The 54199-nt window shown below is 71.7% G+C and carries 55 protein-coding genes (2 of these 55 running past the window's edge); 23 read left to right on the forward strand and 32 right to left on the reverse strand.

The features are described from left to right. Positions 1-291: the 3' portion of a PucR family transcriptional regulator gene (locus ABWI07_RS10995; RefSeq protein ID WP_353818454.1), read on the forward strand. It extends 579 nt beyond the left edge of the window; only the last 291 of its 870 coding nucleotides appear in the window; its start codon lies off the left edge, out of view; the stop codon is at positions 289-291. Positions 292-298: 7 nt separating this feature from the next. Beyond that, complete coding sequence (locus tag ABWI07_RS11000; RefSeq protein ID WP_353818455.1) at positions 299-925, forward strand: DUF4232 domain-containing protein; 627 nt, start codon at positions 299-301, stop codon at positions 923-925. A 1-nt stretch (position 926) separates the two neighbouring features. On the opposite strand, the gene ABWI07_RS11005 is transcribed toward ABWI07_RS11000, so the two are convergent. Then, complete coding sequence (locus ABWI07_RS11005; RefSeq protein ID WP_353818456.1) at positions 927-1817, reverse strand: SCO6745 family protein; 891 nt, start codon at positions 1815-1817, stop codon at positions 927-929. Between the two features lie 25 nt (positions 1818-1842). Continuing rightward, the gene (locus ABWI07_RS11010; protein WP_353818457.1) at positions 1843-3348 is read right to left on the reverse strand and encodes a hypothetical protein; all 1506 of its coding nucleotides are present in this window, start codon (positions 3346-3348) and stop codon (positions 1843-1845) included. 288 nt (positions 3349-3636) lie between these two features. Here ABWI07_RS11010 and ABWI07_RS11015 point away from each other — a divergent pair, with 288 nt between their 5' ends. Beyond that, the gene (locus tag ABWI07_RS11015) at positions 3637-4044 is read left to right on the forward strand and encodes an ATP-binding protein (RefSeq protein ID WP_235036915.1); all 408 of its coding nucleotides are present in this window, start codon (positions 3637-3639) and stop codon (positions 4042-4044) included. Between the two features lie 422 nt (positions 4045-4466). Here the strand turns inward: ABWI07_RS11015 and ABWI07_RS11020 are convergent, their stop codons facing one another. Continuing rightward, on the reverse strand, positions 4467-6161 hold the full coding sequence (locus tag ABWI07_RS11020) for an AMP-binding protein (protein WP_353818458.1): 1695 nt from the start codon (positions 6159-6161) through the stop codon (positions 4467-4469). Positions 6162-6258: 97 nt separating this feature from the next. Further along, positions 6259-7827 carry an MDR family MFS transporter gene (locus ABWI07_RS11025; RefSeq protein WP_149260334.1) on the reverse strand — a complete coding sequence of 523 codons (1569 nt, stop codon included), beginning with the start codon at positions 7825-7827 and terminating at the stop codon, positions 6259-6261. A 148-nt stretch (positions 7828-7975) separates the two neighbouring features. On the opposite strand from ABWI07_RS11025, the gene ABWI07_RS11030 reads away from it, so the two are divergent. Continuing rightward, complete coding sequence (locus tag ABWI07_RS11030) at positions 7976-8560, forward strand: TetR/AcrR family transcriptional regulator (protein ID WP_149260335.1); 585 nt, start codon at positions 7976-7978, stop codon at positions 8558-8560. Between the two features lie 10 nt (positions 8561-8570). Here the strand turns inward: ABWI07_RS11030 and ABWI07_RS11035 are convergent, their stop codons facing one another. Then, complete coding sequence (locus tag ABWI07_RS11035) at positions 8571-10304, reverse strand: pyruvate dehydrogenase (RefSeq protein WP_149260336.1); 1734 nt, start codon at positions 10302-10304, stop codon at positions 8571-8573. A 179-nt stretch (positions 10305-10483) separates the two neighbouring features. Here ABWI07_RS11035 and ABWI07_RS11040 point away from each other — a divergent pair, with 179 nt between their 5' ends. From ABWI07_RS11040 to ABWI07_RS11060, 5 genes are all read left to right on the forward strand, one after another. Then, complete coding sequence (locus tag ABWI07_RS11040; protein ID WP_149260337.1) at positions 10484-11017, forward strand: MarR family winged helix-turn-helix transcriptional regulator; 534 nt, start codon at positions 10484-10486, stop codon at positions 11015-11017. 82 nt (positions 11018-11099) lie between these two features. Continuing rightward, positions 11100-12305 carry a homogentisate 1,2-dioxygenase gene (locus ABWI07_RS11045; protein ID WP_353818459.1) on the forward strand — a complete coding sequence of 402 codons (1206 nt, stop codon included), beginning with the start codon at positions 11100-11102 and terminating at the stop codon, positions 12303-12305. Then, complete coding sequence (locus ABWI07_RS11050; protein WP_149260339.1) at positions 12302-13153, forward strand: hypothetical protein; 852 nt, start codon at positions 12302-12304, stop codon at positions 13151-13153. Before ABWI07_RS11045 ends, ABWI07_RS11050 begins: the two co-directional genes overlap by 4 nt. Then, on the forward strand, positions 13150-14316 hold the full coding sequence (gene fahA, locus ABWI07_RS11055) for a fumarylacetoacetase (protein WP_353818460.1): 1167 nt from the start codon (positions 13150-13152) through the stop codon (positions 14314-14316). Before ABWI07_RS11050 ends, fahA begins: the two co-directional genes overlap by 4 nt. A gap of 107 nt (positions 14317-14423) precedes the next feature. Then, positions 14424-14954: a DUF6199 family natural product biosynthesis protein gene (locus tag ABWI07_RS11060; protein ID WP_149260341.1), complete on the forward strand. Its 531-nt coding sequence runs from the start codon at positions 14424-14426 to the stop codon at positions 14952-14954. Between the two features lie 225 nt (positions 14955-15179). Here the strand turns inward: ABWI07_RS11060 and ABWI07_RS11065 are convergent, their stop codons facing one another. Then, positions 15180-15464 carry a hypothetical protein gene (locus tag ABWI07_RS11065; RefSeq protein ID WP_149260342.1) on the reverse strand — a complete coding sequence of 95 codons (285 nt, stop codon included), beginning with the start codon at positions 15462-15464 and terminating at the stop codon, positions 15180-15182. 100 nt (positions 15465-15564) lie between these two features. Further along, positions 15565-16557, reverse strand: a complete 993-nt coding sequence (locus tag ABWI07_RS11070; RefSeq protein WP_200841971.1) for an alpha/beta fold hydrolase — start codon at positions 16555-16557, stop codon at positions 15565-15567. A gap of 122 nt (positions 16558-16679) precedes the next feature. Here ABWI07_RS11070 and ABWI07_RS11075 point away from each other — a divergent pair, with 122 nt between their 5' ends. Next, positions 16680-17174, forward strand: a complete 495-nt coding sequence (locus ABWI07_RS11075; protein WP_353818461.1) for a nuclear transport factor 2 family protein — start codon at positions 16680-16682, stop codon at positions 17172-17174. 27 nt (positions 17175-17201) lie between these two features. Here ABWI07_RS11075 and ABWI07_RS11080 read toward each other — a convergent pair whose 3' ends face one another. The 3 genes from ABWI07_RS11080 to ABWI07_RS11090 are packed head-to-tail and all read right to left on the reverse strand — an operon-like array spanning position 17202 to position 19615. Further along, positions 17202-18374: an oxygenase MpaB family protein gene (locus tag ABWI07_RS11080; RefSeq protein WP_149260344.1), complete on the reverse strand. Its 1173-nt coding sequence runs from the start codon at positions 18372-18374 to the stop codon at positions 17202-17204. Then, positions 18367-19356, reverse strand: coding sequence for a polyprenyl synthetase family protein (locus ABWI07_RS11085; protein WP_353818462.1), 990 nt, complete (start codon positions 19354-19356; stop codon positions 18367-18369). The genes ABWI07_RS11080 and ABWI07_RS11085 overlap by 8 nt, the downstream gene beginning before the upstream one ends. Beyond that, positions 19349-19615 carry a polyprenyl synthetase gene (locus ABWI07_RS11090; RefSeq protein ID WP_149260346.1) on the reverse strand — a complete coding sequence of 89 codons (267 nt, stop codon included), beginning with the start codon at positions 19613-19615 and terminating at the stop codon, positions 19349-19351. Before ABWI07_RS11090 ends, ABWI07_RS11085 begins: the two co-directional genes overlap by 8 nt. 328 nt (positions 19616-19943) lie before the next feature. Between ABWI07_RS11090 and ABWI07_RS11095 the strand changes: the two genes are divergently transcribed. Then, positions 19944-20495 carry a GNAT family N-acetyltransferase gene (locus tag ABWI07_RS11095; RefSeq protein ID WP_200841972.1) on the forward strand — a complete coding sequence of 184 codons (552 nt, stop codon included), beginning with the start codon at positions 19944-19946 and terminating at the stop codon, positions 20493-20495. A 278-nt stretch (positions 20496-20773) separates the two neighbouring features. Continuing rightward, the gene (locus ABWI07_RS11100) at positions 20774-20968 is read left to right on the forward strand and encodes a hypothetical protein (RefSeq protein ID WP_149260347.1); all 195 of its coding nucleotides are present in this window, start codon (positions 20774-20776) and stop codon (positions 20966-20968) included. A 121-nt stretch (positions 20969-21089) separates the two neighbouring features. Here ABWI07_RS11100 and ABWI07_RS11105 read toward each other — a convergent pair whose 3' ends face one another. Further along, entirely contained in the window at positions 21090-21671 is a 582-nt protein-coding gene (locus tag ABWI07_RS11105; protein ID WP_149260348.1) for a hypothetical protein, read from the reverse strand. Between the two features lie 328 nt (positions 21672-21999). Between ABWI07_RS11105 and ABWI07_RS11110 the strand changes: the two genes are divergently transcribed. Further along, complete coding sequence (locus tag ABWI07_RS11110) at positions 22000-23088, forward strand: helix-turn-helix domain-containing protein (RefSeq protein WP_353818463.1); 1089 nt, start codon at positions 22000-22002, stop codon at positions 23086-23088. Positions 23089-23121: 33 nt separating this feature from the next. On the opposite strand, the gene ABWI07_RS11115 is transcribed toward ABWI07_RS11110, so the two are convergent. The 7 genes from ABWI07_RS11115 to ABWI07_RS11145 form a co-directional block, all read right to left on the reverse strand. Then, on the reverse strand, positions 23122-23808 hold the full coding sequence (locus ABWI07_RS11115) for a class I SAM-dependent methyltransferase (protein WP_149260350.1): 687 nt from the start codon (positions 23806-23808) through the stop codon (positions 23122-23124). A 22-nt stretch (positions 23809-23830) separates the two neighbouring features. Beyond that, complete coding sequence (locus ABWI07_RS11120) at positions 23831-25063, reverse strand: DUF4032 domain-containing protein (RefSeq protein WP_149260351.1); 1233 nt, start codon at positions 25061-25063, stop codon at positions 23831-23833. A 4-nt stretch (positions 25064-25067) separates the two neighbouring features. Next, the gene (locus ABWI07_RS11125; RefSeq protein WP_149260352.1) at positions 25068-26357 is read right to left on the reverse strand and encodes an ABC transporter ATP-binding protein; all 1290 of its coding nucleotides are present in this window, start codon (positions 26355-26357) and stop codon (positions 25068-25070) included. A gap of 9 nt (positions 26358-26366) precedes the next feature. Further along, positions 26367-27197, reverse strand: a complete 831-nt coding sequence (locus tag ABWI07_RS11130; RefSeq protein ID WP_149260353.1) for a carbohydrate ABC transporter permease — start codon at positions 27195-27197, stop codon at positions 26367-26369. Beyond that, the gene (locus ABWI07_RS11135; RefSeq protein WP_149260354.1) at positions 27197-28147 is read right to left on the reverse strand and encodes a carbohydrate ABC transporter permease; all 951 of its coding nucleotides are present in this window, start codon (positions 28145-28147) and stop codon (positions 27197-27199) included. The genes ABWI07_RS11130 and ABWI07_RS11135 overlap by 1 nt, the downstream gene beginning before the upstream one ends. Positions 28148-28175: 28 nt before the next feature. Continuing rightward, the gene (locus ABWI07_RS11140; RefSeq protein ID WP_353818464.1) at positions 28176-29435 is read right to left on the reverse strand and encodes an extracellular solute-binding protein; all 1260 of its coding nucleotides are present in this window, start codon (positions 29433-29435) and stop codon (positions 28176-28178) included. A 580-nt stretch (positions 29436-30015) separates the two neighbouring features. Further along, positions 30016-31002: a hypothetical protein gene (locus ABWI07_RS11145; protein WP_353818465.1), complete on the reverse strand. Its 987-nt coding sequence runs from the start codon at positions 31000-31002 to the stop codon at positions 30016-30018. 201 nt (positions 31003-31203) lie between these two features. Here ABWI07_RS11145 and ABWI07_RS11150 point away from each other — a divergent pair, with 201 nt between their 5' ends. Next, on the forward strand, positions 31204-32376 hold the full coding sequence (locus tag ABWI07_RS11150; RefSeq protein WP_353818466.1) for a hypothetical protein: 1173 nt from the start codon (positions 31204-31206) through the stop codon (positions 32374-32376). 52 nt (positions 32377-32428) lie between these two features. Here ABWI07_RS11150 and ABWI07_RS11155 read toward each other — a convergent pair whose 3' ends face one another. Beyond that, positions 32429-32620 (reverse strand): DUF6243 family protein, encoded by a 192-nt coding sequence (locus tag ABWI07_RS11155; RefSeq protein ID WP_149260358.1) that lies wholly within the window; start codon positions 32618-32620, stop codon positions 32429-32431. Between the two features lie 245 nt (positions 32621-32865). On the opposite strand from ABWI07_RS11155, the gene ABWI07_RS11160 reads away from it, so the two are divergent. Continuing rightward, entirely contained in the window at positions 32866-33936 is a 1071-nt protein-coding gene (locus tag ABWI07_RS11160; protein ID WP_149260359.1) for a quinone-dependent dihydroorotate dehydrogenase, read from the forward strand. A 54-nt stretch (positions 33937-33990) separates the two neighbouring features. Here ABWI07_RS11160 and ABWI07_RS11165 read toward each other — a convergent pair whose 3' ends face one another. The 4 genes from ABWI07_RS11165 to ABWI07_RS11180 all read right to left on the reverse strand — a co-directional run bounded on the left by ABWI07_RS11165 (position 33991) and on the right by ABWI07_RS11180 (position 38723). Then, a complete protein-coding gene (locus ABWI07_RS11165; RefSeq protein WP_353818467.1) occupies positions 33991-35430 on the reverse strand; it encodes a DUF7059 domain-containing protein in 1440 nt (479 codons plus the stop codon). 343 nt (positions 35431-35773) lie between these two features. Further along, the gene (locus ABWI07_RS11170) at positions 35774-36616 is read right to left on the reverse strand and encodes an N-acetylmuramoyl-L-alanine amidase (RefSeq protein WP_235036916.1); all 843 of its coding nucleotides are present in this window, start codon (positions 36614-36616) and stop codon (positions 35774-35776) included. Positions 36617-36709: 93 nt separating this feature from the next. Beyond that, entirely contained in the window at positions 36710-36955 is a 246-nt protein-coding gene (locus tag ABWI07_RS11175; RefSeq protein WP_235036917.1) for a hypothetical protein, read from the reverse strand. A 694-nt stretch (positions 36956-37649) separates the two neighbouring features. Beyond that, positions 37650-38723, reverse strand: coding sequence for a LacI family DNA-binding transcriptional regulator (locus ABWI07_RS11180; protein WP_502912816.1), 1074 nt, complete (start codon positions 38721-38723; stop codon positions 37650-37652). 335 nt (positions 38724-39058) lie between these two features. Here ABWI07_RS11180 and ABWI07_RS11185 point away from each other — a divergent pair, with 335 nt between their 5' ends. Beyond that, complete coding sequence (locus ABWI07_RS11185) at positions 39059-39748, forward strand: TetR/AcrR family transcriptional regulator (RefSeq protein ID WP_149260361.1); 690 nt, start codon at positions 39059-39061, stop codon at positions 39746-39748. Between the two features lie 395 nt (positions 39749-40143). Here the strand turns inward: ABWI07_RS11185 and bldC are convergent, their stop codons facing one another. Then, positions 40144-40347, reverse strand: a complete 204-nt coding sequence (gene bldC / locus ABWI07_RS11190) for a developmental transcriptional regulator BldC (protein ID WP_012850682.1) — start codon at positions 40345-40347, stop codon at positions 40144-40146. A gap of 272 nt (positions 40348-40619) precedes the next feature. After that, positions 40620-41594 (reverse strand): DUF8083 family protein, encoded by a 975-nt coding sequence (locus ABWI07_RS11195; RefSeq protein ID WP_502912814.1) that lies wholly within the window; start codon positions 41592-41594, stop codon positions 40620-40622. Between the two features lie 45 nt (positions 41595-41639). Here ABWI07_RS11195 and ABWI07_RS11200 point away from each other — a divergent pair, with 45 nt between their 5' ends. Both ABWI07_RS11200 and ABWI07_RS11205 read left to right on the forward strand, forming a co-directional pair. Further along, complete coding sequence (locus ABWI07_RS11200) at positions 41640-42722, forward strand: Leu/Phe/Val dehydrogenase (protein WP_149260362.1); 1083 nt, start codon at positions 41640-41642, stop codon at positions 42720-42722. A 333-nt stretch (positions 42723-43055) separates the two neighbouring features. After that, positions 43056-43262, forward strand: a complete 207-nt coding sequence (locus tag ABWI07_RS11205; RefSeq protein WP_149260363.1) for a DUF3073 domain-containing protein — start codon at positions 43056-43058, stop codon at positions 43260-43262. A gap of 261 nt (positions 43263-43523) precedes the next feature. Here ABWI07_RS11205 and purM read toward each other — a convergent pair whose 3' ends face one another. Both purM and purF read right to left on the reverse strand, forming a co-directional pair. Beyond that, positions 43524-44564, reverse strand: coding sequence for a phosphoribosylformylglycinamidine cyclo-ligase (gene purM / locus ABWI07_RS11210; protein ID WP_149260364.1), 1041 nt, complete (start codon positions 44562-44564; stop codon positions 43524-43526). Then, a complete protein-coding gene (purF, locus tag ABWI07_RS11215; protein ID WP_353818468.1) occupies positions 44561-46177 on the reverse strand; it encodes an amidophosphoribosyltransferase in 1617 nt (538 codons plus the stop codon). The genes purM and purF overlap by 4 nt, the downstream gene beginning before the upstream one ends. Positions 46178-46304: 127 nt before the next feature. On the opposite strand from purF, the gene ABWI07_RS11220 reads away from it, so the two are divergent. Continuing rightward, positions 46305-46670, forward strand: a complete 366-nt coding sequence (locus ABWI07_RS11220) for a hypothetical protein (RefSeq protein ID WP_149260366.1) — start codon at positions 46305-46307, stop codon at positions 46668-46670. Here the strand turns inward: ABWI07_RS11220 and ABWI07_RS11225 are convergent. Together ABWI07_RS11225 and ABWI07_RS11230 are read right to left on the reverse strand one after the other, a co-directional pair. Continuing rightward, complete coding sequence (locus ABWI07_RS11225) at positions 46667-47305, reverse strand: LamG domain-containing protein (protein ID WP_160160958.1); 639 nt, start codon at positions 47303-47305, stop codon at positions 46667-46669. The two genes, ABWI07_RS11220 and ABWI07_RS11225, sit on opposite strands and share 4 nt — an antisense overlap. Before the next feature lie 110 nt (positions 47306-47415). Next, positions 47416-47859 carry a sterol carrier family protein gene (locus ABWI07_RS11230; RefSeq protein ID WP_149260368.1) on the reverse strand — a complete coding sequence of 148 codons (444 nt, stop codon included), beginning with the start codon at positions 47857-47859 and terminating at the stop codon, positions 47416-47418. Positions 47860-47987: 128 nt separating this feature from the next. Between ABWI07_RS11230 and ABWI07_RS11235 the strand changes: the two genes are divergently transcribed. From ABWI07_RS11235 to ABWI07_RS11250, 4 genes are all read left to right on the forward strand, one after another. Beyond that, positions 47988-49934 (forward strand): serine/threonine protein kinase, encoded by a 1947-nt coding sequence (locus ABWI07_RS11235; RefSeq protein WP_353818469.1) that lies wholly within the window; start codon positions 47988-47990, stop codon positions 49932-49934. Positions 49935-50069: 135 nt separating this feature from the next. Further along, positions 50070-51230 (forward strand): S8 family peptidase, encoded by a 1161-nt coding sequence (locus ABWI07_RS11240; RefSeq protein ID WP_149260370.1) that lies wholly within the window; start codon positions 50070-50072, stop codon positions 51228-51230. Between the two features lie 151 nt (positions 51231-51381). Beyond that, a complete protein-coding gene (locus ABWI07_RS11245) occupies positions 51382-52353 on the forward strand; it encodes a coiled-coil domain-containing protein (RefSeq protein WP_149260371.1) in 972 nt (323 codons plus the stop codon). 37 nt (positions 52354-52390) lie between these two features. Further along, positions 52391-52735, forward strand: coding sequence for a hypothetical protein (locus tag ABWI07_RS11250; protein WP_353818470.1), 345 nt, complete (start codon positions 52391-52393; stop codon positions 52733-52735). Positions 52736-52970: 235 nt separating this feature from the next. Here the strand turns inward: ABWI07_RS11250 and ABWI07_RS11255 are convergent, their stop codons facing one another. The 3 genes from ABWI07_RS11255 to ABWI07_RS11265 all read right to left on the reverse strand — a co-directional run. Beyond that, positions 52971-53456, reverse strand: a complete 486-nt coding sequence (locus ABWI07_RS11255) for a hypothetical protein (protein ID WP_353818471.1) — start codon at positions 53454-53456, stop codon at positions 52971-52973. Between the two features lie 81 nt (positions 53457-53537). After that, the gene (locus ABWI07_RS11260; protein WP_353818472.1) at positions 53538-53948 is read right to left on the reverse strand and encodes an Imm10 family immunity protein; all 411 of its coding nucleotides are present in this window, start codon (positions 53946-53948) and stop codon (positions 53538-53540) included. Between the two features lie 9 nt (positions 53949-53957). Continuing rightward, positions 53958-54199, reverse strand: partial view of a hypothetical protein gene (locus tag ABWI07_RS11265; RefSeq protein WP_149260377.1) — the 3' portion only. 61 nt of this gene lie beyond the right edge of the window; only the last 242 of its 303 coding nucleotides appear in the window; its start codon lies beyond the right edge, outside the window; its stop codon occupies positions 53958-53960.

The raw sequence follows: 54199 nt of genomic DNA on the forward strand, positions 1-54199 counted from the left end.
GGCCGGCGGAACCGCCTGACCGAGACGCTGCGGACGTGGCTCGTCACCCGCGGCACCGCGGCCGAGATCGCCGAGCAGTTGGACATCCACCCCCAGACCGTCCGGTACCGGATGCGCAGGATCGAGCAGACCCTCGGGGACGCGCTGGCCGATCCGGAGGCCCGGTTCGGCATCGAGATCGCGCTCCGCGCCGCCCACCTCGAGTCGCGCCGTCCCGCCCCGGCCGCGTTCCGTCCCGCGGCGGGGCATCGCGCGCATCCCGACCCGCGCGGCCTGCGACCTTTGAAATGATCTGTGGGTGACCGTCACGAAGCGGACCCCCGTCCGCCTGCTCGGCGCCGCGGGCGCCGCCCTCGGGTCGCTCGCCCTCGGCGCGTGCGGCTCCGCCGCCGTCCCCGGCGCGAGGTCCGCCGGAGCGCCCGCCACGGAACCCGCCGCCGCGACGACGGCGCCTCCCGGCATGCCCTCGGCGCTGCCGCCGCGCCCGTCGCCGCCCCCGCCGGTCTGCACGGCCGAGGGGATCGCCGTCTCGATGAACGAGCCGGACGCCGCGATGGGCCTGCGCGCGGCGCGGATCGAGCTGCGCAACTGCGGCAGCCGCCCGTACCGGCTGAACGGCTACCCGTCCCTGCGCGTCCTCGACGAGCACCGGCAGCCGTTCGACGTGGCCGTCGTGCGCGGCACGCGGCAGGTCAAGGACGCCGGACCGAAGCCGCTGACGATCCGTCCGGGCCGCAAGGCCGCGTTCGTGGTCGTCTGGCGCAACACGGTCACCGAGACGACCACGGTGGCGGTGGCCGGGAAGTACCTCGAAGTCCGACCGGCGCCGGGGCGGCCCGTCGTGATCGTCCCGGCCTACGGGCCGATCGACCTCGGCAACACGGGACGCCTGGAGGAGACCGCCTGGCGCCTCTCGACCGCCTGACTCAGCGGGGCGGCGCCCCGACCTTGCCGATGCCGAGCGTGTTCTGCGCGGGCATCAGCCCGGTCTCCAGCACCTTCACCAGGATCGGCATCGTGAGCTGCCCCAGCCGGTCGGCCTTGGCCGCGCCGAGCGTCCGCCACGGCTCGTAGGCGAGGTCGTCGGTCGTCCGCTCGACGTCGTCGCGCAGCTCGCGTCCCCGGGCGGTCGCGGCGCCGTCCGCGTCGACGAGGCCGCGGGACGCGAGGCGGTCGCGGGCGGCGGCCCACTCATCGCCGGTCCAGCCGCGGCTCGCGAACGTCTCCACGGACGCGGCCCCGACGGCGGCGAAGGACACCAGCGCCTCGACCGGATCGAGCCCGTGGGCGAGCAGCGCGGCCACGTGCCCGTCCCCACGCTGCTCGCGCAGGACGCCGATGGCGTGCCACAGCACGAGATGCGGCTCGTCCGGCCAGGGCAGGTCGGCGTTGGCGGCGGCGATCGGGCGTCCGGCGGTGCTCGCGGCCTCGGCGGCGGCGCGGGCCAGCTCGGCGGCCTCGGCGAGGTCCGCGCCGCCGATGCCGTCGATGCCGTCGCCGAGCAGCGCCCGGTACATGCGGTCGACGGCGCGCATGCGGGCCTCCAGAACGCGGCCGGGCGGGGCGACCGCCCAGGCGGCGGGGACGTGCTCGGCCACCATGCGCGGGCTGAAGCTGTAGAAGGCGGCCGACACCGCGTGCGCACCCGCGGCACCGAGCGGTGCGGCGCGCCATGCGAAGTAGCTCGGCCAGCGGGTCCGCACGTCGTAGCCGAGCGCCTCCGCCTCGGTGAAGACCTCCGGCGAGTACCAGAACAGGGCGTGCAGGGGTTCGAGCTGGTGCCACATCCGCCGTGCGAGGCCGGGGTCGTCCGCCATCACGCGGTCCTCTCTCTCGGAGTCGTCACCCCCACTGTATCTTGACATTGACTAGATTGACATTGCCCGGCTCGGCATCGCCCCCATGGACGCCGGTCGGACGGACACCGCTCGCGTAGGCACCGCTTGGACAGGCGCCGCCCGGATTGGTACTGGTACTGGTCGGATTGGCGCTGTCCTGCTCGGTGCCGCCTGGATCGACATCGCTCGGTCGGGCGCCGCCCGGCTCGCTCTCCCGGTTCCGCGCGGGGTCCGGTGTGACCGGCCATCCCCTGGGCGGCGCGCTGAGCCGGGACGGGGGCGTCCCGCCCGGCCGGGACCCGGGTACCGGCGACACGGGAAGCGACGGGGGGTGTGACCTGGTCGGCAGGACCGGCGGCACTTCGCGCGGCTCGCCGGAATCGCGGGAGGCCCACCCCCAGGACGTCCGGTCCCGAGACGCCTGGTCGCGGGAGTCCCGGGCCCGGAACGACCGGTCGCGGGGCGTCTGGTCCCGGGACGTCTGAGCGCGGGACGCCTGGCCGCGGGACGCCTGAGCGCTGGAGGCCCACTCCCGGGACGTTTGGCCGCGGGGCGTCCGGTCGCGGGGCGTCCGGTCGCCGGCCGTCTCGTGGTGGGAGGTCTGGTCCGGGGAGGTGGACGCGGTCCGGCGCTCGTGGCGGGGGAACGCCAGCAGCGCCAGCACGGCCAGCCCGACGCCCGCGGCCCGGAGCCAGAACGGTCCGGACTCGCGCGGCCACGGCTCCGCGTACAGCAGCGTGGCCGACAGCAGCAGGTGCGTCTTCGCGGTGACCGTGACGACGGTGACGATGACGGTGAGGCGGCAGCGCTGAAGGCCGATCGACAGCAGTCCGACGCCGAGCACGCCCGCGAGCAGGAACAGGTAGGGGTGCGGTGAGAGCGGCACGTCCGCCCCCCGGCCCGCGGCGAGCATCATCGCCATGCCCTCGCCGAAGACCTCCGTGGCGCCGAGCAGGACGCCCGCGCCGAGCCCGTAGGCGATGCCCGTCAGCGGCCGCGCGTGCCGGCCGCCGACCGGGCGGTCGCGGACGCTGAACATCCACAGCGGGACGGCCAGCGACGGCACGAACACCAGCGCGGCCTTCCAGAGCGGCAGCGCGGCGGCGGCCTCGCCGGCGCGGTCCGGCGCCTCCCCGCCGTGGCCCGGCAGCACCGACAGCGCCGCGGTGACCATCGCGGCGACGGTGATGAGGACGGCGAGCCACTCGCGCGTGGTGGGCCGCTCGCCGAACCCGCTCATCCCGACGGCCAGCAGCAGGACGAGCCCGAGCCCGTAGGCGGGCAGCGTCGCCGCGACGGGCAGGCTGACCAGCGCGGTGGCCGAGAGCCCGAAGCCCGCCATGAGCACCAGGAGCCCGGCGAGCCAGCGCGGGCTGCGCGCCAACCGTCCGGCGGTGTGCAGGGGGTGCCGGCCCGAGACCGGGCTCACCCGCCCCATGGCCGTCTTGAAAAGGACGTACGCGACGATGTAGACGGCCTGCGCTGCGCAGGCGAGGAAGACCGCGTGCATGGCGCACCTCCCAGGGGTGGAGCCCCAGGGTGACATGGGGAAGGTCTGCGGTGATCCTCCCTGGACGACGGAGAAGTAGCGGGTTTTGTACGCCCGGGTGAGTAGTGCCCAACGCGATGGAGATGTTTTTCATGATGTGGGGCTGGAGCGGCGACTCCTGCCGTAGGCTCCGCCACCTAAGGTCGCCCTGTCCCGGAAAGGCCAAGATCAATGCGTCCATTGCGTTGCCCGGTCACTAAGCGCAGGTGAATGATTGCTGTGCGCTTCCTAAACCGAGTTGGTGATGCAGTGACCGAGGGGATGGAACGGCTCGGTGAACCGATCGGCTTCACCGGGGAGGGCGACGGCGGCCGGCGGGCCCGCTGCGCCGTCCGCGAGCGCGCCGCGAAGGTCCTCGCGGACGAGGCGCTCCTCGACGACGTCGAGCTGATGACCGCCGAGGGCGTGGCCAACGCCATCCTGCACGGATCCGGGCTCATCAGCGTGACGATCGCGACCGACGGCAGGCGGCTCCGCGTCGAGGTGTCCGACGACGGCCCCGCCGCGGCCGACCCGAGCGAGCCGCCCCGCCTCGACCACGGCCGCGGCCTCACCGTCATCGACGCGCTCGCCGACGAGTGGGCCCTGGAGCAGTCCCCCCGCCGCACCCGCCTCTGGTTCGTAGTCGACACCCACCGCCCCGCCGCCGACATATGACCCGCCCCCGCACCTGACACCCGCCCCGCCCGCTGACGTGCCCCCCCGCCCACCGGCGTGTGACTCCGCCACCGGCGTGCGATCACCCGCTGATGTGCGGCCCCGCACAACAGCGCATCGCCCGCCGCTGACGTGTGGCCCACCCACCGGCGGTTGACCCCGCCTGACGTGCGACCGCGCCTGACGTGCGACCGCGCCCGTCGGCGTGTGCCCCCGCACTGACGTGTGCCCCGCCCCCGGGCTGGCGCCGCTGCCCTTCGGCGTGTGGCCCGCCACCGACGTGCGGACTTGCCAGTCGGCATGCGACTCCGCCCGCTGGCGTGCGACCCCGCCACTGACGTGCGTCCCCGCGCGAGACGCCGCCACTGACGTGTGAACCTGCCCGTCGGCGGGTGACTGCGACCGCCGCGGGTTGTGGCCTGTTAGGTGGGGAGGGCGCGGCGTAGGACCTTGCCGGTGGGGTTGCGGGGTAGGGCTTCCAGGAAGTGGACGTCGCGTGGGACCGCGAAGCGGGCCAGGTGGTCGCGGACGTGGGTGCGGACGGTGTCGGCGTCCAGGGTCTCGCCCTCGCGCAGGACGACGAAGGCGGCGGCGCGCTGGCCGAACTCCTCGTCCGGGACGCCGACCACCGCGACCTCCCGCACCTGCGGCAGCTTCTCCAGCACCTCCTCGATCGCGCCGGGGAAGACGTTCTCGCCGCCCGAGACGATCATGTCGTCGTCGCGGCCGTGCACGAACAGCCGGCCGCGGTCGTCGAGGTGGCCGACGTCGCCGAGGCTCATGAGGCCGTCCCGCATCTCCTTGGCGTCGCCGCTGGTGTAGCCGGCGAACAGCAGCTCGTTCGCGGCGAAGATCCGGCCCGTGGTGCCGGGCGGGACGGGGTCGCCCGCCTCGTCCAGGACCGCGACCCGCGTCCCCGGCGGCGGCGTGCCCGCAGTGTCGGGGCAGGCGCGCAGGTCGGCGGGCGTGGCGATGGTCACCCAGGACGCCTCCGTCGACCCGTACAGGTTGTAGAGGACGTCGCCGAACTCGTCCATGAAGGCCGTGGCGAGCGTCGCGGGCAGCGCGGAGCCGCTGACGGCCGCGATCCGCATCGAGGACGTGTCGTACTTGCGGCGGACGGCCTCCGGCACGTCCAGGACGCGCTGAAGCATGACCGGGACGGCGACCAGGGCGCTCGTGCGGGTGAGGTCGATCGTGCGGAGCGTCTGCTCCGGGTCGAACCGGGTCCGCAGGATGATCGTGGCGCGGAGCGAGATGGCGACCTGGAGCATCGCGTAGCCCCAGGTGTGGAACAGCGGTGCCTCGATGAACATCCGCTCGTGCACCCGGTAGGGGATGCGGGACAGGATCGACGTCAGCGGCGACAGGCCGGGACGCGAGTGCCGGTCGGCGCCCTTGGGGCGGCCGGTCGTGCCGGAGCTGAGCACGATCGTCCGGCCCGCCCTGGCCGGGGGCTCGATCGGCGCGGCGGGCGAGGTGACGATGAGGTTCTCCAGCTCCGAGGCCGTCCCGCCCGCGGTGATGACGCGCACGGTCTTCGGCACCGCCGCGATGAAGCCGGTGAACTCCGCGTCGGCGATCACGACTTCGACCTCCTGCTGCCGCAGCACGGTCACGAGCTGCTCGGTGCTCATGCCCGTGTTGAGCAGGACGAGGTCGGAGCCGCGCTTGCTGCACGCGACCAGCGCCTCCACCATGCCGCGGTGGTTGCGGCACAGGACGGCGACGCGGGGTGCGGCCGCGGCGCCGGAGTCCCCGAGGGCGGCGGCGAGCCGGTCGGTGCGGGCGTCGACCTCGCCGTAGGTCAGCTCCCCGGCGTCGTCGACGATCGCGACGGCGCCGGGGTCGCGGGCGGCGGCGGAGGCGAGCGTCCCGCCGAGCAGGGTGCCCCAGCGGTGCAGGGCGCCGAGCTGGCGGGCGACCTTCAGCGGCGGGCCGGGGCGCCACAGCCCGCTGCGGGCGAACATGCCGCCCGCCCGCGCGACCGACACCACCCGCCCGACCGGCGTCACCCGCGAGACCGGATCCTTCCGGTCGGCCGGCTCATTCTGGTCGGCCGGCTCATTCTGGTCGGCCGGCGCCGTGCGGCGTCCGGACTCCGATCGTCCGCTCATCTGCCGCCTCCGGGGTACGGGGTTCGGTTACACCGACCGTACGGATGGCGGCTTTCGTCCTCTGCTGACTTGACCCAGCTCTTCGGCCGGGCTTTTGTCAGGAACCTGACAAGGCGCGGCCCTCGGCGGCGACCACGGGGACGTCCTGCTCAGCGGGTTCGGCAGGGGCCGAGAGGTCGAGGCTGTCGCGCAGGGTCACCGGCTTGAGGAACGCCGCCGCGACGATGCCGACGACCGCGATGGCCGCCGAGATCAGGAAGATGTGGCCGGTCGCGTCGCCGTAGGCGGCCCGGACGACCTCCTGGACGGGCGCGGGCAGCGCACGGACGTCGAGAGTGCCCGCGTCGCCGCCGCCCGAGCCCGGGTTCACCCCGAGCCTGCGCAGCCCGTCGGCGATCCGGTCCGCGACCTGGTTGGCGAGGACCGCGCCGAGCACCGAGACGCCGACCGTCCCGCCGAGGGAGCGGAAGAACGTGACCGTCCCGCTCGCGGCGCCGATCTCGTGCAGGTGCACCGAGTTCTGCACGACGAGGACGAGGTTCTGCATCGTCATGCCGACCCCGGCGCCGACCAGGAACATCGCGGCGCCGATGAAGACGAGCGAGGTCTGGTGGTCGATTGTGGCCAGCAGGCCGAACCCGGCGGTCAGCACGAGCGTCCCGACGAGGATGTAGGGCTTGACCTTGCCGGTCCTGCTGGCGAGGCGCCCGGCCACGGTGGACGCGCCGAACACGCCGAGCATCATCGGGAACGTCAGCAGGCCCGCCTTGGTCGGGCTGTAGCCGCGCCCGATCTGGAAGTACTGGCCGAGGAAGACGGCGCCGCCGAACATCGCCATGCCGACGGCGAGGCTGGCGGTGATCGCGAGCGCGGTGTTGCGGCGCGCCACGATGTCCAGCGGGACGATCGGCTCCGCCGCGCGGGACTCGACCCGCATCGCGACCGCGAGCAGCACGACGCCGGAGCCCGCCATCGCGCCCGTCTGCCACGACAGCCAGGCGAAGTTCTCGCCGACGAAGGTGACCCAGATCAGCAGCACGCTGACCCCGGCGGCGACGAGCGTCGCGCCCAGGTAGTCGATCTTCACGTCCGGGCGCCGGACGACCGGGAGCCGCAGGGTCTTCTGCAGCAGCCCGAACGCCACGACCGCGAACGGCACGCCGATGAAGAAGCACCAGCGCCAGCCGAGCGCGGAGTCGACGATGAGCCCGCCGAGCAGCGGCCCGCCGACCGTGGCGACGGCCATCACGCCGCCGAGGTAGCCGTAGTAGCGGCCGCGGTCCCGGGGGCTGATCATCGCCGCCATGATGATCTGGACGAGGATCTGCAGCGCGCCGACGCCGAGGCCCTGCACCGCGCGGAACGCGATGAGCTGCCCGGTGCTCTGCGCGAACCCGGAGGCGACCGACGCGAGGATGAAGATGGTGACGCCCGCCTGGAGCAGCACCTTCTTGTCGTAGAGGTCGGCCAGCTTGCCCCAGATCGGGGTGCTGGCGGTCGAGACCAGCAGCGTCGCGGTGACGACCCAGGTGTACTGCGACTGGCTGCCCTTGAGCGCGCCGATGATCTGCGGCAGCGCGGTGGACACGACGGTGCTGCTCAGCATCGCCACGAACAGCACCAGCAGCAGGCCGCTGAGCGCTTCGAGGATCTGGCGGTGCGACATCGGGGCCGATCTCGCTGGGACCTGCTCGGTCAAGGAACGCCTCCGGGTGAAGTGGGAACGAGGGGGTCAACCCTCGGCCCGGGCACTTTATTCCCACTGGGCAAATTTACGCGCTGGGCATCTTTTTGCCCGATAGGCTGGGGCGACCATGGAGACCACCGGCGGGCTGCGCGAGCGCAAGAAGGAGGCGACGCGCCGCGCCCTGCACGAGGCCGCGGTGCGCCTCGCCGTCGAGCACGGCCTCGACGAGGTCACCGTCGAGGCCATCGCCGACGCGGCGGGCGTCTCCCGGCGCACCTTCTCCAACTACTTCGCCGGCAAGGAGGACGCCCTCCTCTACGGCGACGAGCAGCGGATGCGCGCCATCCTGGAGACCTTCGCGTCCCGCCCTCCGGACGAGTCGTCCTGGACGGCGCTGCGGACCTCGATGAACGCCCTGTACGCGGACGCCGGCGAGCTCGACCCCCGCTGGGCCGCGCAGACGCGCCTCGCCCGCAAGCACCCGTCCGTCCTCGGCCGGCAGCTCGCCCACTACGCCGAGTTCGAACGCTCCCTGGCCGACCTGATCGCGTCCCGCGACGGCCTGCCCCCGCTGCGCGCCCGCGTCATGGCCGGCGCGTTCATGACCACGCTGCGCATCGCGGCCCAGACCTGGATCGAGGAGCAGTCCGTCCGCTCCCTCGCCGAGGTCGCGGGCGAGACCCTCACCGAGATGGGCCGCGAGTTCCGCTGAGCCCCGCCCGTCAGGGGCGGGGGATGTTGCGCAGGTTGCTGCGCGCCAGGTCGAGCATCCTGCCGACGCCGCCGGTGAGGACGGTCTTGCCGGCCGACAGCGCGAAGCCCTTCACCTGCTGCGGCGTGATGTGCGGCGGGATGGACAGGGCGTTCGGGTCGGTGACGACGTCCACCAGGTAGGGGCCGGGCGCGGCGAGCGCGTGCTCCATCACGGTGCGGACGTCGGACGGGCGCTCCACCCGCGCCGACTCGATGCCGGCCGCCTCGGCGATAGCGGCGTAGTCGACGGGCTCGTGGTCGGTCTCGTAGGACGGCAGGCCGTCCACCATCATCTCCAGCTTCACCATGCCGAGCGACGCGTTGTCGAACAGGATGATCTTCACAGGGACGCGGTGCAGCTTCACCGTGAGCAGCTCGCCGAGCAGCATGCCGAGGCCGCCGTCGCCGGAGATGGAGACGACCTGGCGTCCGGGCGCGCCGAACTGGGCGCCGATGGCGTGCGGGAGCGCGTTGGCCATGGAGCCGTGCACGAACGAGCCCATCACGCGCCGCCGCCCGTTGGGGGTGATGTAGCGGGCGGCCCAGACATTGCACATCCCGGTGTCCACGGTGAAGATCGCGTCGTCGTCGGCGAGGTCGTCCAGGACACCGGCCACGTATTCGGGATGGATCGGGATGTGCCGGTCGATGTCGCGCGTGTAGGCGGAGACGACGTTCTCCAGCGCCCGCGCGTGCCGGTGCAGCATCTCGTCCAGGTAGGACTGGTCGCGCTTCTGCTCGACCTTGTCCAGGACGAGCCGGATCGTCTCCCCGACGTCCCCGTGGACCGCGAGGTCGAGCGGGGTGCGGCGCCCCGGCTTGGACGGGTCGTCGTCCACCTGGATCGTGTTCTTGCCCGGCAGGAACGGGTCGTACGGGAAGTCGGTGCCGAGCAGGAGGACGAGGTCGGCCTCCTGCATCGCCTCGTAGCAGGCGCCGTAGCCGAGCAGGCCGCTCATGCCCACGTCGAACGGGTTGTCGTACTGGATCCACTCCTTGCCGCGCAGCGCGTGGCCGACCGGGGAGAGCAGCCGGTGCGCCAGCTCGATCACCTCGGCGTGCGCGTCCCGGACGCCCGAGCCGCAGAACAGCATCACCTTCCGCGCCCGGTTCAGCGCGCCGGCGAGCTGCTCCACCTGGTCGGACGGCGGCCGGACGACCCCCTTGCGGACGAGGAAGTCGTGCTCGCCGGTGGGTGCGGCCGTGTCGCGGCCCGCGACGTCCCCGGGCAGCGTCAGCACGGAGACGCCGCCGAGCCCGATCGCGTGCTGGATCGCCGTCCGCAGGATGCGCGGCATCTGCTCCGGGGTGACGATCGGCTCGCAGAAGTGGCTGCAGTCGACGAACAGCCGCTCGGGGTGCGTCTCCTGGAAGTACCCGCTGCCGATCTGCACGCTGGGGATCTGCGACGCCAGCGCGAGCACCGGCGCGCCCGACCGGTGCGCGTCGTAGAGGCCCTGGATGAGGTGGGTGTTGCCGGGACCGCAGCTGCCCGCGCACACGGCGAGCCGTCCCGTCGTCTGCGCCTCGGCCGCCGCCGCGAAAGCGCCCGCCTCCTCGTTGCGGACGTGCACCCAGTCGATGCCGCGCGTCCGCCGCACGGCGTCCACGACCGGGTTGAGGCTGTCGCCCACCACCCCGTAGACCCGCCGGACACCGGCCTGCCGCAGCACCTCGATGAACTGGTCGGCGACGGTCGCCATGCGCCTCTCCCCCCGCTGAGTCCGCGCTACGTCTCCCCCGCTCTGCAATGCCCGATGGCTCCCCGCCGACACCGGACCCGTCCAACACCGGGACGATCCACACGGCACCACGGCTGACACCCGCGCCCCACAGGGGTTAAATAGTCAATCTGTAAACTAGTTCGACGGGACGGCGGCGGATGAGCGCGGATGACGCGGCGGAGCTGGACTTCTGGTCGTTCGTCGAGCTCGCGGGGCGGCGGCTCTCGGAGGAGTTCGGGTTCCGGCACCGGCTGGCGACGCGGCTGCTGCTGACGCTGAACCGCGCCTCGGCGATCGTCACCTACGACCTGGAGTCCACGGTGCACCGGCCGCGCGGCCACTCCTGGTCGGCGTTCCGGCTGCTGTTCGTGACCTGGCTCGCCGGGCCGCTGGAGCCCGGCCGGGCCGCCACGCTGGCCGGGATGAGCAGGGCCGCGGTGTCCAACCTGAGCAAGACGCTCGTCGCGGACGGGATGCTGGCGCGCACCCCGGGCGAGCGGGACGGCCGGTCGGTGATCCTGTCGCTGACCGAGCGGGGCGAGCGCGCCATGCTGGAGATCTTCGCCGGGCAGAACGAGCGCGAGCGGCAGTGGGCGGACGTCCTGACCGAGACCGAGCAGCGGATGCTCATCATGCTGCTGGACAAGCTCATCGCGGGCCGGGGGTCGTTCGACGTCCGCGAGCGGAGCTGATTAGGGCCTTCCCCTCGGAGGGAGAACAGCCTTAGGGTCGACGGAAAGTAGTTAATGCGTTAATCATCGGAGGCGATGGAGCATGGCCCACTACCGCCGGGTCGGCCACGTGCCGCCGAAACGCCACACCCAGCACCGCCACAGCGGCGAAGGGAGCGGCGAGGAGCGGCTGTACTTCGAGGAGCTGATGGGCGAGGAGGGCTTCTCCTCCGACTCGTCCCTGCTGTACCACCGGGAGATCCCGTCCGCGATCGTCGACTCGCGGGCCTGGGACGTCCCCGACCAGACCACGACGCCCAACCATCCGCTCCGCCCCCGCCACCTCAAGCTGCACGAGCTGTTCCCCAAGGAGGCGTGGTCCGAGACCGACGTCGTCACAGGCCGTCGGGTCATCCTCGGCAACGGCGACGTCCGGCTGTCCTACGTTGTGGCCGCCGCCGACTCGCCGCTGTACCGCAACTCGACCGGCGACGAGATCGTGTACGTCGAGTCCGGCACCGCCACCGTCGAGACGATCTTCGGGACGGTGCGGGCGGAGCAGGGCGACTACGTCGTCATCCCGACCTCGACCACGCACCGGTGGCTGCCGACCGGCGACCAGCCGCTGCGCGCGTACGCGATCGAGGCCACCGGCCATGTCGCGCCGCCGAAGCGCTACCTGTCGCGCTACGGGCAGTTCCTGGAGAGCGCCCCGTACTGCGAGCGCGACCTGCACGGCCCCGGCGAGCCCCTCCTGGTCGAGGGCGCCGACGTCGACGTCCTGGTCAAGCACCGGACGTCGCGCGGCATCACCGGCACCCGCCTGACCTACGCGCGCCACCCGTTCGACGTCCTCGGCTGGGACGGCTGCCTGTACCCCTTCACGTTCAGCGTGCACGACTTCGAACCGATCACCGGCCGCGTCCACCAGCCGCCGCCCGTCCACCAGGTGTTCGAGGGCCACAACTTCGTGGTCTGCAACTTCGTGCCGCGCAAGGTGGACTACCACCCCCTGTCGATCCCGGTGCCCTACTACCACTCGAACGTCGACTCCGACGAGATCATGTTCTACTGCGGCGGCGACTACGAGGCGCGCAAGGGCTCCGGCATCGGGCAGGGCTCGGTCTCGGTGCACCCGGGCGGCCTCGCGCACGGCCCGCAGCCCGGCGCGTACGAGCGCAGCATCGGCGTCGAGTTCTTCGACGAGCTGGCCGTCATGGTCGACACCTTCCGCCCGCTCGAACTCGGCGAGGGCGGCCTGGCCTGCGAGGACGAGGCGTACGCCTGGACGTGGGCGGGGCGGCGATGAGCAGCCCGTCCGCGATCCCGTCGTTCGCGGCCGGCCTGTGCGACGACGCGGCCGTCTTCCCGCCGGGGCTCGCGCCGCTCAGCGACGCCGTCCCGGCGCACCGCGGCCACCTGGCCGCCCCGTACGCCGGCCTCGTCGGTCCGCTCGTGCTGCCCGCCACCGCGCTCGACGCGCTGTACCCGCTGCTCGACGGCGAGCCGCTCGATGTGTCGATCACCGCGCCGAGCGGCCCGTGCGAGGCCGCCAAGGCGGTGGGCGTCGCCGCCGACCTGGCCGTCGACCTGCGCGGGCTGGAGGTCGCCGTCCCGCCCGGGATGGGCCCGGAGGAGTTCTTCCGCGTGCTCGGCCGCCCGGAGGTGCCCGTGTACGTCGAGATCCCGCGCGACGAGCGGCGCCCCGCGTTCATCGAGGCCGTCGCCGCGCGCGGCGACCGCGCGAAGTTCCGCACCGGCGGTGTGAAGGCCCACCTGTACCCGAGCCCGGACGAGCTGGCCGCCGCGGTCACCGCGGTCGTGGACGCGGGCGTCCCGTTCAAGGCGACGGCGGGGCTGCACCATCCCGTCCGCAACACCGACCCGGAGACCGGGTTCCACCAGCACGGCTTCCTGAACCTGCTGCTCGCGACCGACGCCGCCCTGGACGGCCGCCCGGCAGCGGACCTCGCCGCCATCCTGGCCGACCGCGACGCCCCGGCGGTCGCCGCCCGCGTGGCCGGGCTCGGCGCGGCGCGCACGGCGGCGGTCCGCGCCCGCTTCCTGTCCTTCGGGACGTGCAGCATCACCGACCCCCTGACCGAACTCGCGGACCTCGGGCTGCTCGGGTCCGCACTCCTGGAGACGACCCGATGAGCCGCATCGCGATCCCCGAGGACTCCCCCTTCGGGCTCGCCAACCTCCCGTACGGCGTGTTCTCGACCCCGGGCACGGCGCCCCGCGTGGGCGTCCGCGTGGCCGGCTCCGTCGTGGACCTCGCCGCCGGCCTCGGCGACGACGTCTTCGCCGCGCCGTCGCTGAACCCGTTCATGGCGCAGGGCCACGCGCGCTGGGTCGAGGTCCGCGAGCGGGTCCTCGACCTGGTGTCGGAGGACGTCCCGGACGATGCCGTCCACCCCCTCGACGCGGTGACGCTCCACATGCCGTTCGAGGTCGCCGACTACGTGGACTTCTACGCCTCCGAGCACCACGCCTCCAACCTCGGCCGGCTGTTCCGCCCCGACTCCGAGCCGCTCATGCCGAACTGGAAGCACCTGCCGGTCGGGTACCACGGCCGCGCCGGGACGGTCGTCCCGTCCGGGACGGACATCGTGCGGCCGAGCGGGCAGCGCAAGGGCGAGTCCGCGCCCACCTTCGGGGAGAGCCGCCGCCTGGACATCGAGGCCGAGGTCGGCTTCGTGGTCGGCACCGGCTCGGCGCTGGGCGAACCGGTGAGCGCGGACGACTTCGACGAGCGCGTGTTCGGCGTCGTCCTGGTCAACGACTGGTCGGCCCGCGACATCCAGGCGTGGGAGTACGTCCCGCTCGGCCCGTTCCTGGGGAAGAGCTTCGCGACCTCGGTGTCCCACTGGGTCGTCCCGCTCCTGGCCCTGGAGGCGGCCCGCGTCGGCACGCCGCCGCAGGACCCCGAGCCGCTCCCCTACCTGCGCGAGAAGAACCCGTGGGGCCTGGACCTCGACCTCGCCGTCTCCTGGAACGGGCAGGTCGTCTCCCGTCCGCCCTACCGGGAGATGTACTGGTCGCCCGCCCAGATGCTCGCGCACATGACGGTGAACGGCGCCTCGTCCCGCACCGGCGACCTGTTCGCCTCCGGGACGGTCTCGGGCCCGGCCAAGGACCAGCGCGGCGCGTTCATCGAGCTCACCTGGGGCGGCAAGGAGCCCGTGACGGTCAACGGCGAGCCGCGCACCTTCCTCGAGGACGGCGACGAGGTCTCGATCACGGCCACGGCCCCCGGGCCCTCCGGCACCCGCATCGGCTTCGGAGACGTGACGGGCCGCATCCTCCCCGCCCGCTGACCTGCCCGCCGCCCGCCCCCGCGTGTGGCGGGCGGTGAGGGGGGCGCCATGAACCGGGCCGCGTCCCCGTGCGTCCGATCGGCGGATCGGTTACCGGAAGGACGCGCATGACCGCCCTCATCGTCTTCGTTCTCCTCACGGCGGTCGTGCTGTTCGTCCTCGGATGCATGGACCAGCGGACCCTCTACTGGAAGAACCGCGCCTGGCAGTACCGGAACCCGGAGGCCGTCGAGCCGTCCGGCGCCGCGTTCGCGGCCGCCCGCGCCGGATCGTTCGCGGGCGCCGTCGCGCTGCTCATCACCGCGGGCGTCCTGTACGGCGCCGACAACGCGCGGACCTACTCCACCGCGCAGGTCGACTCGGTCGCCTCCGCCGCCGCCTCCCGGCTGGACGAGGGCCCGTCCTCGGGGCTCGGCTCGTCGGTCGGCACCACGTCCGACGTCTACGACGCCGTCAACGACGCCGGGCACGGCAACGTGCACATCCGTTCGGCGGGCGGCGACAAGTACGAGCTGACGAATCGCAAGGGCAAGAACCCCGTGTGCCTTACCGTCACGGTCGACAACGCACTGGACCTGGGCGGGGGCGAACCCTGGAGCCACTCGGTCTCCACGTCCGTCCACGACGGCCCCTGCTGACTCATGCCCCGTGGAAACACGGGCCTTTGAAAGCACTGCCTCTGAAAGCACGGCCTTGAAACACGCCACCGCCCGCGGAGTACCATTCCGCGGGCGGTGGCGTGTTTCCGGAGAAATGGTCCGCGGATGCCGGATAAACGGCCCCGCCAAGACACGCCAATGTGTCGTCAGCGTACCCGGCCGATTACCGAAAGCATGTGCGGACGGTTTGGGGGCACCCGGTGGTCAGGCGCTCGCGCGCTCGCCGAAGAGCGCCTTGACGAACCTGAAGAGCATGAGCACCGGCAGGACGAACGCGTAGAAGAACATGAAGTACTCGCCGCCGTCGAAGATGAACCCCAGGTACACGGAGTAGCCGAGGAACCCCAAGCCGAACGCGAGGTTGAGCAGCCTTTCGCCGACGGTCTGGCCGCCCCCGATGGCCGCCATCGCGAGCATGGCGATGCCGGACACCAGCAGGAACACCACGTACCAGGAGAACGCGGCGTCGGCCCCGAAGTCGATATTCATGACATCCCTCTGAATGTGCGTGACAAAGTCGGATGATCATAGCGGGGCGCCGCCGGGGCGGTGCATCCTTATTTCTGGCCTGGATAGGCCACCAAAGTGACTACACGGGAAGGTCGGCGAGGAAGGCGAGGATCGCCTTGTTGACCTCGTCGGGCGCTTCCATCTGCACGAAGTGGCCTGCGCCTTCGATGATGTGGACGTCCCGGAGGCCCGGAACGTGCGCCTCCAGCTGCTTCAGCGCGTCGGATCCCATCATCTGGAGGACGGGGTCGCGCTCGCCCGTGAGGAACATCGTGGGGACGGTGACGGGCTCGTCCGGACGGCTCTGCTTCTCGTTCCAGACGTGGTCGTAGGCCCGGTACCAGTTGAGGCCGCCCGTGAAGCCCGTCCGGCGGAACTCGGCGGCGTAGTAGGCGAACTCGTCCTGGGACAGCCACGGCCAGGGCAGCGGCGGGGCTTCAGGGAGCACATCGAGGTACCCGTTGCCTTCGCTCGGGTGCTGCCAGATGTCGAGGTACCGGTAGCCGCCGCTGAGCGCCCAGAAGACGTTCGCCAGGAAGCGCTCCGGCTCGGCCCCCAGTTCCTCGTCCGCAGGCCCCTCCTCCTGGAAGTAGTGCACATGGACGAAGTGCCGTTCGGCCATTCGCGCGTAGAGTTCGGTGGGCGGACGCTTCGAGACGGGCATGCGCGGGACGCTGAGCTGGATCAGCGCCTTGACCCGTCCCGGGGCCCACTGGGGCAGGTCCCAGACGAGAGCGGCGCCGAAGTCGTGGCCCGCGAAGACGGCCTCGCCGATGTCCAGGGCGTCCAGGACCCCGACGAGATCCGCGACGGTGTGCCGCCGGTCGTAGTCCCGCGGCGAGGGCGGGCGGCCGCTGCGCCCGTATCCGCGCATGTCGAGGGCGATGGCGCGGTATCCCGCCGCGGCCAGCGCCGGGAGCTGCCGCCGCCAGCTGTACCAGAGGCCCGGGAAGCCGTGGCACATCACCACCGGGACGCCGGCGCCCTGCTCGACCACGTGAAGGGGCACGTCGCCCGCGTCCAGCATGTGGTGGCGGACGTCCATGCGGCCGCCGTCCTCGCCGAGGCTCATACCGGCACCTCCCTCCGGTACGACGATCCTGAGGCGTCCCGGGCGGCGGGGCGGCCCGGTCTCCCGTTCAGCGGGACTCCGGTTGGACGGGCCGTCCGCCCACCGGCGAAGGTCGAGCCACCATGACGCAGCCACCGAGCCCCGACCTCGCCGCGCGCGTCGCCCGGCTGGAGGCCATCGAGGAGATCAAGGCCCTCAAGCACCGCTACCTGCGGGCCTGCGACGCCAAGGACCCGGAGGGCTTCCGCGCCTGCTTCGTCGCCTCGGGCGCCTCGCTCGACTACGGGCGGCTCGGCGCGTTCGACGACGCGGACGGCATGGTCAGGGTCTTCGAGTCGATCGCGCTGCGGAAGGCCGACGGCGGGAACGCGATCCTCGACATGCACCACGCGATGCACCCCGACATCACCGTGCACGACGAGACGCACGCGTCGGGGCGCTGGACGCTCAAGTTCCGCCAGGTGAACCTGGAGAACGGCACCGAGTCGGTGAGCACCGGCGAGTACGACGACGGGTACGTGGTCGAGGACGGCCGCTGGAAGATCACGAAAAGCCACTTCCAGCGCCAGTGGGGGATCACCCGCCCGCTCGACGCCGCGTGCCGCGTCGACCAGTGAGCGGGCGGGCGCGCCCCTGCCGGGTCGTCAGACCGCGTGGACGGGCGGGGGCGGGGTCCAGCGCGCCTTGCCCGCGGGCAGCCCGAAGTCGGACCTGAGCTCCTCGGGAATGGCGTAGTGCATCACGCGGCCCCGCGTCAGTGAGGACAGCTCCAGCAGGCTGACCAGGCGGCCGAGCCGGTCGGAGATCTGCTCGGCCCAGGGGCCGCGGTCCTCGAACCACTCCAGGGCCCCCAGCAGCGCGGGCGCGAGCCCGATGACCTGGTCGAACCGCGTGCGGGGGACCTCCAGCCAGTCGGCCGCGGTGTCGCCGACGAGGTAGCGGATGAGGGCGGGCACGACCGGGTCCAGCAGCGTCCCGGGCACGACCTGCTCGTACATCTCGATCAGCTGCCGGGTGAGATGCGCCCCCTCGGGCGAGGGGCCCATGTGGCGCAGCATGTACCGGTCGGAGAACTCCCTCGCCGCCTCCAGGTCCGGAGGGATGGCGTCGGGCTCGATGCCCAGGATGACGCCCACGACGCGCCAGGCGTAGTAGTAGGCCTCCGCGCCTTCGGCGGTGATGTGGATGCCCATGCGGTGCAGGGCGTCCAGCACCTGGATGCTGAACATCATCAGCGCGCCGAGCATGTCCTCCTGGCAGATCGGGACGGGCTCGGGCCAGCGCCCCTCCTGCTTGAGGTGGCGGCGGATGGAGGCGTGCAGCAGCCGGACCTTCTGCGCCGCCGGGAGGAACCGGCCGCCCGCCTGGAAGGCGTCGGGCCGCATGAGGTAGACGGTGAACTGCCCGGTCTCGGCCATGCGGCGCGAGGGGTAGGCGAGCGAGTGGGTCGCCGACAGCAGCCTGGCCCCGTTCGGGATGACGTAGCAGGCCGGCATCGCCGCGAACGACAGGGCGGTGGAGATGTGGACGTCGTTGTCGATGAAGAACTGCCGGGCCTGCTCCATGACCGCCCAGTCGACCCAGTCCGGCGGGGTGGAGGTCGCCTCCAGGTAGGTGCGCGCCGCGTCGGGAAGGCCGTCCGGCAGCTCCTGGCCGGAGGTGGTGAACCAGCGCATGAGGGTGTTGAACCTGCCCACGTCGCCGGCGCTGAACAGGGCCTCCACGGTCGCGTCGGCGAGCGGGTCGCCGGCCAGCCGCAGAGCGTCCATGTACTCGTCGGTGTATTCGGCCTTGTGGTGGGCGCTGCGGTCAGTCATCGGAGGTCACCTCGCAGATCAGTCGGGTCAGGGCGTCGGCGGCCTCCGGGGGCGGCCGGGTGCCGGCAAGGGCCGCTCGCGCGGCGTCCGCGCGTTCGTCGATCATCTGCCGGACGCGGTGCGGTGCCTTGCAGCGCAGCATGATCTCCCGGATCTCCGCCGCACCGTCCGGGGCGAGCGGCCCCGCCAGCAGGTCACGCAGGCGCCGGCGATCGAGCTCGCAGGCCTCGGCCAGGGTCAGCGCCAGCAGGGCGGTGGGTTTGCGGCCGGCCAGGTCGTCCAGGAGCGATTTGCCGGTCCGGGCCGGGTCGCCGAACACGCCCCGCAGGTCGTCGCGCAGTTGGAACGCCTCTCCGAGCGGACGGGCGTAGGCGGCCAGCGCGTCCAGCGTCGCCGCGGTCGCGCCGCCCAGCATCGCGCCGATCTGCAGGGGCCGCTCGACGGTGTAGGAGCCGGTCTTGAACCGCACGATCGTCAGCGACCGGCCCACGTCGGGCTCGGCCCCGGTCCGCAGGAGCTCCAGGCACTCGCCCGCCACCAGTTCCCGGCCCATCGCCGTCCACAGCGGCAGGACCCGTCCCAGGAAGGACCGGGGCAGGCCCGAGGCGTGGAACATCTGCCCGGCCCACACCACCAGCAGGTCGCCGACCATGATCGCGAGGGCCTCGCCGAGCCGCTCCTGGGCGCTCGGCCCGCCGCGCCGCAGCGGGCTGCAATCGATGACGTCGTCATGGACGATCGCGGCGGCGTGCACCAGTTCCAGCGCCGCCGCCGCGCGGACCACAGCGTCGGTGTCAGGCTGGCCCGCGGCACGCCAGCCCCAGTAGCAGAACGCCGGGCGGACGCGCTTGCCCCCGGTCACCGAGAGCCGCAACTGGTCGGCGACCGGCGACAGTTCGGGGTCCAGGGCCAGTAACTCGGAGATCTCGCCATCGACGAACTCCTCCAGCGCCCGGTCGACCCGGGCCCGAAGGTCAGCCATCCCCGGACCGCTCGGCAGTGTCTCCACCCCGCGCGGCGACCCGGCGGGCCAGGATCTCCATGTGCGCCTGCGGGGCGGCGCCGCCGCGCCGCAACGCCAGTTCGCCGCGTGCCCGGAGCTCCTGGCGGACCTCGCCGAGACCGGGCAGCCACTTGGTCAGGTCCCGCATCCCCGTCAGGACCACGTCGGCGACCCCTGCCGCGAGGCAGAGGACCTCGTCCCGTGATCCGGCTCTTCCGGCATCCCGCTCCATCGTCACCTTCCGCTCCCTCGATGTCACAGCAAGTGATAGCAGGAGAGGGGCCGACATCCTCTGAAACGGGCCGTTAGAACCACCTCGCGGCCGCTCAACGCGAAACTCACCGTTGATGGTGTTGCCTGACGCCGCTTCCGTACGGCAGACCATCGGGCCGCCGGGCCGGGCGGGTCGGCCGCACCGGTACCGATCGGCCGTCCGGCCTCGTGCGACTCGGCGGCGCCCCCGGCCACCCGGCTGCGGAAGGACGGCGGCACAGCCCGCGGCGGAGCGGCGACAGTGGCCACGGCGGGGCGGCGGCAGATCGGCGGCACGGATAGAGTCGCAGCTGATGAGCAGCATGGACCCGGTGAGCAGCATGGAACCGATCTTCCGGACGGCCTCGGCGGAGGACGTCCCGGCACTCGTGGCGCTCGTGGAGAGCGCCTACCGCGGCGACTCCAGCCGCGCAGGGTGGACCACCGAGGCCGACATCCTCGACGGCCAGCGCACCGACCCGGACGCCGTCGCGGCCGTGGTGGGCGACCCGACATCGGTGATGCTGGTGGCCGAGGTGGGGGGCGCCCTCACCGCCTGCTGCCAACTGGAGGACCGCGGCGGGCACGCCTACTTCGGCATGTTCGCCGTCAGCCCGTCCCAGCAGGGCGGCGGGCTCGGCCGCCGGGTCCTCACCGAGGCCGAGCGGCTGGCGCGCGAGCGGTGGGGCGCGGCCGAGATGCACATGACGGTGATCAGCGTGCGCGAGGACCTGATCGCCTGGTACGTCAGGCGCGGCTACGTCCGGACCGGCAAGACGAGCCCGTTCCCGTACGGCGACGAGCGCTTCGGCCTCCCCAAGCGCGACGACCTGGAGTTCGAACTCCTGGTGAAGAAGCTCCGCTGACACCTGGCGGCGGGACCGCGTCCCGCCGCCAGTCGCCTCCCGGGCATGGCGTTCGAGCCGGTCCACCGCGTGCGCCAGGCCCGGCGCGGCTTGGACCCGCCAGCGCGAGCAACCAGCCCTCTGGCGGCGGCACCGCGGCCTGCCACGCGGGCGACGGCGCCCTGCCTTCTTGCTGGATTGAGGGTTGAGCGTTCGTGTACAGGGGGTTCGACGGCGAAAGTCTCACTGGGCTGCTCAATGACAGGATTCAAGGGTGTCGATCATTGGGAGGCGGGTGCGTGAAGTTCGTTCTTGAAGTGGACATGGGTGAGGGCGCCGTCGCCAAGGACGCCGTCGGCGAGTTGGGGCGGATCCTGCGGTACTGGGGCGGGAACGTCCGGCACTACGAGTTGAAGCCCGGTGACGGGTCCGCCGTCTACGACTCGGACTACCGCGAGGTGGGGCGCTGGGAGATCGCCGAGACGCCCGCATAGCGACCGACCCGCAGAAGTGAGCACGGGAAACGCCCGGCCGGAAGCATTCCGGCCGGGCGTTTCGCGGGGAGCCCCAGGGTCAGATCAGACGGGCTTTCTTGTGGGGGGCCGCCCCCCGGGGTCAGACGATGTTCTTCGGGCGGTAGGCCTTGTACTGGCTGCCGCTGGACAGCCCGTACGTGCGGGTGCGGTGGTCGGTGCCGTAGCCGCCGCGCTGCTCGTACGCCCAGTAGGCGGTGTGCTTGCTGCTGGTCCACTTCTCGAAGATGACGACGTGCCGGGTGGTGTTGCTCCCGATCGCGTCGATGATGAGGTCGCCCTTCTTCAGCGACGACATCGAGATCCGCTTGCTGTAGGTGGACGACGCCAGGCCGACCGTGTTGGGGCCGGGCTTGGGCAGCCGCAGCGTCATGGACGCGTAGCCGGAGCAGTCGGTGCGGTAGCCGCCGTGCGTCTTCGACTGGCTGTAGGGGACGCGGCTGCTGGTGTGCGGGTGCCAGGTCTTGGCGCGGGCGATGACCTGGTCACGGGTGACCTTCGGGACGGCGGCCGCCGCGACCTTGCCGTCCGCCGCCTGCAGCTGGACGCCCCGGGCGGGTGCCTGGTGCGCGGCCGGGGTGGACACGCCGTAGAGGCCGAAGGCGGTTCCGCCGGCGAGCGCCAGGGAGCTGACGCCGAGAAGAACGGCTCGAGGGGAAGCCATTGACAATCCTCCGTGAATTGCTTGGGAATTGCGCCCCGTCGGGCGCCGAGTTCGGGGGGTGCCGATCGACCCGGCAAACGATAGGGACCCCGGCACGCCATTCGGCAAGCCCGTTGGAAAGGTTGGGACACTGGGACGGGCAGGACGGCTCCCACCTGCGTGAACGCCGTCCCTGGAAGGGGATTCGCGGGACAGCGGGACAACTTGCAAAGGACCAAGTGATCACGTTCAGTGCCGATCGAGAGACACACGGTGATCACATTCGGTTCTTGTCCCGCCCTCCCGGGAACTGGGCATAATGGCCAGCCCGGCCCGAGGGAGATGCCATATGAGCCGAAGACGAACGCCGACTCCGCTGCCCGACGGCACCCCGGAGGCGGTGCGGATCCTGCTCACCGAACTGCGCGCCCTGAAGGAGGAGTCGGGGCTCGATCTGCGTGCGCTGGAGCGCAGAACGCATGCGAGCCGCTCGTCCTGGGGCCGGTGGCTCAGCGGCGAGACGTGGATCCCTGCCGACGCCGTCACCTCGCTCGCGGACCTTTGCGGCGCCGACGCGCGCCGCCTTTCGGTCCTGTGGGAGGTGGCGGACGAGGCCAGGCGCTCGGCCCCGGCCGCGGCGGAATCCGCGTCCGAAAACCGCCCGGTGTCCCCGTCCGAAACCCCCGCCGCCGCCACGGCACCCGACGAACCGAACCACGCGGAGTCCGCCGACCGCGCAGAGCCCGCCGAGCATGCAGAGCCCGACCGTGCAGAGCTCGTCGGCGTCCCCGGGGTCGGCGGCGAGTTGGGACCTGCCGAACCGGGTGCCGGGGAGCTGTCAGGGGGCGGTCGGACGCGCTCGCGGCGGCTGCTCTTCCTCGGCGCCGTCGCGGGTTGCACGCTCGTCGCCGGGAGCGCCGGAGTGGCCCTCGGGGCGGCGCTCCAGACGCCGCCGGTGGCCGGGGCCGCGCGTGAGCGGCCGTCCGGGACGGCCCGGCCGGCCGCCAAGGGGATCAGCCGCCACGAAGTCCTCGTGCGGGCCCAAGCCTGGCACCCGCACGGCGCCAAGCGGGTGCCCTACGACCAGAACGCCGGCTACCACGGCTACCGGACCGACGGCTCGGGCTACGCGTCCATGGCGCTCGGACTGCCGAAGCCCGGCCCCAACTCGGCGCTCCTCGAGGCGTCCTACTGCCGGCGGATCCCGATGGCGTCGCTGCTCCCCGGCGATCTCGTCATCAAGGCCAGCGGCGGCGCCGACGTGCGCGAAGTACTGGTCTTCGAGCAGTGGACGGGCCCCGACCGCCGCGCCTACTGGGCCTACCAGCAGCGCCGCGGCTACGGGACCGACCACCTGGTGCGCCGCGACGGCCTCGCGTCCGGAAGCGACCACCACGGCTGCCGCCCCCTCAACGTCCAGGACGATCCGGTCGGCTGAACCCGCCGAGCCGGGCCGTGCCGCCGCGGGCGGTCAGGAGCGTGCGGGGACGAGGCGGAAGGCCACGAAGGCGGGCGACTCCTCCAGTTTCGCGTGGTCTTCGGGGTAGCGGTGGGCCATCTCGGGGACGGGACGCGGCTCCACGAGCTCCTCGATGAGGAACCCGGCCGCGCGGAACTCGGCGCAGATCGCCGTCAGGGGACGCCGCCACGCCCGGATCGGCCAGTCGCGCTCGGGGCTCAGCGACTCCTCCACCGGTTCTTCGGCGAAGTAGGAGCCGCCCAGTCGGAGCCATCCCGCCATGGGGTGCTCCGTGGAGAGGACGAGGGCGCCGCCCTTGCCCAGGATGCGGCGCAGTTCCTTCAGCAGCGCGACGCGGTCGTCGAAGTAGTGCAGGGCCAGCGCCAACACGACGAGGTCGACCGAGGCGTCGGGCATCCAGGTCAGCGGCGTGGACAGGTCGTGGACGCGCAGGTCGGCGCGGCCTCCGGTGCGTTCGAGGGCCATGCCGACGAAGGTGGGGCTGACGTCGCAGCCGGCGACGCGGGCGCCGCGGTCCAGCAGTTCGCGGGTGTAGAGGCCGGGGCCGCAGGCGGCGTCGAAGACGGTGAGGCCGGCCACGTCCCCCGCGAGGCCGAGCACGGCGGGACGGTCGTAGAGGGCGTTGTAGGCGCTGTCCTCGGCATGGATGGCGTACTCGTGGGCGAAGCGCTCGTACATGCCCTCGATCGTGCCAGAAGGATCAACCGCTCGTGTCAGGGGCGCGTCCGGTCTCTGTCAGGTCCTCGGGGACCTCGGGCAGGACGGAGGTGAGGTAGTCGCGGGCCGCCGCCGACGTTCCGACGTCGCGGCCCGCCTTCTCGGACAGGAACCAGCGGTGTTCGAGCACCTCGTGGAACAGTTCGACGTCGTCCAGGCGGTCGCGCAGGTCGGGCGGGACCGCGGTGACGACCGGCTCGTACACCTCGGCGAGCCAGCGGTTCGACGCCACCACCTCGGGGACCGGGCCGCCGTGGACGCGCTCCAGGTGCCCGCGGAAGGCGGCGATGTCGTTGAGGAGGCGGCGGGCCTGGTTCTCCTGGGCGTCCAGCCCGGTGCGGGCCATGAGGATGCGGCGGTGGTGCCCTGGCTCGGCCACGCGGGTCCGGACGCGCAGCCGTGCGCCGGACGGCCCGGCGTCCACCAGCTCCACCTCGTCCACGTCGAAGCCGAGCGAGTTGATGCGGCGCAGGCGCTCGGCGATGCGGAAGCGCTGCTCGTCGGGACGCAGCACCTCCTCGCGGGTCAGCTCGTCCCACAGCCCCCGGTAGCGGCGGACGGTGTCGTCCGCGACGTCGATGGGGTCGACCTCCTCGGGGAGCGTCCCCGCGGCGGCCAGGTCGAACAGCTCACCGGCGATCCGCTCGCGGGCCAGGGAGAGGTCGTAGCCGCGCTGCCCCTCGCTGAGGGACGGGTGCAGTTCCGCGGTCTCCGCGTCCACCAGGTAGGCGGCGAACGCTCCGGCGTCCATGCGGAACAGGACGTTGGACAGCGAGCAGTCGCCCCACATGAAACCAGCCAGGTGCAGCCGGACGAGGAGCTCCACCAGGGCGTCCAGGAGCCGGTCGGTGGGATGCCCGTACCGCGCGTTGGCGAACAGCGCGCGGTAGGACGAGGAGAAATCGAGGAAGCGCGTCACGAGGATCGCGTCCAGGCCGGGACGGTCCACGACCACGCCGACGACCTCCACCGCGGGCAGGCCCAGCTCGCGGAGCCGCCGAAGGAGCCGGTACTCGCGGCGGGCCAGCCGCGCGTCCAGCTCCTTCATCGCGTAGACGGCCCCGCCCTCGGCCACGAACCGGACCGTGTGCCGGGACAGGCCGCGCTGCCTGATCTCCACCAGCCGCTGATCGTCCCAGTCGCCGAGCGGCTCGGCCCACGGGAGGTCCAGCAGGCCGGCCGCCGACTCGCCGGGCGGGGTGAAGACGAAGTGCATCGGCTCAGGGGCCCGCGACGGACGTCCCGGACGCGCCCTCGGCCGCCGGTTCGCGCTGCGCCTCCCGGTGGGCGGCGCGCGACTCCTCCGCGAGGCGGTCGAGCTGCGCGACGCGCTCCTCGTCGCGGGTGAGGTTCTCGCCGGTGGACGGGTCGAACAGGTGCACCCGCGTCGTGTCGATCCACAGCTCCGCCTCGCGTCCCGGCGCGATCAGGCTGGCCGCGTCCAGCGCCACGACCGCCTGGGTCCGCAGCTGGTCGCCGTCGAGCTCCCGGGACAGGTCGCGCAACTGGGCGGTGAGGTCCGCGGGCGCCTCGTACGGGACGTAGGCGTACAGCTCGTTGCCGAGCCATTCGGTCACGTCCACCCGGACCCGGACGAGGCTGCCGCGCGCCTGCTTCTCCTCGCCGACGAGCGAGGCGTCCTCGAAGTGCTCCGGGCGGATCCCGACGAGCACGACCGAGCGGTCGCCGATCGCGGCCGCCTTGCGCGCGTCGCGCAGCTCGAACCGCCCGAGCGGCGTCTCCAGGAAGACGCCGTCCGCGGCGCGGTCCACGGACGCGGGCAGGAAGTTCATCGAAGGCGAGCCGATGAACCCGGCGACGAACAGGTTGACCGGCTCCTCGTACAGCTCCCGCGGGCTCCCGACCTGCTGGAGGACGCCCTTGCGCAGCACCGCGACCCGGTCGCCGAGCGTCATCGCCTCCGTCTGGTCGTGCGTGACGTACACGGTGGTGACGCCGAGGCGCCGCTGGAGCCGGGAGATCTCGGTCCGCATCTGCCCGCGCAGCTTGGCGTCCAGGTTCGACAGCGGCTCGTCGAACAGGAACGCGTCCGCCTGCCGGACGATCGCGCGGCCCATCGCGACCCGCTGCCGCTGCCCGCCGGACAGGTTCGCGGGCTTGCGGTCGAGGTGCTCGGTCAGCTCCAGCAGGTCGGCGGTCTCCTTCACCCGCCGCTGCACCTCGTCGTCGGCGACCTTGGCGAGGCGGAGCGGGAAGGCGATGTTCTCGAACACGCTGAGGTGCGGGTAGAGCGCGTAGTTCTGGAACACCATCGACAGGTTCCGCTCCCGCGGCGCGACCTTGTTGACGACCCGGTCGCCGATGACCATCTCGCCGGACGTGATGTCCTCCAGCCCGACGATCATCCGCAGCAGCGTGGACTTGCCGCAGCCGGACGGCCCGACCAGGATCATGAACTCGCCGTCCCGCACGTCCAGGGAGACGTCGTTCACGGCCGGGAAACCGTCGCCGTACCGCTTGACGATGTTCTTCATGGTGATGGCGGCCATGGTTTCCTCTCAGCCTTTGACGGCGCCGGACGTCAGCCCGGCCACGATGCGGCGCTGGAACGCCAGGACGATGATCACGACCGGGACCGTGACGACGACGGCGGCGGCGCAGATGGCGGTGGTGGGCTGCTCGAAGTAGGACTCGCCGGTGAAGAACGCCAGCGCCGCCGGGACGGGACGGGCCCGGTCGGTGGAGGTCAGCGAGATCCCGAAGACGAAGTCGTTCCAGCAGAAGAAGAAGGTCAGGATCGCGGCGGTGAACACGCCGGGCGCGGCCAGCGGGACGATCACCTTGCGGAACGCCTGCCAGCTGGTGGCCCCGTCCACCTGCGCCGCCTGCTCCATCTCCCAGGGGATCTCGCGGAAGAACGCCGACAGCGTCCAGATCGCGAGCGGCAGCGCGAACGAGATGTAGGGGATGATCAGGCCGGGCCAGGTGTCGTAGAGCCCGATGTTGCGCCACAGGTCGAACAGCGGCCCGACCAGCGACACCACCGGGAACATCGCGATGGCGAGCGCGAACGACAGGATCAGCCGCTTGCCGGGGAACTCCAGCCGCGCGATGGCGTAGGCCACCAGGGTCGCGAACACCACCCCGACGAACGTGGCGATCAGCGAGATGCCGATCGAGTTGATCAGTGCCGAGGTGAACAGGTCGGTCTTGAAGACCGTCTCGTAGTTGTCCCACGTCCATGTCTTCGGGAAGAAGCCCTGGACGTTGCCGATCTCGCTGGGCTGCTTGAACGACAGCATCACGATCCACACGATCGGGAACGCCGTCCACACCAGGATCAGCAGCGAGGCGACGATCCACAGCCACTTCGAGCGCGCCGACTCCATCAGCGGTCACCTCGCACCTGGGAGAGGTCCACCCGGAACCCCTTGATGAACACGGCCGCGATCAGCACCACCGACAGGAACAGCAGCACCCCGACCGCGTTGCCGAGGCCGAGTTCGGTCCGGGTGATGATCTGCTGGTAGGTCAGGAACGACAGCACCTGGGTCTTCTCCTGGCCGGACGTCATGATGAAGACGTTGTCGAAGATCCGCCACGCGTCGAGCGTCCGGAACAGCACCGCGACGAGGATCGCGGCCTTCATGTTCGGGATCGTGACCCGTTTCAGCCGCTGCCACGCCGTCGCGCCGTCCACCGTGGCGGCCTCGCCGAGGTCGGCCGGGACCTGCGCCAGCCCGGCGAGCAGCAGCAGCGACACGAACGGCGTCGTCTTCCAGATCTCCGACAGGACGATCACGAAGAGCGCCGCCCAGCGGTCGGAGAACCAGGCGAAGTCGCCGAGCCCGAACCAGGAGTTGACGAACCCCGACTGGACGTCGAAGGCGTACTTCCAGGCGAACGCGGAGATGACCGTGACGATCCCGTAGGGCAGCAGGATCGCGGTCCGCACCGTCCGCCGCCCGAAGACGGCGCGGTGCATCACCATCGCGAGCGCGAACCCGATCACCAGCTCCACCCCCACCGTGGCCACGGTGATGATCAGGGTGGTGAGCACCGTCTGCCAGAACAGGGCGTCCGACAGGGCGGTCGCGTAGTTGCCGAGGCCGACGAAGCGCCGGTCGTCCGGCGCGGTGATCCGGTAGCTGAACAGCGACTCGTACACGGCATTGATCAGCGGGTATGCGGTGACCAGAAGCATCACCACCACGGCGGGCAGCGAGAGCAGCAGCCCGAGCCTGCGCTCCGCGCGGCCGCGGTCGGAGATCTCCGCGCGGGCGGGAGCGGGGGCGCCGGCGGACCGGTCGAGCTTCGGTGCCGTTTCTGCGGACGTCATCCGGACACCTTCCTTTCAGGGCCTTCCCTCACAGCAGCGCCTCGCCGCCGAGGACCGCCCGGGCGAACTCCGCGGACCGGCGCGGCGTCGTCGCGGGGTTCACCGACGCGGGCGGATGCCAGCGGTTCTGGATGGCGCCGGAGATGTCGGCGTAGTAGGGGGTGGCCGGACGGGGCGCGGCCGAGGCGATGGAGTCCCGCATCAGCGGGGCCATCGGGAACTCCTTGAGGATGTCGGGATCGTCGAAGATCGCCGGGCGTGCGGCGACGTTGCCCTCGTCGAGCATGTACCGCTTCATGTTCGCCGGCGAGGTGATGCACCGGGTCGCCTCGACCGCGAGGTCCTGGTGCTCGCTGTAGGCGCCGACGCCGATCTCGATCCCTCCGAACGGCGGCCGGCTCGGCTGCTGCGGGTCGACCGCCGGGTAGCGCGCCCAGCCGAGGTCGCCGACGATGTCCTTGCCGATCGCGCCGGCGTCGGCGTCGCCCTTCTCGGCGCGCCAGACGTAACCCCAGTTGAGCAGGAAGCCGCCGCGCGCGCCGTTGATCGTCGCCCGGGACTGCTCCTCGATGTCGGTGGACAGCGTCGGGCTCGCGGCGGAGGACCGGGCGAGCTTCCGGATGATCGACGCCGCCTGCCCGCCGGCCGGCGAGTCGATGTCGATGCTCGCGTCGTCGCCCTTCTCGGCACCGCTGATGATCCGGCCCCCGGCCGAGGCGATCAGGGCGTTGATCCACACCATGTAGCCCTCGTACCGGTTGCCCTGCACGCCGATCGTCGTGTTCGTGCGGACGGCCGCGTCGATGAGCTTGTCCCAGGTGAAGCCGGGCGCGTTCGGGTCGATGCCCGCCTTCTTCGCCACCGACTTGCGGTACCAGAGCAGCTGCGTGTTGGCCCAGAAGGGCGCCGCGTAGAGCTTGCCCTCCCACATCGAGCTCTGCACGGCGGGCGCGAACACGCCCTCGGTCAGCGGCGCGGCCTCGCTCCTGGTGAACGGGCGCAGGAACTTGGCGTTGGCGGCCTCCGCCACGAACACGGGGTCGAGGCTCATGAGGTCGAGCCCGGAGTCCTTGGCCGCCAGCCGCCTGATCAGCTGCTCGCGCTGCTGCGTCGCGTCGCTCGGCAGCAGGGACGTCTCGATCCGGTACCGTCCGCCCGCGGCCTGCGTGCAGGACTTCGCGATGGCCGCCTGCCCGCCGTTGTCGGGGTTGATGTACCAGGTGAGCTTCGGCGCGCCGCCGCCGTCCCCGCAGGCGGTCAGCCCGCCGGCCAGCAGCGCCAGCGCCATCGCGGCCCTCGGCCATGCGGCTCGATGCTTGTGCCCTGCCGATCGCCGCCGCGGTCCTGCCGATCGCCCCCGCGGCCATGCCGATCGTGCCCGCTCCGCGGGACCGTGCCGTCCGGCCACCCTCGTCCGGTGCCGGGCGGGTTCCGCCTCGCTCTCCGCTCGATCGACTCGCTCGACCATGGGGCCTCCCGAAACCCCCACCGGGTTGCGGGCACTTCGCCGGGCCGCCCCCTCGGCGGGATTGGCCCCCCATTCGACCACCGGATTACGTGAGTGTCGAGATCCGGAGAGTAATCGAAAGGCAAAGGATCTTGATCAGGGGATGGCGCGGCCATGGTCCGGGCGTGAAGGTCGGCGCGCGGAATTCAGAGCCTGAAGGCCGACTCGTTAAGAGCGATACATGAAGGTCAGGGGCGGGAAGATCCGGGGTGGGAAGGCGGAGGGCGGGAAGGCGGGGTGTGAAGTAGGCGTGCATGAAGAAGGCGCGGAGAGAGCGCGGACCCCGACCGACCCGCGTGCCCTCCGCGCCTTCGCCTGTGTGGACGGTTGGTCCTGTGGGCGGGTGTGGCGCGCCGGCGGCTCAGTAACCGCCGCCCGACCCGTAACCGCCGCCTCCGCCGCCGTCACCGGTGCCGGAGCCCGACCCCGTGCCGGCCGCCTTCTTTCCGGTCGGGGTGGTGGCCCACCAGACCCCGCCGACGCCCTGGCCCTTCGTGTCGCCGGGCTGCTTGTCCTGCTCGTAGTAGTACATGGGCCAGCCGTCGATGGTGAGCTGGCATTTGCCGTCGTCCTTGCGCTCGATGAAATTGACGACCTTCTTGGAGACGCCTTCGAGCTTGAGGTGCTTCCAGCCGTTGAAGACGGCCGGCGGCCATGCCTTCTTGCACGAGCCGAAGCAGTTGGTCGTCGGCGGCTTGTTCTTGTCCTTGTCGTAGCGGTAGAGCGTCATGCCCTTGCCGTCGGTCAGGATCAGGCCGAGTTTCGGGTCCCGCTTGGCCTTGACGACCGTCCAGCCCTTCCAGCGGTTGCCGTTCGCCTGCTTGAGCGGGGCCGCCTTCTTGCCGGTCGGCGCCGCGGCGTACCAGGTGCCGCCCACCCCCTGGCCCCTCGTGTCGCCGGGGCTGAGGTCCTTGGCGAACCGGTAGAGCGGCCACCCGCCGAGCGTGACCTGCCACTTGCCGTCCGGGCGCTTGACCTTGCCGACCAGCGACTGCTGGACGCCCTTGACCTCGGTGTCGCCCTGGCCCGCCCACACGGGCGGCCATGCCTTGGCGCAGGCGCCCGCGCAGGTCGACGCGGGCGGGCGGGCGGTGTCGTTGTCGAAGCGGTAGAGGGTCATGCCCTTGCCGTCGGTGACGACCCTGCCGAGCTTGGTGACGCTGGCGACCTCCAGCACCGTCGGCTCGGGGGCCGGCGACTCGGACGGTTCGGCCGACGGCTTCGCCTGTGCCTGGGAGCCCGCGGCGTTCTGCTTCCCCCCGGCCTTCTCCTGCCCGCACGCGGTCAGCACAAGTCCCGACGCCGTGAGGGCGGCCGCAGCGGGGATCGCCCAACGTGGGAATTTCATGTCGTGTCCTCCAGGTCGTTCTGGGCCCCGGCTCCGGTTCCAGGTCCCGCACGTCGATCGAGGTGGAGCCGCCGCTCTCCCGGATCGAGGAGCAATACGGTGAACCCCACGTAACGGGTTCAACCCCCGGGAACCGGACGCCCGCGCGTCGAGTCACATGCATGCGCCGTTGCAAGCGGGGCGGGAACGAGGAAGGCTGCGGTGACCACCGGAAACGACTCAGCGGCCCCGGTCGACCTGACGAAGGACCGCCCCGCCGAACGGGGCACGACGAGGCCGGGTCCGGCGTGGATCGTCGTCCCCGCCCGCGTGCTGGCGCTGATCGTCGTGATCCCGTTGCGGTTCGGCTGGGACCTGGTCGTGCTGACGGCCCGCGGCGTCCGGGCCGCGTGGAACGCTCTCATGCGTGCCCCGGGCCGGTTCGCCCGCCTGCTCGGCCGGCTGCTGCGGGGCGCCTGGCTCGCGCTGTACCGGTGGCTGCTCACCCCTGCCGGACGGCTCCTGGCCGCAATCGGCCGCGGGGTCGCCGCGCTGGTCGGCCTCCTCGTCGTCCGGCCGCTGCGCTGGTTCGCCGTCGTCGTGGTCCTCGGCTTCCTGCGGTGGTTCGGGCGCGGGACGGGACGGCTGGCCCGGTGGATCCACCGGGTCCTGATCGCGCCGATCGGCCGGCTCCTCTCCCTGATCGGACGCGGCCTCGGGGGACTGCTCGCGTTCCTGCTGCTCCGTCCGCTGCAGGCGCTCGGCCGAGGGCTCATGTGGCTCCTCGGCATCCTCGGGCGCGGCTTCGGGCTGCTCTTCAAGGGCATCGGCCTGCTGCTGGGCGTCCTCGTGGTCCTGCCGGCCGTGCTGCTGTGGCGGTACGTCCTGCGGCCGCCGCTGCTCGGCATCGCCTGGCTGGCCCGCACCCTCTGGGCCGGTCTCACCTGGCTCGGCCGCGGCACCCTCACCGTCCTGGGCGCGCTCGGCGGCGTGCTCGCATCCGGCTGGCGCGCCTTCGCCGCGGCCGTGGTGTGGTCATGGCGGCTGATCGGGCGCTTCCTGGCCTGGCTCGGACACGTCCTGATCGTCGTGCCCGCGCGGACCGTGTGGCGCCACCTGCTGGCACCGGTCGTCGCCGGGGCCGTGGGGGCGTGGCGCCTCGCCGCCCGGATCCTCCGATGGCTCTGGCGGACGCTGGTCGTCGTCCCGGTGCGGGTCCTGGTCGTCACCCCGGCACGCTGGACACGGACGAACGTTCTACGCCCGATAGGCCACGGCGTCCGCTCGACTTGGCGGATCACAATCCGCGACCCGCTCCGCGCCACCCGACGCACAATGCGAGAGGCGGCCCGAGACGCACGCCTCCAACTCCGCCGAACCTTCCGAGGGCGCTGATTCCCGATGCTGAACCGCGCCGGCCCCCGGAGGAGACCGGCGCGGTCTGGTGCTACTCGTTGTCGGAGGTGCGCTGCTCGTTGCGCTCGCGCATCTTGCGGAGCAGTTCCTTCTTCTTCTCGGCCGCGGTTCGGGCGTCGCCGCCGGCCGCCTGCGCCTTTCCGCCGCGCAGTTCTCCGCGCGACAGGTTCCTGCGCTGGCCGCCTACGCCGAGCATGCCGTTCCGGCCCCGGCTCTTGGACATGAGGTTCTCCCGTTCGGCTGGGTGTGGTCTTCGTTCGCACCCAGGTCCGGCCGCGCGGGAGCGTGCAGCTCAGACGCGGATCGCGTCCCGGCCGGACCCGCCGGCGGGACGGTCGCGGTAGACACGCTGCGGAGTGGGCCACCAGGCGGTGGCCTCGGCATTGACCAGCATGCGGTCAGGGTAGGCAGCGGCTCGGCGGGCCCTCAACCGAATTCCCGGCGGCATGGCTGGGATACTGGTCGGCGATGTATCGACTCCTGTTCTCACTGGTCATCTCCCGGGTCCCAGCGGAGACCGTCCACCATCTGACCTTGCGGGCGCTGCACGCGATCCAGGCGGTGCCCGGCGCGGTGCCGCTGCTGCGGCGGCTGCTCGCGCCCCGCGACCCCGCGCTGGCGGTCCGCGCGTTCGGGCTCGACTTCCCGAGCCCGCTGGGGCTGGCCGCCGGGTTCGACAAGGACGCCGTCGCCTTCGCGGCGCTCGGCGCGTTCGGGTTCGGCCATGTCGAGATCGGGACGGTGACCGGGCGCCCGCAGCCCGGCAACCCGCGCCCGCGGCTGTTCCGGCTCGTTCCTGACCGGGCGGTCATCAACCGGATGGGCTTCAACAACGCGGGCTCCGAGGCCGCCGCGCGGCGGCTCGCCCGGCGGGCGCCGGGGACCGTCGTCGGCGCCAACATCGGCAAGACGAAGGTCGTCCCGGAGGCCTCGGCGGCCGCCGACTACGTCGCGAGCACCGAGCGGCTCGCCCCGCACGCCGACTACCTCGTCGTCAACGTCAGCTCCCCCAACACGCCCGGCCTGCGGAACCTCCAGGCCGTGGAGCACCTGCGGCCGCTGCTGACGGCCGTGCGGGAGGCCGCCGACCGCTCGTCCGCGCGCCGCGTCCCGCTGCTGGTGAAGATCGCGCCGGACCTGGCGGACGACGACGTCGACGCCGTGGCCGACCTCGCCCTCGAACTCGGCCTCGACGGCATCATCGCGACCAACACCACCATCGGCCGCGACGCCCTGCTCAGCCCGCCCGCGCTGGTCAAGGAGACCGGCGGGCTGTCGGGCGCGCCGCTGCGGGAGCGGTCCCTGGAGGTCCTGCGCCGGCTGCGGTCGCGTACGGGCGGGCGGCTCACGCTGGTCTCGGTCGGCGGCGTCGAGACGGCCGACGACGTGTGGGAGCGCGTCCGGGCGGGCGCGACCCTCGTCCAGGGGTACACCGGGATGATCTACGGTGGTCCGCTCTGGGCGCACCGCGTCAACCGCGACCTGGCGCGCCGCCTGCGCGGCAGCGCCTTCCGCACCCTCGACGACGCGCGAGGCTGACCTCCGGCGGGCCGGCCCTGCCCCGGCGACCCGGCCGGTGTTCGCGTACGCGCACTAGACGAAGAAGCCGTCGGCGATCAGTTCCGGCAGGACGGCGTCGGCGTGCGCGCGGACCTCGCCCGCGTCCATTCCGGTGAGCTGCGCGATGGCGTCGAGGAGCCGGTCGAGGGGCAGGGTGCCGTCGCAGACCCCGGCGAGGGCGGCCTCGACCGTCCCGACACCGGCGGCGCGGCGGAGCCGCCGCGCCTGCCGCAGCACGATCCGCTCCGGGTCCTCGGCGCCGGGCGGGCCGATCTGCTCCTGGACGAGACCTGGCGCCGCCGCGAGCAGTCGTCCACAGGCTGTGGAAAACTCGTCGGCCTTCGCGAGGCCGTCCAGTACCTCGTGCGCGTACGCGCCGACGGGCTGCTCGACGGCGTGCCGGAGCTCCTCGATCCGGACGGCCGGACGCTCACTGCGCCGCAACGTGATCCAGCCGAACCCGATCCCGGTGACGTTCTCCCGCTCGAAGTGATCGAGCCACGCCTCGTACCGGGCGCGGTACTCGGGCGTGCCCGCCTCGCAGGAGTCCCGCAGCCACAACTCGGCGTACTCCGCCGGATCCTGGACGTCGCGCTGGACGATCCACGCGTCGCAGCCGTCCATCCACGCGCCGACGCGCTCCTCCCACGGGACCCCTTCGACATGCAGCCAGTTGGCCAGGAGCTGGCAATATCCGCCGTCGTTCAGGTACCGCGAGGCGCTCCGGACGAGCCGCCGGCAGAAGTCGTCACCCGCCATCCCCGACTCGCGGTAGGCGAACCGCCGGTCGCCGGGCGGCGCGACGACGAACGGCGGATTCGACACGATCAGGTCGAACCGGCGGCCCTCGACCGGCTCCAGCAGCGACCCGCGCAGCAGTTCCGCGCCGTCCACGCCGGACAGCGCGAAGCTCATCGCGGCCAGTTCCAGCGACCGCGGATTCACGTCCGTCGCGGTGATGCGCGCGCCCGGGGAGCGCCCCGCCACGTGCACCGCCTGGACGCCGCAACCCGTGCCCAGATCGAGCACGTTGTCCACAGGCCTGTGGACAACCAGCTGCGCCAGGTTCGCCGACGCGCCGCCCGTGCCCACGACATGATCGTCCGCCGGGACGCGTCCATCGCCGGGCCGGACCTTCAGATCGGAGACGGCGTAACCGGCGTGCCCGTCACCGTCCACGGCCTCCAGCGGCTCGACGCGCAGCAGCGCCCGCACCTGCCCGCCGGACGCCTCCGCGAGCCCCGCCGCTGTGAGATCGTCCACGGCGACGGCGCCCTCGGGAACGGGCACCTGGAGCCAGAACAGCCGGGTCAGCACCTCGACCGGCGACCCGCCGGCCGTTGCCCGCAACGCGGGCACGATCTCGTCACGCGCCAGCGCCCCGCCCGCGACCGGGCCGAGCGCCCCGCGCACCCCCGCCACGGTGTAGCCGGACCCGAGCAGCAGTTCACGCACACGACGAAGATCACGCATCCGCCCATCCTGCCCGCTGAGCGCGCACCACACGTCCCGGATCGCCGGTCACCCCCGACCTGGACACCCCGCGAACCCACCAGCGCACGGACCAGGCTGTATCACCCGGACATGGGAGCCCGACCGGGACACCCCGCGAAAACCCACCAGCGCGGACGGACCAGGCTCTAACCGCAACTGACAACGACCGAAAGGTTGCGATCGCGTCCGAAGGCAGGTTCAAGCGAAGCAAGAACCTGATCGCGCAGCGAGCCGCAAGGCGAGCCGGAGCGATGCCAGCGATCGCCCGCATTTCTCGACGATGGAGGGCCGCCAAGGCCCGAAGGAGGAGAGAAATGCAATGTCACTGCATATACGTCTGGAAGCCCTTGGCCAGAGACTCGGCGATGCGTTGCCGGAAGGACGCGCTGGACAGCTTCTCCGCGTCGTCCGCGTTCTGCATGTTGCCGCACTCGATGAAGACCTTCGGCACGGTCGACATGTTGAGGCCGCCGAGGTCGTCGCGCCGGTCGATGGCATTCTTGCCGAGGTAGTTGGAGTACGGGATGCCGGTGCCCTCGTGGTAGGCGTTCCGGAGCGCCTCGCCCAGCTCGGCGGAGTCGGACACCATGTCGGCGTTCCGGCCGATGGACAGCGGCTCGATGATGTGGAAGCCGTGGCCGGACGGGGACGCCCCGTCGGCGTGGATGGACAGCGCGGCGTCGGCCTTGAGCCGGTTGCCGACCGCGGCACGGTCGGTCACGCAGGGGCCGACGCCCTTGTCGTCCTTGCGGGTCAGCGTGACCTTCGCGCCCCGGGAGCGCAGGAGGTCGGCGAGCCGCTTCGACACGTCCCAGGTGAAGGCGTGCTCCGCGTAGCCGGCCTTGGTCTCGGTGCCGGTCGTGTCGCACGCCTTGCTGCCGTTGCCGATCTTCACCTGCCGGTTGATCGCCGACGGGTTGGCGGCGTTCCCGCCGTTGTGCCCCGGATCGATGACGATCACCTTGCCGTCCAGCGCCGCCGGGTCCCCCTTGGCGGACGCGGGCGACTCGCCGCCCTTCGACCCGCCCGGGGACGCCGCCCCGGCGGTCGGCGGCCCGGCCGCCTCACCGCCGCCGGACGTCCCGGAGGAACCGTTGCACGCGACGAGCGCGCCCAGGCACAGCGCGATACCGGCGACCGCGGGGCCGCCTCGATTGATCCGCACAGGCCGATTCCTCCGTGATGACTTCGTTACCGACCCTGACAGTCTGCACACCCGCGCAGGTTCGTCAAACGGAGTCGGCGGAATCGGGGGGGGTCAGCCGCGCAGCGGGTCCTCCTTGCCCAGCAGGGCCGCGAGGGCGCGCGCCTCGTCCGCGTCCAGGCCGAGGACCACGCGGGGACGGCCCCACGGGTGGTCGATCGAATGGGCGACGTAGCTGGCGACGGACTCCGACACCTGCTCGGCGAGGCCGCGCGCGTGCCGCCACTCCGACCACGCGCGTTCCAATTCGCTCGCCGCGCGCTGCGCGCACGACACCAGTTCCGGATCACGCACGAGCATTACCCCCTGGCTGGACAGACCCTTGACCCGACCGCCGGCGGACCGCCCCGGAGGCCTACCGCGAGGCCGCCCGGGACCGCCCGCCGACGGTGAAGTCCCATTAACCACCTGGCCGCGGGCCCCGTCCCCGCGAATGCGGCAGCCTTGGCCGGGCCCTTACCCGCCACGCACCGGTTCGAGAAACGATCGACCGTCCCCGTACCCCCGCCATACCGGGCCAGCGCCCTAGCCGCCAACGCCACGCCGCGAAGAACCCCGGCTTCACGCCCCACAGCGCCACGCCCACACAGCCCCGCGGCTTAAGAAGAGTGCCCGATTATGTGAGCACGATCCTCGCGTCACAGCCACGCCCTCACGAAGCACGCCCTCACGTTCCACGGCGCACGGCCGACGGCCTCACATCCCACGGCGTCGGAGGGCGCGGCGGTGCCGCGGCGCGGGGGCTGCGAGCACGGCGTCGTGACGTCACGGCCGACGGCGTTACGGGGCGCGGTGTTGCCGAGCGCGGCGTCGCGGCCAGGGCATTGCCGACGAGGGCTGCCCTGTTCTGCAGCGCCGAGGAGCTTGGGAGCGCCTGGCCGCGGAGCACGTCCGCGAGCCGGGGGTGTGGGCCACGCGTCGTGTGCCAGGGCGGCGGGTGGTGCGGGAGCGAGGGGAGGGCGGGAGACGTCCCTGGGGCGGCGTGGGGGCGGGGTCACGGGGTGGGAGCGGGTCCCGTCGTCGAGCGGACCACCAGGTGCGGGACGACCAGCTTCTGGCGCGCGGAGCGGGACGGGTCGCCGATGCGGGCGGTGAGCATCTCGGCGGCCACCCGGCCCATGTCGCGGCGCGGCTGGTCGACGCTGGTCAGCGAGATGTGCCGGATCGCCGCGAGGTGGGTGTTGTCGTACCCGACGATGGACAGGTCCGCGGGGACCCGCATGCCGAGCTCGTCGGCGGCCGACAGCGCCCCGGTCGCGACCAGGTCGTTGGGAGCGAAGATCGCGGTCGGCCGGGCGTCGCGGCGCAGCAGGGAGCCCGCGGCCCGGTAGCCGCCGTCCTCGGTGAAGTCGCCGGCCTCCACGACGATCTCGTCGTCGAGGCCGTGGCGCCGCATCGCCTTCTCGTAGCCGGCGCGGCGGTAGCGCGCGGTCGTGGAGCGCGCCCCCTCGATGTGCGCGATCCGCCGGTGGCCGAGCTGGACGAGGTGGTCGACGGCGAGGCTCGCACCGAGCTCGTCGTCGTCCACCACGATGTCGACGCCGTGGACGTCGCGCTCGCCGACGACCACCACGGGGACGCTGGCGGCGGCCTCCTTGAGCGACTCGGGGACGACGCTGAGCAGGACCAGCCCGTCCACCCGCATCTCCAGGAACGCCTCGACCGCCTCGGCCTCGAACATCGGGTCCCAGCGGCCGCTGCCGACCAGCATCCGCAGCCCCGCGCCGTGCAGGCTCTCCTGGAGGCCGTCGAGGAACTCGGCGAAGAACGGGTTGTGCAGGTCGGCGACGATGGCGCCGATCAGCCGGGTGCGCCCCTCGACCAGGCTGCGCGCCACGGCGTTCGGGCGGTAGCCGAGCTCCCGGGCGGCCTGCAGGACGGCCTGCCTCCGGCGTTCGCTCACGTGCGGTGACCCCCGCATGACCAGCGAGACAAGCGATTTGGACACACCGGCGCGTTCGGCGACATTGCGGATCGTCGGTTTCGGCGCGGGCACCGTCCTGCCCTCGTCGCGCGGTGCGGGAGAGGGCTCGGTGCGCGGGCGTGGCACCGAACCCTTCCCCTGCATGTCGTGCGGGGGGTTTGCTTCATCAGCTGACATGGCACTCCGTCCAGGGGGACCTGCAGGACCTGCCGCGGCGCCGCGCCGGTGGGGGATTCGGCGCGCCGCCCTCCGCTCAGGAGGAGATGCCATGATGCCGCGCCTTCCCCCCATACCGCCGCAACAGTGAGTAACGGGCATCCGACAATGGTGGTTCGGGCCTGTGGTGTTCCGGATCACAGCGGGCCCGGAACGATCATGCCCCCGTTCCCGGCGCCCGGGGACGGGAACCGGTGAGGAGACCGCCGCCGGCGCGCTCGGTGTTGCGCCCTCCGCGCGCCGTGCTCGGATACCCTGCCCAGGTGGGAGATCGTGCGGTGACCGGTGAGAAGGCGCGAGGCCGGCCGAGCGGCGGGCGCGGGCGTCGCCGGCTCAGCGTGGACGAACGGCGGGACGAGCTGATCGAGGCCGCCCTGCAGCTGTTCAGCACGCGCTCGCCCGAGGACGTCTCGATCGACGACGTCGCGGCGAAGGCGGGCGCCTCCCGGGCGCTGGTCTACCACTACTTCGGCGGCAAGAACGAGCTGTACATCGCCGCGCTCGGCAGTGCCGCCAAGCAGCTGTCGGTGCTGCTCGAACCGCCCACCGAGGGCAAGCCGCTCGAACGGCTGCGGATCTCGCTGAAGCGCTACTTCGACTTCGTGGAGAGCCACGCGGCCGGGTACACGGCGCTGCTGCGCGGCGGGCCCGCTGACCGCTCGGGCGAGGCCGGCGAGATCGTCGACGGGATCCGCCGCCTGCTGCTGGACCGGATCCTGCACTCGCTGGACATCGACGTTCCGCCGCCGATCCTGCGCATCACGCTGCGCTGCTGGATGGCGACCGTGGAGACCGCCGGCCTCGACTGGCTGGAGAACGGCGACGTGGCCCGCGCAGATCTGGAGCGGCTGCTGGTCGACCAGCTCGTGGTCATCATGCACGTCTCCGGCCGGCACGACCCGGGCACGGGCGCCCTGTTCGACCGCCTGGCCCAAGAAGAGATGAGCCAGTAGCCGGCCGGCGATGAACCAGTAGCCGTCCGACCTGGGGTTATCGCCCTGACGTGCACGGAGTTTCGGACATCCAACTCGGCCGCGTCCACAACCGGACACAACCCCCAGATAGGTAGCGCGTTAGCCACGCTCCGCAGGCCGGGCGCGCTTGCCCGGGCCGACGCCGCGTCGTCCTCGGGGGTGGGCGCTCGGGGCGCCCGTTCCGAGGACGACGCGGGATTGGCGTCTGGGACACACGGTTCTCGGATGACCGTGGTCCCGTGTCGGCCAGGAGGCCACCGATCGGGGCCCCGCACGAATCCCGGCGCGAGGTCCGTTCGGGGGCCTCCTGGCCGCCCCCCTCTTGTGCCGTGTGCGTCCGGAGGGCTCCCCAGGAGCCCGGCCGGTCGGAGTCTCTACTCCGAGCGCTGCTGCGGTATTCCCGCGAGCAGTGCCCGCACCTCCGCCTCGCGGTAACGGCGATGCCCGCCGAGCGTGCGGATCGACGTGAGCTTTCCCGCTTTCGCCCAGCGCGTGACGGTCTTGGGGTCGACGCGGAACATCGTCGCCACCTCCGCCGGCGTCAGCAGGGGCTCGGCCTCTGGCGTACGTGCTGACATGTTTGCGGCCTCTCCTCCGTGGACCGATGACAGCGATCCTGCGATTGATCTCGCGTGGTCACTGATGTCCCCTATGGCCCGAAAGAGCCACTATGACATCACAACGTGTAACCTTGCCACCACTCAGCGCAACAAGCAAGTTCCTGGCGGTAGTTGCGTGCAAACATCCCCGCGGGAGCAAGGTGCCGTGCGTCTCGGGTGGCCACTGGGTCACGCTGCGTGATTCTAGCGACACGTATAGTCGTATCGCGCGCAGATTCGGGAAATTTGTTTTAGTTCGCGGCCTCGAGCGCCCGTACAGGGCGCCAGCGGGCGAGGAGACGCTTGTACATCGCGACGGTCAGCTCGACCTCACCGCGCTCCATCCCGGTGAGGGCCACGGCCATCTCCGCGACCGACTCGTCCGTCCGGAGCGTCGCATCGTCCAGCAGGTGGACGAGCCCGCCGTAGTCGAGCTCCACGAGCGCGCGGGGGTGGAACTCGCCGAGCCAGCGGCCGAGGGTCTCCAGCCGGCCCGCCGACAGGAGGTAGACCTCATCCGTGCCGTCGCCGAGGTTCTCGCGCACCACCGGGAGCGCGGCCGCCACCCGGCGGCGCGCCTCCCCCATCGACGTGACGTAGACGAGGGTCCGCGCGGGCGCGGCCGTCGCCGAACCGTGGCCCGCCGCCTCGTCGGCCGCGTCGTCCGCCCGGTACCCGGTGCCCGGCGTGCCGAGCATCAGGCACCGCTCGCCGCGCGCGAACGGGACGAACCAGTCCAGCGGGACGTGCCAGGTGCTCGTCAGGATGTGCGGGCGCAGGGAGCGGCCGCCCTTCTTCCACTGCTCGAAATCGCCCCTCACCCGTTCGGACACGGGCGGCGGGACGAAGGCCGCGGCCACGCCCGCCGCGTGCTCGTCCCTGAAGCGCTCGAAGGCCAGCCACGACCGCAGCCGCGTCCCCCAGGGGCATACGTAGATCATGTCCTCCAGGCGGCGCACGTAGGCGTCCCTGCTCTCCCGTTCCGGGACGACCTCGGGCGGCGAGCCCGTCAGCCTGAGCACGGCCTCCCGGTGCTCCACCCCCAGCGCGTGGATCCGCCTGGGACGCCGCCTGGAGTCGGCGTAGACCGTCCACAGGGTCCGCGCGGGCTCCGGGAAGGCGGTCACCGGTTCATAAACCCGTAGGTAGGCCGCGTACGGAAGCACCATCGCATCGTGACATGAGAATCGCATCGTGACATGAGATTCGGTCGGGCGTGGCGCCATCGCGCACCCTAGGCTGATCTTAGAGACAGAGAGGAGGGCACTACCGTGCCTAATGTCTTCGGGGCGCCCCACAAGGGCACCGAACCCCGACACGAGCAGGTCGTCTTCTGCCAGGACGAGGCCAGCGGCCTGCGCGCCATCATCGCCATCTACTCCACCGCGCTCGGCCCGTCCCTGGGAGGCACCCGCTTCTACCCGTACGGCTCCGAGGAGGAGGCCCTCGCGGACGTGCTGAACCTGTCCCGGGGCATGGCGTACAAGAACGCCCTGGCCGGGCTCGACCTCGGCGGCGGAAAGGCCGTCATCATCGGCGACCCCGCCACAGACAAGTCCGAGGCGATGCTGCGGGCCTACGGGCGGTTCGTGCAGTCGCTGAACGGCCGGTACTACACGGCCTGCGACGTGGGCACCTTCAGCGAGGACATGGACATCGTCGCGCGCGAGTGCCGTTTCGTCACCGGACGGACGGTCGCGCACGGCGGCGCGGGCGACTCCTCCATCCTCACGGCGTTCGGCGTGTTCCAGGGCATGCGGGCCGCGGCCGAGACCGTGTGGGGAGCGCCAACGCTGCGCGGCAAGCGAGTCGGTGTGGAGGGCGTCGGGAAGGTCGGGCACCGCCTGGTGGAGCACCTGCGCGAGGACGGCGCGGACGTCGTGATCTGCGATGTGGACGAGGCTGCCGTCGACCGCGTCCGGGCGCTGCACCCCGAGGTGGAGGTCGTCGCCGACGCCGACGCCATGGTCCGTACGGAGCTCGACGTGTACGCGCCGTGCGCACTGGGCGGCTCCCTGAACGACGACACGGTGCCCGTTCTGGCCGCCAGGATCGTCTGCGGCGCCGCGAACAACCAGCTCGCCCACTCGGGCGTGGAGAAGCGCCTCGCCGACCGCGGCATCCTGTACGCGCCCGACTACGTGGTGAACTCCGGTGGCGTGATCCAGGTCGCGGACGAGATCGAGGGCTTCAACTTCGACCGCGCCAAGGCGCGCGCGGCCGGAATCTTCGACACCACCCGGAAGATCTTCGCGCTGGCCTCCGACGAGGGCGTCCCGCCGGCGGTGGCCGCCGACCGCCTCGCGGAGCGCCGGATGTCCGAGGTCGGCCGGCTCCGGAGCATCCTCCTCTGAAATCCAGGGCAGACCAGGTGAGCTCCAGGAGGGCGCGGTCTGGAGGGTGGACTTCCTAGACCTGTTTAGACCGTTGCAAAACCGTTGTGAGGGCCGCCGTGGGGCGGCGTACGACCGTCCCACGGTGGCCTTCGCACGTTGACGTGACCACCGGATACACTGTTGTTATCAGCAACCGGAGCGCCGCCACGTACCGTCGATGTACCGAGCCAGGCGCAAAACGGGTACGGTTGTACCCGTGACTGACGCATGGCTCATCAGGCACCGGTTCGTGTGGTACACGCGCGCGTTGATGGGCCCACGAAAGCCCTGACCATCGAGGGGGTCGAGCCAATGGGTCGCGGCCGAGCCAAGGCCAAGCAGGTGAAGGTTGCCCGGCAGCTCAAGTACAGCACCGGCAACACGGACCTCGACCGCCTTAAGGATGAACTAGGAGTCAGCGACTCCGGCGAAGACTCCTATGACGAGCTCGCCGAGAAGTACGCCGACTACGCCGACGACTACGGCACGGAGCCCCGCAAGGACGGCACCTCCGGTTGACCGGCAGACAGCACGCCACCGCCCGCACCGCCGGGCGGTGGCGTTTGTCATGGCCTCGGAGCGCCCGGGGCTCCTGATCTCGCCGGTCGGTGATCGCGCCGCTCGGCGATCTCGCTGAGTCGTCCATGAGCTCCCCAGGACCGCCGCACCACCCCCGAGTGGCCGGGCAGGTCCGAGAGTCGCTCAGCGTTCCGCTCAGGGCCGTCCACGTACCCCGGAGCCCGCCGGGCGACGGCAGGCCCCGAGGTCAGCGCCCCGGGGTCAGCGCAGGGTCGCGTTGCCGGTGCCTTCGGTGATCTCGCCGAGCGTCCAGGACGGCACTCCGCGGGACGCCAGCAGCCGGAGCGCCTCGTCGGCGCGGTCAGGCGCGACGATCGCGGCCATGCCGACGCCGAGGTTGAACGTCTTGTCCATCTCGGCCTGCGGCACCTCGCCGTGCGCCTGGAGGAGGCGGAACACCGCCGGGACCTCCCAGGACGAGCGGCTCAGCACGGCGTCCACCCCCGGTGGGAGCGACCGGGCCAGGTTCGCCGCCAAGCCGCCGCCGGTGATGTGAGCGAACGCCCGCACTCCGCCGGCCTCGGCCAGGGCCAGGCAGTCCTTGGCGTAGATGCGCGTCGGGGTGAGGAGCTCCTCCCCCAGCGGACGGTCGAGCTCCGGCGACCGGGTCTCCAGCGTCAGGTCGGTCGTCGCCAGGATGTGCCGGACGAGGGAGTACCCGTTCGAGTGGATACCGGACGACGCCATGGCGAGCACGACGTCACCCGCCTCCACGCGCTCCGGCCCCAGGATCCGGTCGGCCTCCACGACGCCCGTCCCGGCGCCCGCCACGTCGAACTCGTCCGCCTCCAGCAGGCCGGGGTGCTCGGCGGTCTCGCCGCCGACGAGGGCGCACCCGGCCAGGGCGCACGCGTCCGCGATCCCGCCGACGATGTCGGCGACGCGCTCCGGCACGACCTTGCCGCAGGCGATGTAGTCGGTCATGAACAGCGGTTCGGCGCCGCACACGGCGAGGTCGTCGATGACCATGCCGACCAGGTCGTGCCCGATCGTGTCGTAGACGCCGAGGCGCCGCGCCAGGTCGACCTTGGTGCCGACGCCGTCCGTGGACGTCGCGAGCAGGGGCCGCTTGTAGCGCAGCAGCGCCGAGGCGTCGAAGAGCCCGGCGAACCCGCTGACGTCGTCGACGACCTCGGGGCGCCGCGACCGGGCCACCCGGGACTTCATCAGCTCGACGGCGCGCTCGCCCGCCGCGATGTCGACGCCTGCGGCCTCGTAGGAGGTCGTCGGGCGGTCCGTCATCGAGTGGCCTCCAGCAGGTGCTTGCCGCGGGCGTCCTGCTCCACCGGGATGGGGTACTGGCCGTCGAAGCACGCCCGGCACAGGTTGTCCTTCGCGATGTGCGAGGCGGAGATGAGCTCGTCCAGGGAGATGTAGCCGAGCGAGTCGGCGCCGATGGAGTCGCGGATCTCCTCCACCGACAGGTTCCCCGCGATGAGCTCGGCGCGGGTGGCGAAGTCGATGCCGTAGAAGCACGGCCAGGCGACGGGCGGGCTGGAGATCCGCACGTGGACCTCGGCGGCGCCCGCGTCCCTCAGCATCCCCACGATGGCGCGCTGGGTGTTGCCGCGCACGATCGAGTCGTCCACCACGACCAGCCGCTTGCCCTCGATCGCCTCGCGCAGCGGGTTCAGCTTCAGCCGGATGCCGAGCTGGCGGATCGTCTGGGACGGCTGGATGAACGTCCGGCCGACGTAGGAGTTCTTCACCAGGCCCTGGCCGTAGGGGATGCCGGACGCCTCGGCGTAGCCGATCGCGGCCGGGGTGCCCGACTCCGGCGTCGGGATGACCATGTCGGCCTCGACGGGGTGCTCGCGCGCCAGCCGGCGCCCGACCTCGACGCGGGTGGCCTGCACGCTGCGCCCGGCGATCGTCGTGTCGGGCCGCGCCAGGTACACGTACTCGAACAGGCAGCCCTTCGGGCGCGGCTCGGCGAACCGCTCGGACCGCACGCCGTCACCGTCGATCGCGACCATCTCGCCCGGCTCGATCTCCCGGACGAACCGGGCGCCGACGATGTCGAGCGCGGCCGTCTCGGACGCGACCACCCAGCCGCGGTCCTCCAGGGCGCCGAGCACGAGCGGGCGGATGCCCTCGGGGTCGCGGGCCGCGTACAGCGTCCCCTCGTCCATGAAGACCAGGGAGAACGCGCCGCGCGCCGCCGGGAGGATCTCCCGCGCCGCCTCCAGCGCACCGCCCGTGTCCCCCATGGAGGGACCACCCCCCGGAGCGCCTCCGGCGCCGGTCAGGTCACCTGTGGGGGGACGACCCCCCACACCCCCCGGAGCGCCTCCGGCGCCGGTCAGGTCACCTGTGGGGGGACGACCCCCCACACCCCCCGGAGCGCCTCCGGCGCCGGTCAGGCCATGCGTGGCTAGAAGCGCCGTCAGGACCTCGGTGTCGGTCGTGGCGGTCAGCACGCCGGGCGCCAGCCGCGCGGCCAGTTCCGGCGTGTTGATCAGGTTGCCGTTGTGGACGAGCGCCAGCCCGCCCTCGTCGGTGGACCGGAACGTGGGCTGCGCGTTCTCCCACGTGGGCGAGCCGGTCGTGGAGTAGCGGCAATGGCCGACGGCGATGTGTCCGCGCAGGGTGTTCAGCACCGACTCGTCGAAGACCTGGGCGACGAGGCCCATGTCCTTGAACACGACGATGCGGGAGCCGTCGCTGACAGCGATGCCCGCCGACTCCTGCCCACGGTGCTGGAGCGCGTACAGGCCGTAGTACGTGAGCTTGCTCACTTCGGCTCTGGCCGCCTGTTCGGCGGGGACCCAGACGCCGAAGACCCCGCAGGCGTCCTGCGGAGCGCGGTCGGAGGGATCGAGGTCGTGGCTCAAACGTCCGTCACGGAGAGGCACGTTCGCCAGTCTAGATGCCCGGTTCACCTGCTCCGATCGGTGGCATCTCCTTAACGGACCTTTACTCCCCGGAACCACGGGCCCCACGCGGTTCCGGGAATCTGGGGACGACACGTGGAGGAACGCAATGACGCTGCCCGGGTACCGGACCTACTCGCCCCCTGCCCCGCCTGTGCGGAGCACTCTGGCCCGGACCTCCCAGGTGCTCGGAATCGTCGGTCTGGTCGGGCTCACCGCGTGCTTCGCGGGCATGGTCCCGGCGCTCGTGGGGCTCGTCCTGGGGACGATGTCCCTCGTCCGGCGCGACCCGGACCGGCGTCCCGCCCTCGTGGGGGTGGTCTGCTCCGCGGTCGCCCTCCTCCTCGGCGCCGGGACGCTCGTCTGGCTGCTCGCCAAGGCGGCCCAGTGCGGGGACCAGGCGCGGTACCCGGACGACCTGGCGCGGCGCGGCTGCGTCGAACGCGAGTTCCCGTTCGCCCGCGCCACCCCTTAGCCGCCGGGTTGGTCGGCCAGGGCGCGGACGGCCTCCTGGCCGAGCGGGGAGGCGTACAAGCGGAGGTCGTCGAGGAGGCCGCCGAAGCCGGGCTTGGTGGGCTCCCTGCCCAGGTAGACGGGCCCGGCCGGGGTGACGACGGGGTGTTCCAACGCGACGGCCGCGTCGTGCGCGCCGTCGACGTAGAGGGTCATGCCCCGGGTGTCCACGACGAAGGCGATGTGCGCCCATTGCCCCACGGTCAGCCTGGCCGTGCTGTCGACGTAGTCCGGGCCCTTGACGGTGAACAACTGGACGCGCAGCCTCATCGCGTCCGGGTACAGCCAGAGGCCGAGCCCCCGCGCGTCGTTCTCGGCCACGGGCTTGTAGAGGAGGCTGCGCCACTCGCCGGTGGGCTCCTCGTCGACCCGGACGAAGAAGGCCAGGCTGAACCCGAAGATCTGGCTGAGGACGAGCTGCGGCGCCGCGGGGATCACCGCCCGGTCGTGCCCGCGGAGGGCCAGCGCCTCCCCGTCCCGTCCGGGGACGATCTCGGCGTTCTCCGCCAGCTCGGCCGCGGGGGCGGCGCCGGCGGTGTCGGCGGCCCGGCGCCCGTCCACGGTGCCGGCGTCGAACGTCCAGTGCGCGATCAACACGGGATCACCTCCGGTAAGGCGCGCGTTACCCGCGCACGCTATGCGCGCGCTCACCGTCCAGTCGAGAGGCGACGTCCGGTCAAGGAGAACCCGCCGGGCGGGGCGGACCGTCAGTCGAGGGGCAGGGGGAGGTAGGGCGTCAGGTCCGCGCGCGCGCCGCTCGCCCGTACCCGTCCGTTCGCCGCCGCGTCTTCCCAGGTGGAGCGGCCGGTGGCCAGCGCGATCCACGTGGCGGCGTCCATCTCCACCACATTCGGCGGCGTACCACGGGTATGGTGCGGGCCGTCGATGCACTGAACGGCGGCGTGCGGGGGGACCCTGACCTCCACCGAACGGCCGGGCGCCAGCTCGGCGAGCCGATCGAGCAGGTACCGTACCGCTCCCCTGACCACCGGCCGGCTCGGCTCGGCGCCCCCCGCCTCGATGCCGGCGAGGACCGTGTCCAGAGCCGCGCGGCGCAGCTCGGCGGGCTCGTCCGCGCCGGTGTAGGGCGCCAGGCCGAGCGCGGCGCGCTCCTCGTTGAGGACGGCGGGGGAAAGCGGTGTTCGGCGCATCGCGCACGACGCTACCGGGTCCGCCGGGGTATCGCGCAGACGGTAGAAAGGACCCGGTGCCAGGCATGGGGGCGCAGAGGACGGGGAGGCCGGGGACGCCGTCCCCGGATGAGACGGAGGTTCGTCAGATGCCCGAGGCGCTGCCCCTGCAGCCGGGTGACCCGGGAAGGCTCGGCTCGTTCGAGATCACGGGACGGCTCGGCGTGGGCGAGCAGGGTGCGGTCTTCCTCGGCAGGGACCCGGCCGGCCGGCCCGTCGCCGTGAAGGTCCTGCACGTGCGGCTGAGCGGCGAGCCCGTCGCGCGGTCGCGGTTCGCCGACGCGTTCTCCGCGGCCCGGAAGGTGACCGGCTTCTGCACGGCGGCGATCCTGCACGCCGACATGGAGGGCGACCGTCCCTACGTGGTGAGCGAGTGGGTGGACGGACCGTCCCTCCAGCAGCTCGTGGACGAGGAGGGCGTGCGCGGCCCCGTCGTCGTCGAACGCGTGGCCGTCGGCATGGCGGTCGCTCTGGCCGCCGTCCACCGCGCGGGCGCCGTCCACCACGGCCTGAAGCCCGGGAACGTGCTCCTCGGCCGGGACGGTCCCCGGATGAGCGATGTCGGCATCGCCCACGCCATGGAGGCCGTGAACGTGGCCTTCCGCGGGAGCATGACCGAGGACCCCGCCTACAAGTCCCCTGAGCAGTTGAGCGGCATGGGCATCGGCCCTGCCGCGGACGTGTTCGCGTGGGCGTCGACCGTCCTGTTCGCCGCCACGGGCAAGCCGCCGTTCGGCGAGGGGTCGCCGTCCGAGGTGATGCAGCGGATCGTCTACGACGAGGCCGACGTGTCGGGCGTGCCCGACTCCCTGCGCGAGACGGTCGCGGCCGCTCTGGCCAAGGACCCGGCCGAGCGTCCGATGGCCAAGACGATCCTCGAACGGCTGCTGGGCCAGGGCAGTGCGCTCGCGGGGCGCCTGCCGGCCTCGATGGTGGAGGAGGGGCGCGCCCTCGCGACGGGCGTGATGATCCACCACGACGTGCCGCCGGTCGTGCCGCCGCCGCGTCCTCCCATGGCGGCTCCCGGTGGGCCCATGGGAGCCGCCGCTCCGCCGCCCGGGTTCACGCCCGGGCCTGCCGCACCTCCTGGGCCGCTTTCGGGACCGCCACCGAGCCCCCCTGCCGGTGCGCCTTCGGGGCCTCCGCCGGAATCGGCGTCACCATCGCTGCCGCTGCTGGGCAAGCTCGCGCGCTCGCGCCGCTCACGCCCCGAGCCCGTGCGGGAGCCCGAGCCGCCCGCGGCCGAGCTGGATCCGGCCGCGTTCGAGGCGACGACGGCCTTCAACGCGATCGGCCTGGACCGGCCCGAGCGGCAGACCCCGGCGGGCGGACGCGACCACGCGGAGCAGACCACGAGGTTCGATGCTCTGCGTCCCGACCCGACTGCGACGTTCGACGCCGTCGGTCCCGATCCGACGGCCACGTTCGACGCCGTCGACCTGCCCGCCCATCCGAACCCCACAGAGCCGAACCCCCTCATTCCGGGGCTGGGGCAAGGGCGCGAGAGCCACGGGCACCGCTCCCCGGCGAACCGGTCGCCCCTGTCGCTCATCGCGAAGATGCGGCGACCCGGCAACCACGTCCTCGGCCTGGCACTGTCGCTGGCCATCGGCGTCGGCGTCGGCATCGCCATCATCGTCCTGGTGCTCTGGCCCCAGTTGAAGTCCGACGACGACTCGCCGTCCGACAGCACCAACTCCTCCGCCAACCGCCCCGTGACCACGATTCCGCAATCGTTCGCGGGGACCTGGACGGGGACGGTGGTCAACACCAACCGGAACGCCTCCTTCCCCGTGCAGATCACCTTCGAGGCCGGCGGGACGACCGGGCGCGCCCTGTACCCGCGGGAGAACTGCGTCGGCACCCTGCGGCTCACCAGGGGGACGGAGAGCGCCCTGAGGATGAACCTGGACATCGGCAAGCCGTGCACGTCCGGGATCGTCCAGGTGACCCGTCAGCCTGACGGGACGCTCCAGTACACGTGGACGCGGCCCGGAACGAACCTCGGCTACGGCGGGCGGCTCACCAAGGCCTGATCCGGCCGTGCCGCCTCGGGCAATACGCCCAATTTGTCGTCTCATATCAGGACAGTTCCGCTAGGGTTTCCCCTCGATCGAGACCACCGATCATGGGCGGGACGCCTCGCGCGCTCCCCGGCATAAGGAGGAGCCTTGCGGGCTGTCCACCGAAGGCTGCTGCTCGTCGGCACGGTCGCGGCGTGCCTCGGCGGCGCCGCGGCGTTCCCGGTTCTCGCCGACGACTCCGCGTCCCTGGTGAAGGTGACCGCGGCGGAAGGCACCCCGGTGCCCGGCAGGTACATCGTCACGCTGAAGGCCGGAGCGTCCACCGACACGGCCGCCAAGAGCGTCAAGGCCGCGGGCGTCCAGCGCTTCGACGGCGTCCTGAACGCCTTCGCCGCGCGGCTGAACGGCGACCAGCTCAACAAGCTGCGCCGCGACCACCGCGTCGCGGCCATCGAGCAGGACCAGGTCGTCAAGGCCAGCACCACCCAGCGCGCACCGCTGCCCTGGGGGCTCGACCGCATCGACCAGCGGTCGGCGAAGCTGTCCAAGACCTACACCTACAAGTCGTCCGGCAAGGGCGTGAACGCCTACATCATCGACACCGGCCTGGACGTCGGGCACAAGGAGTTCGGCGGCCGCGCCTCGATCGCGTGGGCGGCGCCCTTCAACGGCGACGGACGCGACTGCAACGGCCACGGCACCCACGTCGCGGGCATCATCGGCTCCAAGACCTACGGCGCCGCCAAGTCGGTCAAGCTGCGGGCGCTGCGCGTCCTCGACTGCAACGGCGAGGGCTCGATGTCGGACGTCGTCGCCGCCGTCAACTGGCTGCGCACCCACGCCGCCAAGCCGGCCGTGGCGAACATGTCGCTCGGCGGCCCCAAGTCCTCGGCGCTCAACACCGCCGTGATGAACCTGTCCAAGTCGGGGGTGTTCACCTCCGTCGCCGCCGGCAACGAGAACGCCGACGCGTGCAACACCTCGCCGGCCGGTGCGGGCTGGGTCATGGCGGTCGGCGCCACCACCAAGTACGACAACCGCGCCTCGTTCTCCAACTGGGGCAAGTGCGTCGACATCAACGCCCCGGGCTACGGCATCTACTCCACCTGGCCGGGCGGGGGCCACAAGGCGCTCAGCGGAACGTCCATGGCCGCCCCCTACGTCAGCGGTGTCGCCGCCCTGTACCTCTCCACGCACCCCAAGGCCACCTTCCCGACGGTGCAGAAGGTGCTGAACGACAACTCCACCCACACCCTCAAGAACCTGCGCTCGCAGCCCAACCGGCTCCTCTGGAAGGGCAAGCTGTGAGTCCCGTCACGTAGGATTGCCCGGCTCCCCAGCAAGGGGGCCGGGCATCTCGCGCCTTCGCCCCGTCCCACTGTTCGCAGGGGTTTACTCTTGGCGAGGCACACGGCTCTTTAACGTCCATTGACCTTCGGCCATGACGAGAGGAGAACACGTGGAGACCCCCGCCTCCACCCGTCGGCACGCTGACCGCCGCCGCGGCCGGCGACACACCGCCGCGGCTCTCGTGGCCCTCGCCACCGCGCTGCCCCTGCTCGCCGCCGCGACACCGTCCGCGGCCGCCCCGCCGGCGTCCCTCCCCCTCGACCCGGGCGACAGCGGCAAGTTCGCGAAGCTGAACCGCCAGATCGAGCAGCTCGACAAGGAGTACGGCGGCGACCTCGCCAAGCTGAAGGACGCCGAGTACGCCGCGAAGAAGGCGCTGGACAAGTCCAACGACCTGCAGCGCGACCTCCAGGAGGCCCGCAGCGTCGTCGCGCAGCTCGCCGCGTCCCAGTACATGACGAACGGCGAGGACCCCACCGTCACCTTCCTCGCCGACGCGAACCCCTCCGACCTGCTCAGCAACGCCACCCTGGTCAGCCACCTCGCCCAGAACAAGGCGGGCAAGGTCGCCCAGATCCAGAAGCTCGTCGACGACCAGATGAAGGCCCGCAAGCAGGCCCAGCAGAAGATGGTCGAGCTGAACAAGGAGATCAAGGACCTGAAGCGGCGCAAGTCGCAGATCCAGTCCCTGGTCAAGAAGTACAAGCCCGAGTCCCCGAGCGTCGGCATGGGCGGCGTCACCCCGCGCATGCTCAAGGTGAAGAACACCATCGACCTGGAGACGGGCCCCTTCCCGACCATCGGCTGCGTCCGCCACACCGGCGACCCCCAGGACCACGGCACTGGCCACGCCTGCGACTTCATGGTCACCACGGGCGGCGTCATGGCCACCGGCAGCGCCCAGGCCCTGGGCGACCGCACCGCCTCCTACGCCATCGCCCACGCAAGCGCCCTGGGCATCAAATACATCATCTGGCGCCAACGCATCTACGACCTCCGCAGCCCCGGCTGGCGCTCCATGGAAAACCGAGGCGGCGTAACCGCCAACCACTACGACCACGTCCACATCTCGGTCTTCTAGACGTCCCGGCTCCGATTAGGCCCGCAATCATGGGTCCATGAGCACTTGGGCCTACATACGGGGCTGGCTGGAGTTCCACGGGCAGAAAGCCGAAGCCGAGCGCATCATCCGCCGGGGGGACTCCGCGGGATGGGCCTTCCCGGAAGGCGGCTGGCTCGACGCAGCCTGCTACGCCCGAGCCGTTCGTTCGCAGTACTGCGACGAAGTCCTCGACCAGGTCCGGGAGATCGCCGCCCTCCCCGCCGACGACGAGGACAACGACCGTGTATGCGGGCTCTTTCTCGTCTTTCACGAGGAGGGGCACCAGACCGAATGGCAGATCAGAGACGGCCAAGTCCAGGTCGCCCCGGCACCGCCCCGCTATGACTACCTCTGGCAGTAGCGGCGTCCGCCCAAGGTCTCGGCGAGTTTCCTGCCACGCTGAGTGGGCCACGACCTCAGCAACTCCCACACGCCCCACCCGACCACCACCCCGACGAAGCCGAGCAGACCGACTTGCAGATCAGGCCACATGGCACGACCCCCTTGATCTCCTCGTCATCATTCCGCCTGCTTATCGGCGCGACAAGAGACCGGAAACGACCGCGGTGGCGCGGTCGCTACTACTGGCCCCCCGGCTACAGACTCGCAGGATCGGCTAGCCGGACGACCCGATCCCTCGCGACGTCGAAACCGAGCACCGCATGGCCGTGGTCGCCCTCCGGAGTCATCACCACCGGCTTGCTCAACCGTCTGCCGAGAGTTCGGAGCACCCTGCACAGCAGGTCCAGCCGCTCCTGGCCCTGAATCTCCCTGAGATCTATGTCGAAGTCGATGCTGGTCACGTCATACGGCCAGAAGTTCAACAGCACTTCCGGCGAAGGCCACACCCGCAGCACTCGGGCAGAGGGCTGTCGGCCTTCCGCGAATACTTCGCTCGCAGCAGGCAGGGGCTGCAGTTCCCCATCCACGGCGTACTCGTGCGCCCAGCTCTCTGAGCGCAGCAGGTCGAAGAACGTCTGCCAGTCTTCGACGCCGGTCTCCTCAACGACTACATCGGGCAGCGTTCCCATCAACTCGGGATCGAAGAAGTTCTGTACGTCGGCCCACAAAAGATCGGACATATGCCAGAGCATGGATCCGGCGGGCGCATTTCGCAAAGCCTCTATCATGCCCGGGCATCACAGGAGCGCGCGCTGCCGCTCTCAGAGGTCCAGGATGGCGGGGCGTTCGCTTGGGCGTCCATAGGCCAGGACGCGGCGCAGGCCCTCGCGGAACTGCCGGATTTGCGTTTCCTCGACGTCCAATATCACCTCGATTTCGGAATCGTTCAGGCCCAGCGCTTCCAGGTTGGAGGGGTCGACGACGATTCGTAGGACGCGGTCTTTCAGCACTGCCTCTCTGACACCGCCGTAGGCCGTGCCCTGGCCCGGCGTGACCAGGCAGTAGGAGTCCATACCGGTGGCGATGTCCTGGTCCTCGGGTTCGTAGAGGCTGCACATGAAGGTCAGCTGGCGGCCGCTGCCGTCCTCATGTTCGGCCACTCCGGCTATGAAGCACTCATCGTCTTCGTAGGTTTCCGCTCCGACAGCGCGAGCGGTGAACGTGAACGCCATGAGAGGAGCTTAGGCGTCTTGATGTGGGGCGGGTCCCCGCTCATTGTGTTCCACCAAGCCCATGGTGAATGCGAACGTCTCTACGAACTCTCGGTACGCCGGGTCCGTCTCGGTCGCCGCCAGGGTGGCCAGTTCGTCAGCGAGGCGCCTCTTATCCGCGTCGGATAGCCGGCCCAGGAGGTAGCCGGCGTGCTCCTGCTGTTCGAGTGCCGTGTCGTCGTCCACGCTCGACTCATCGCAGGTCTCGAAGA

Source organism: Actinomadura sp. NPDC000600, assembly GCF_040492135.1.
Classification (GTDB): Bacteria; Actinomycetota; Actinomycetes; order Streptosporangiales; family Streptosporangiaceae; genus Spirillospora.

What these genes read in the sequence shown, in the direction of transcription:
- ABWI07_RS11095 (WP_200841972.1), top strand. Translation starts at nt 19,944, where the DNA reads ATGAGCAGCATGGACCCGGTGAGCAGCATGGAACCGATCTTCCGGACG.
- ABWI07_RS11060 (WP_149260341.1), top strand. Translation starts at nt 14,424, where the DNA reads ATGACCGCCCTCATCGTCTTCGTTCTCCTCACGGCGGTCGTGCTGTTC.
- ABWI07_RS11035 (WP_149260336.1), bottom strand. Translation starts at nt 10,304, where the DNA reads ATGGCGACCGTCGCCGACCAGTTCATCGAGGTGCTGCGGCAGGCCGGT.
- ABWI07_RS11235 (WP_353818469.1), top strand. Translation starts at nt 47,988, where the DNA reads ATGCCCGAGGCGCTGCCCCTGCAGCCGGGTGACCCGGGAAGGCTCGGC.
- ABWI07_RS11220 (WP_149260366.1), top strand. Translation starts at nt 46,305, where the DNA reads ATGACGCTGCCCGGGTACCGGACCTACTCGCCCCCTGCCCCGCCTGTG.
- ABWI07_RS11255 (WP_353818471.1), bottom strand. Translation starts at nt 53,456, where the DNA reads ATGTCCGATCTTTTGTGGGCCGACGTACAGAACTTCTTCGATCCCGAG.
- ABWI07_RS11075 (WP_353818461.1), top strand. Translation starts at nt 16,680, where the DNA reads ATGACGCAGCCACCGAGCCCCGACCTCGCCGCGCGCGTCGCCCGGCTG.
- purM (WP_149260364.1), bottom strand. Translation starts at nt 44,564, where the DNA reads ATGACGGACCGCCCGACGACCTCCTACGAGGCCGCAGGCGTCGACATC.
- ABWI07_RS11020 (WP_353818458.1), bottom strand. Translation starts at nt 6,161, where the DNA reads ATGAGCGGACGATCGGAGTCCGGACGCCGCACGGCGCCGGCCGACCAG.
- ABWI07_RS11045 (WP_353818459.1), top strand. Translation starts at nt 11,100, where the DNA reads ATGGCCCACTACCGCCGGGTCGGCCACGTGCCGCCGAAACGCCACACC.
- ABWI07_RS11145 (WP_353818465.1), bottom strand. Translation starts at nt 31,002, where the DNA reads ATGAAATTCCCACGTTGGGCGATCCCCGCTGCGGCCGCCCTCACGGCG.
- ABWI07_RS11230 (WP_149260368.1), bottom strand. Translation starts at nt 47,859, where the DNA reads ATGCGCCGAACACCGCTTTCCCCCGCCGTCCTCAACGAGGAGCGCGCC.
- ABWI07_RS11155 (WP_149260358.1), bottom strand. Translation starts at nt 32,620, where the DNA reads ATGTCCAAGAGCCGGGGCCGGAACGGCATGCTCGGCGTAGGCGGCCAG.
- fahA (WP_353818460.1), top strand. Translation starts at nt 13,150, where the DNA reads ATGAGCCGCATCGCGATCCCCGAGGACTCCCCCTTCGGGCTCGCCAAC.
- ABWI07_RS11050 (WP_149260339.1), top strand. Translation starts at nt 12,302, where the DNA reads ATGAGCAGCCCGTCCGCGATCCCGTCGTTCGCGGCCGGCCTGTGCGAC.
- ABWI07_RS11140 (WP_353818464.1), bottom strand. Translation starts at nt 29,435, where the DNA reads ATGGCGCTGGCGCTGCTGGCCGGCGGGCTGACCGCCTGCGGGGACGGC.
- ABWI07_RS11110 (WP_353818463.1), top strand. Translation starts at nt 22,000, where the DNA reads ATGAGCCGAAGACGAACGCCGACTCCGCTGCCCGACGGCACCCCGGAG.
- ABWI07_RS11260 (WP_353818472.1), bottom strand. Translation starts at nt 53,948, where the DNA reads ATGGCGTTCACGTTCACCGCTCGCGCTGTCGGAGCGGAAACCTACGAA.
- ABWI07_RS11080 (WP_149260344.1), bottom strand. Translation starts at nt 18,374, where the DNA reads ATGACTGACCGCAGCGCCCACCACAAGGCCGAATACACCGACGAGTAC.
- ABWI07_RS11135 (WP_149260354.1), bottom strand. Translation starts at nt 28,147, where the DNA reads ATGACGTCCGCAGAAACGGCACCGAAGCTCGACCGGTCCGCCGGCGCC.
- ABWI07_RS11070 (WP_200841971.1), bottom strand. Translation starts at nt 16,557, where the DNA reads ATGAGCCTCGGCGAGGACGGCGGCCGCATGGACGTCCGCCACCACATG.
- ABWI07_RS11005 (WP_353818456.1), bottom strand. Translation starts at nt 1,817, where the DNA reads ATGGCGGACGACCCCGGCCTCGCACGGCGGATGTGGCACCAGCTCGAA.
- ABWI07_RS11065 (WP_149260342.1), bottom strand. Translation starts at nt 15,464, where the DNA reads ATGAATATCGACTTCGGGGCCGACGCCGCGTTCTCCTGGTACGTGGTG.
- ABWI07_RS11250 (WP_353818470.1), top strand. Translation starts at nt 52,391, where the DNA reads ATGAGCACTTGGGCCTACATACGGGGCTGGCTGGAGTTCCACGGGCAG.
- ABWI07_RS11085 (WP_353818462.1), bottom strand. Translation starts at nt 19,356, where the DNA reads ATGGCTGACCTTCGGGCCCGGGTCGACCGGGCGCTGGAGGAGTTCGTC.
- ABWI07_RS11180 (WP_502912816.1), bottom strand. Translation starts at nt 38,723, where the DNA reads ATGCAGGGGAAGGGTTCGGTGCCACGCCCGCGCACCGAGCCCTCTCCC.
- ABWI07_RS11105 (WP_149260348.1), bottom strand. Translation starts at nt 21,671, where the DNA reads ATGGCTTCCCCTCGAGCCGTTCTTCTCGGCGTCAGCTCCCTGGCGCTC.
- ABWI07_RS11175 (WP_235036917.1), bottom strand. Translation starts at nt 36,955, where the DNA reads ATGCTCGTGCGTGATCCGGAACTGGTGTCGTGCGCGCAGCGCGCGGCG.
- ABWI07_RS11165 (WP_353818467.1), bottom strand. Translation starts at nt 35,430, where the DNA reads ATGCGTGATCTTCGTCGTGTGCGTGAACTGCTGCTCGGGTCCGGCTAC.
- ABWI07_RS11195 (WP_502912814.1), bottom strand. Translation starts at nt 41,594, where the DNA reads ATGGCGCCACGCCCGACCGAATCTCATGTCACGATGCGATTCTCATGT.
- ABWI07_RS11130 (WP_149260353.1), bottom strand. Translation starts at nt 27,197, where the DNA reads ATGGAGTCGGCGCGCTCGAAGTGGCTGTGGATCGTCGCCTCGCTGCTG.
- ABWI07_RS11125 (WP_149260352.1), bottom strand. Translation starts at nt 26,357, where the DNA reads ATGGCCGCCATCACCATGAAGAACATCGTCAAGCGGTACGGCGACGGT.
- ABWI07_RS11030 (WP_149260335.1), top strand. Translation starts at nt 7,976, where the DNA reads ATGGAGACCACCGGCGGGCTGCGCGAGCGCAAGAAGGAGGCGACGCGC.
- ABWI07_RS11120 (WP_149260351.1), bottom strand. Translation starts at nt 25,063, where the DNA reads ATGCACTTCGTCTTCACCCCGCCCGGCGAGTCGGCGGCCGGCCTGCTG.
- ABWI07_RS11010 (WP_353818457.1), bottom strand. Translation starts at nt 3,348, where the DNA reads ATGCACGCGGTCTTCCTCGCCTGCGCAGCGCAGGCCGTCTACATCGTC.
- ABWI07_RS11040 (WP_149260337.1), top strand. Translation starts at nt 10,484, where the DNA reads ATGAGCGCGGATGACGCGGCGGAGCTGGACTTCTGGTCGTTCGTCGAG.
- ABWI07_RS11205 (WP_149260363.1), top strand. Translation starts at nt 43,056, where the DNA reads ATGGGTCGCGGCCGAGCCAAGGCCAAGCAGGTGAAGGTTGCCCGGCAG.
- ABWI07_RS11025 (WP_149260334.1), bottom strand. Translation starts at nt 7,827, where the DNA reads ATGTCGCACCGCCAGATCCTCGAAGCGCTCAGCGGCCTGCTGCTGGTG.
- bldC (WP_012850682.1), bottom strand. Translation starts at nt 40,347, where the DNA reads ATGTCAGCACGTACGCCAGAGGCCGAGCCCCTGCTGACGCCGGCGGAG.
- ABWI07_RS11160 (WP_149260359.1), top strand. Translation starts at nt 32,866, where the DNA reads ATGTATCGACTCCTGTTCTCACTGGTCATCTCCCGGGTCCCAGCGGAG.
- ABWI07_RS11115 (WP_149260350.1), bottom strand. Translation starts at nt 23,808, where the DNA reads ATGTACGAGCGCTTCGCCCACGAGTACGCCATCCATGCCGAGGACAGC.